Annotated in this window: 57 protein-coding genes (2 of these 57 running past the window's edge); 7 read left to right on the plus strand and 50 right to left on the minus strand. The window is 39.7% G+C overall.

All coding sequences use genetic code 11. The features are described 5' to 3' along the window. The 5 genes from topA to QCD85_RS00560 all read right to left on the minus strand — a co-directional run. Window positions 1–1,468, minus strand: the 5' portion of a protein-coding gene (gene topA / locus QCD85_RS00540; protein WP_273615766.1) for a type I DNA topoisomerase. The gene continues 638 nt to the left of window position 1, outside the view; 1,468 of the gene's 2,106 nt are visible here — the first part of the coding sequence; the start codon lies at window positions 1,466–1,468; its stop codon lies off the left edge, out of view. A gap of 37 nt (window positions 1,469–1,505) precedes the next feature. Further along, entirely contained in the window at window positions 1,506–2,645 is a 1,140-nt protein-coding gene (gene dprA, locus QCD85_RS00545; protein WP_301261339.1) for a DNA-processing protein DprA, read from the minus strand. Between the two features lie 275 nt (window positions 2,646–2,920). Then, window positions 2,921–3,850: a succinate--CoA ligase subunit alpha gene (gene sucD / locus QCD85_RS00550; RefSeq protein ID WP_273615764.1), complete on the minus strand. Its 930-nt coding sequence runs from the start codon at window positions 3,848–3,850 to the stop codon at window positions 2,921–2,923. 42 nt (window positions 3,851–3,892) lie between these two features. Next, window positions 3,893–5,050: an ADP-forming succinate--CoA ligase subunit beta gene (gene sucC, locus QCD85_RS00555; protein ID WP_273615763.1), complete on the minus strand. Its 1,158-nt coding sequence runs from the start codon at window positions 5,048–5,050 to the stop codon at window positions 3,893–3,895. A 277-nt stretch (window positions 5,051–5,327) separates the two neighbouring features. Next, complete coding sequence (locus QCD85_RS00560; RefSeq protein WP_273615762.1) at window positions 5,328–5,810, minus strand: MarR family winged helix-turn-helix transcriptional regulator; 483 nt, start codon at window positions 5,808–5,810, stop codon at window positions 5,328–5,330. 231 nt (window positions 5,811–6,041) lie between these two features. On the opposite strand from QCD85_RS00560, the gene QCD85_RS00565 reads away from it, so the two are divergent. Beyond that, complete coding sequence (locus QCD85_RS00565) at window positions 6,042–6,470, plus strand: organic hydroperoxide resistance protein (protein ID WP_204824589.1); 429 nt, start codon at window positions 6,042–6,044, stop codon at window positions 6,468–6,470. Between the two features lie 386 nt (window positions 6,471–6,856). Beyond that, window positions 6,857–7,495, plus strand: a complete 639-nt coding sequence (locus QCD85_RS00570; RefSeq protein WP_301261340.1) for a hypothetical protein — start codon at window positions 6,857–6,859, stop codon at window positions 7,493–7,495. Window positions 7,496–7,668: 173 nt separating this feature from the next. Here QCD85_RS00570 and QCD85_RS00575 read toward each other — a convergent pair whose 3' ends face one another. Together QCD85_RS00575 and QCD85_RS00580 are read right to left on the minus strand one after the other, a co-directional pair. Continuing rightward, window positions 7,669–7,824 (minus strand): hypothetical protein, encoded by a 156-nt coding sequence (locus QCD85_RS00575; protein WP_301261341.1) that lies wholly within the window; start codon window positions 7,822–7,824, stop codon window positions 7,669–7,671. Window positions 7,825–7,843: 19 nt separating this feature from the next. After that, entirely contained in the window at window positions 7,844–8,518 is a 675-nt protein-coding gene (locus tag QCD85_RS00580) for a sulfite oxidase-like oxidoreductase (RefSeq protein ID WP_273615759.1), read from the minus strand. Window positions 8,519–9,254: 736 nt separating this feature from the next. Here QCD85_RS00580 and QCD85_RS00585 point away from each other — a divergent pair. Beyond that, entirely contained in the window at window positions 9,255–10,502 is a 1,248-nt protein-coding gene (locus QCD85_RS00585; protein WP_273615758.1) for a replication initiation protein, read from the plus strand. Between the two features lie 83 nt (window positions 10,503–10,585). On the opposite strand, the gene QCD85_RS00590 is transcribed toward QCD85_RS00585, so the two are convergent. Together QCD85_RS00590 and QCD85_RS00595 are read right to left on the minus strand one after the other, a co-directional pair. Beyond that, on the minus strand, window positions 10,586–11,659 hold the full coding sequence (locus QCD85_RS00590) for a glycosyl hydrolase family 18 protein (protein WP_301261342.1): 1,074 nt from the start codon (window positions 11,657–11,659) through the stop codon (window positions 10,586–10,588). A 402-nt stretch (window positions 11,660–12,061) separates the two neighbouring features. After that, window positions 12,062–12,691: a TetR/AcrR family transcriptional regulator gene (locus tag QCD85_RS00595; protein ID WP_301261343.1), complete on the minus strand. Its 630-nt coding sequence runs from the start codon at window positions 12,689–12,691 to the stop codon at window positions 12,062–12,064. Window positions 12,692–12,810: 119 nt separating this feature from the next. On the opposite strand from QCD85_RS00595, the gene QCD85_RS00600 reads away from it, so the two are divergent. Further along, the gene (locus QCD85_RS00600; protein WP_301261344.1) at window positions 12,811–14,391 is read left to right on the plus strand and encodes an FAD-dependent monooxygenase; all 1,581 of its coding nucleotides are present in this window, start codon (window positions 12,811–12,813) and stop codon (window positions 14,389–14,391) included. A gap of 99 nt (window positions 14,392–14,490) precedes the next feature. Here QCD85_RS00600 and QCD85_RS00605 read toward each other — a convergent pair whose 3' ends face one another. The 28 genes from QCD85_RS00605 to QCD85_RS00740 all read right to left on the minus strand — a co-directional run bounded on the left by QCD85_RS00605 (window position 14,491) and on the right by QCD85_RS00740 (window position 40,647). After that, window positions 14,491–16,254 carry a YifB family Mg chelatase-like AAA ATPase gene (locus tag QCD85_RS00605; RefSeq protein WP_301261345.1) on the minus strand — a complete coding sequence of 588 codons (1,764 nt, stop codon included), beginning with the start codon at window positions 16,252–16,254 and terminating at the stop codon, window positions 14,491–14,493. Between the two features lie 125 nt (window positions 16,255–16,379). Then, entirely contained in the window at window positions 16,380–16,748 is a 369-nt protein-coding gene (locus QCD85_RS00610; protein ID WP_274170325.1) for a YraN family protein, read from the minus strand. Further along, on the minus strand, window positions 16,745–17,050 hold the full coding sequence (locus QCD85_RS00615) for an EscU/YscU/HrcU family type III secretion system export apparatus switch protein (protein ID WP_301261346.1): 306 nt from the start codon (window positions 17,048–17,050) through the stop codon (window positions 16,745–16,747). Before QCD85_RS00615 ends, QCD85_RS00610 begins: the two co-directional genes overlap by 4 nt. Continuing rightward, complete coding sequence (locus QCD85_RS00620; RefSeq protein ID WP_301261347.1) at window positions 17,047–19,185, minus strand: hypothetical protein; 2,139 nt, start codon at window positions 19,183–19,185, stop codon at window positions 17,047–17,049. Before QCD85_RS00620 ends, QCD85_RS00615 begins: the two co-directional genes overlap by 4 nt. 322 nt (window positions 19,186–19,507) lie before the next feature. Beyond that, on the minus strand, window positions 19,508–20,128 hold the full coding sequence (locus QCD85_RS00625) for a ribonuclease HII (RefSeq protein WP_273615749.1): 621 nt from the start codon (window positions 20,126–20,128) through the stop codon (window positions 19,508–19,510). A 17-nt stretch (window positions 20,129–20,145) separates the two neighbouring features. Next, window positions 20,146–21,006, minus strand: a complete 861-nt coding sequence (gene ylqF / locus QCD85_RS00630; protein ID WP_204824600.1) for a ribosome biogenesis GTPase YlqF — start codon at window positions 21,004–21,006, stop codon at window positions 20,146–20,148. Between the two features lie 52 nt (window positions 21,007–21,058). Further along, on the minus strand, window positions 21,059–21,730 hold the full coding sequence (lepB, locus tag QCD85_RS00635) for a signal peptidase I (RefSeq protein WP_204824601.1): 672 nt from the start codon (window positions 21,728–21,730) through the stop codon (window positions 21,059–21,061). A 306-nt stretch (window positions 21,731–22,036) separates the two neighbouring features. Then, a complete protein-coding gene (gene rplS / locus QCD85_RS00640; protein ID WP_069327410.1) occupies window positions 22,037–22,381 on the minus strand; it encodes a 50S ribosomal protein L19 in 345 nt (114 codons plus the stop codon). Between the two features lie 197 nt (window positions 22,382–22,578). Then, window positions 22,579–22,950: a hypothetical protein gene (locus QCD85_RS00645; RefSeq protein WP_301261348.1), complete on the minus strand. Its 372-nt coding sequence runs from the start codon at window positions 22,948–22,950 to the stop codon at window positions 22,579–22,581. A 184-nt stretch (window positions 22,951–23,134) separates the two neighbouring features. Further along, the gene (gene trmD / locus QCD85_RS00650) at window positions 23,135–23,866 is read right to left on the minus strand and encodes a tRNA (guanosine(37)-N1)-methyltransferase TrmD (protein WP_301261943.1); all 732 of its coding nucleotides are present in this window, start codon (window positions 23,864–23,866) and stop codon (window positions 23,135–23,137) included. Further along, window positions 23,866–24,387 carry a ribosome maturation factor RimM gene (rimM, locus tag QCD85_RS00655; protein WP_204824604.1) on the minus strand — a complete coding sequence of 174 codons (522 nt, stop codon included), beginning with the start codon at window positions 24,385–24,387 and terminating at the stop codon, window positions 23,866–23,868. The genes trmD and rimM overlap by 1 nt, the downstream gene beginning before the upstream one ends. A gap of 110 nt (window positions 24,388–24,497) precedes the next feature. Further along, window positions 24,498–24,728 carry a KH domain-containing protein gene (locus tag QCD85_RS00660; protein ID WP_069327413.1) on the minus strand — a complete coding sequence of 77 codons (231 nt, stop codon included), beginning with the start codon at window positions 24,726–24,728 and terminating at the stop codon, window positions 24,498–24,500. 22 nt (window positions 24,729–24,750) lie between these two features. Beyond that, complete coding sequence (gene rpsP / locus QCD85_RS00665) at window positions 24,751–25,023, minus strand: 30S ribosomal protein S16 (protein WP_273615747.1); 273 nt, start codon at window positions 25,021–25,023, stop codon at window positions 24,751–24,753. Between the two features lie 55 nt (window positions 25,024–25,078). Continuing rightward, entirely contained in the window at window positions 25,079–26,461 is a 1,383-nt protein-coding gene (gene ffh, locus QCD85_RS00670; protein WP_301261349.1) for a signal recognition particle protein, read from the minus strand. Window positions 26,462–26,545: 84 nt separating this feature from the next. Continuing rightward, the gene (locus tag QCD85_RS00675) at window positions 26,546–26,902 is read right to left on the minus strand and encodes a putative DNA-binding protein (protein ID WP_273615745.1); all 357 of its coding nucleotides are present in this window, start codon (window positions 26,900–26,902) and stop codon (window positions 26,546–26,548) included. 178 nt (window positions 26,903–27,080) lie between these two features. Next, a complete protein-coding gene (trhA, locus tag QCD85_RS00680) occupies window positions 27,081–27,731 on the minus strand; it encodes a PAQR family membrane homeostasis protein TrhA (protein WP_273615744.1) in 651 nt (216 codons plus the stop codon). Window positions 27,732–27,956: 225 nt separating this feature from the next. Continuing rightward, window positions 27,957–28,964 carry a signal recognition particle-docking protein FtsY gene (gene ftsY / locus QCD85_RS00685; RefSeq protein ID WP_273615743.1) on the minus strand — a complete coding sequence of 336 codons (1,008 nt, stop codon included), beginning with the start codon at window positions 28,962–28,964 and terminating at the stop codon, window positions 27,957–27,959. A 149-nt stretch (window positions 28,965–29,113) separates the two neighbouring features. Further along, window positions 29,114–32,683, minus strand: coding sequence for a chromosome segregation protein SMC (gene smc, locus QCD85_RS00690; protein WP_301261350.1), 3,570 nt, complete (start codon window positions 32,681–32,683; stop codon window positions 29,114–29,116). A gap of 158 nt (window positions 32,684–32,841) precedes the next feature. Beyond that, complete coding sequence (gene rnc, locus QCD85_RS00695; RefSeq protein WP_069327420.1) at window positions 32,842–33,534, minus strand: ribonuclease III; 693 nt, start codon at window positions 33,532–33,534, stop codon at window positions 32,842–32,844. 12 nt (window positions 33,535–33,546) lie between these two features. Then, window positions 33,547–34,785 (minus strand): beta-ketoacyl-ACP synthase II, encoded by a 1,239-nt coding sequence (gene fabF, locus QCD85_RS00700; protein ID WP_273615741.1) that lies wholly within the window; start codon window positions 34,783–34,785, stop codon window positions 33,547–33,549. 123 nt (window positions 34,786–34,908) lie between these two features. Continuing rightward, on the minus strand, window positions 34,909–35,142 hold the full coding sequence (acpP, locus tag QCD85_RS00705; protein ID WP_069327422.1) for an acyl carrier protein: 234 nt from the start codon (window positions 35,140–35,142) through the stop codon (window positions 34,909–34,911). A gap of 83 nt (window positions 35,143–35,225) precedes the next feature. After that, window positions 35,226–35,975: a 3-oxoacyl-[acyl-carrier-protein] reductase gene (gene fabG, locus QCD85_RS00710; protein ID WP_204824612.1), complete on the minus strand. Its 750-nt coding sequence runs from the start codon at window positions 35,973–35,975 to the stop codon at window positions 35,226–35,228. Window positions 35,976–36,030: 55 nt separating this feature from the next. Further along, window positions 36,031–36,963, minus strand: a complete 933-nt coding sequence (gene fabD / locus QCD85_RS00715) for an ACP S-malonyltransferase (protein WP_301261351.1) — start codon at window positions 36,961–36,963, stop codon at window positions 36,031–36,033. A 47-nt stretch (window positions 36,964–37,010) separates the two neighbouring features. Next, a complete protein-coding gene (locus tag QCD85_RS00720; protein ID WP_273615739.1) occupies window positions 37,011–38,000 on the minus strand; it encodes a beta-ketoacyl-ACP synthase III in 990 nt (329 codons plus the stop codon). A gap of 86 nt (window positions 38,001–38,086) precedes the next feature. Further along, a complete protein-coding gene (plsX, locus tag QCD85_RS00725) occupies window positions 38,087–39,070 on the minus strand; it encodes a phosphate acyltransferase PlsX (protein ID WP_274170334.1) in 984 nt (327 codons plus the stop codon). Continuing rightward, window positions 39,054–39,650, minus strand: coding sequence for a transcription factor FapR (gene fapR, locus QCD85_RS00730; protein ID WP_204824616.1), 597 nt, complete (start codon window positions 39,648–39,650; stop codon window positions 39,054–39,056). The genes plsX and fapR overlap by 17 nt, the downstream gene beginning before the upstream one ends. Window positions 39,651–39,972: 322 nt before the next feature. Continuing rightward, window positions 39,973–40,146, minus strand: a complete 174-nt coding sequence (gene rpmF / locus QCD85_RS00735; protein ID WP_069327428.1) for a 50S ribosomal protein L32 — start codon at window positions 40,144–40,146, stop codon at window positions 39,973–39,975. 60 nt (window positions 40,147–40,206) lie between these two features. Next, the gene (locus QCD85_RS00740; protein ID WP_301261352.1) at window positions 40,207–40,647 is read right to left on the minus strand and encodes a YceD family protein; all 441 of its coding nucleotides are present in this window, start codon (window positions 40,645–40,647) and stop codon (window positions 40,207–40,209) included. A gap of 221 nt (window positions 40,648–40,868) precedes the next feature. Between QCD85_RS00740 and QCD85_RS00745 the strand changes: the two genes are divergently transcribed. After that, window positions 40,869–42,089, plus strand: a complete 1,221-nt coding sequence (locus tag QCD85_RS00745) for a nucleotidyltransferase (RefSeq protein WP_301261353.1) — start codon at window positions 40,869–40,871, stop codon at window positions 42,087–42,089. A 22-nt stretch (window positions 42,090–42,111) separates the two neighbouring features. Here the strand turns inward: QCD85_RS00745 and QCD85_RS00750 are convergent, their stop codons facing one another. The 4 genes from QCD85_RS00750 to QCD85_RS00765 all read right to left on the minus strand — a co-directional run bounded on the left by QCD85_RS00750 (window position 42,112) and on the right by QCD85_RS00765 (window position 44,952). Then, window positions 42,112–43,137 (minus strand): YlbL family protein, encoded by a 1,026-nt coding sequence (locus QCD85_RS00750; RefSeq protein ID WP_301261354.1) that lies wholly within the window; start codon window positions 43,135–43,137, stop codon window positions 42,112–42,114. A gap of 92 nt (window positions 43,138–43,229) precedes the next feature. Continuing rightward, the gene (gene coaD, locus QCD85_RS00755) at window positions 43,230–43,745 is read right to left on the minus strand and encodes a pantetheine-phosphate adenylyltransferase (protein ID WP_274170337.1); all 516 of its coding nucleotides are present in this window, start codon (window positions 43,743–43,745) and stop codon (window positions 43,230–43,232) included. Beyond that, window positions 43,738–44,343, minus strand: a complete 606-nt coding sequence (gene rsmD / locus QCD85_RS00760) for a 16S rRNA (guanine(966)-N(2))-methyltransferase RsmD (protein ID WP_441005599.1) — start codon at window positions 44,341–44,343, stop codon at window positions 43,738–43,740. The genes coaD and rsmD overlap by 8 nt, the downstream gene beginning before the upstream one ends. Before the next feature lie 225 nt (window positions 44,344–44,568). Then, a complete protein-coding gene (locus QCD85_RS00765) occupies window positions 44,569–44,952 on the minus strand; it encodes a NucA/NucB deoxyribonuclease domain-containing protein (RefSeq protein ID WP_273616281.1) in 384 nt (127 codons plus the stop codon). 451 nt (window positions 44,953–45,403) lie between these two features. Between QCD85_RS00765 and QCD85_RS00770 the strand changes: the two genes are divergently transcribed. Then, window positions 45,404–45,580 carry a YjfB family protein gene (locus QCD85_RS00770; RefSeq protein ID WP_069327434.1) on the plus strand — a complete coding sequence of 59 codons (177 nt, stop codon included), beginning with the start codon at window positions 45,404–45,406 and terminating at the stop codon, window positions 45,578–45,580. Window positions 45,581–45,723: 143 nt separating this feature from the next. Here QCD85_RS00770 and QCD85_RS00775 read toward each other — a convergent pair whose 3' ends face one another. The 4 genes from QCD85_RS00775 to QCD85_RS00790 form a co-directional block, all read right to left on the minus strand. Next, window positions 45,724–46,602 carry an SMP-30/gluconolactonase/LRE family protein gene (locus tag QCD85_RS00775; protein WP_301261944.1) on the minus strand — a complete coding sequence of 293 codons (879 nt, stop codon included), beginning with the start codon at window positions 46,600–46,602 and terminating at the stop codon, window positions 45,724–45,726. 47 nt (window positions 46,603–46,649) lie between these two features. Next, window positions 46,650–47,312, minus strand: coding sequence for an SGNH/GDSL hydrolase family protein (locus QCD85_RS00780; RefSeq protein ID WP_273615731.1), 663 nt, complete (start codon window positions 47,310–47,312; stop codon window positions 46,650–46,652). A 54-nt stretch (window positions 47,313–47,366) separates the two neighbouring features. Beyond that, a complete protein-coding gene (locus QCD85_RS00785; RefSeq protein WP_301261356.1) occupies window positions 47,367–48,146 on the minus strand; it encodes an alpha/beta hydrolase in 780 nt (259 codons plus the stop codon). A gap of 188 nt (window positions 48,147–48,334) precedes the next feature. Next, window positions 48,335–49,168 carry an AraC family transcriptional regulator gene (locus QCD85_RS00790; RefSeq protein ID WP_204825023.1) on the minus strand — a complete coding sequence of 278 codons (834 nt, stop codon included), beginning with the start codon at window positions 49,166–49,168 and terminating at the stop codon, window positions 48,335–48,337. A 111-nt stretch (window positions 49,169–49,279) separates the two neighbouring features. Between QCD85_RS00790 and QCD85_RS00795 the strand changes: the two genes are divergently transcribed. Then, window positions 49,280–51,316, plus strand: coding sequence for a beta-galactosidase (locus QCD85_RS00795; RefSeq protein WP_301261357.1), 2,037 nt, complete (start codon window positions 49,280–49,282; stop codon window positions 51,314–51,316). 205 nt (window positions 51,317–51,521) lie between these two features. On the opposite strand, the gene QCD85_RS00800 is transcribed toward QCD85_RS00795, so the two are convergent. The 5 genes from QCD85_RS00800 to pucD form a co-directional block, all read right to left on the minus strand. Then, a complete protein-coding gene (locus tag QCD85_RS00800) occupies window positions 51,522–53,030 on the minus strand; it encodes a UxaA family hydrolase (protein WP_273615728.1) in 1,509 nt (502 codons plus the stop codon). Next, window positions 53,027–54,526 (minus strand): tagaturonate reductase, encoded by a 1,500-nt coding sequence (locus QCD85_RS00805; protein ID WP_301261358.1) that lies wholly within the window; start codon window positions 54,524–54,526, stop codon window positions 53,027–53,029. Before QCD85_RS00805 ends, QCD85_RS00800 begins: the two co-directional genes overlap by 4 nt. A 352-nt stretch (window positions 54,527–54,878) precedes the next feature. After that, entirely contained in the window at window positions 54,879–55,928 is a 1,050-nt protein-coding gene (locus QCD85_RS00810; protein WP_274170345.1) for a phosphotransferase, read from the minus strand. A gap of 504 nt (window positions 55,929–56,432) precedes the next feature. Beyond that, on the minus strand, window positions 56,433–56,957 hold the full coding sequence (locus QCD85_RS00815; protein ID WP_274170346.1) for a (2Fe-2S)-binding protein: 525 nt from the start codon (window positions 56,955–56,957) through the stop codon (window positions 56,433–56,435). Further along, window positions 56,954–57,671: the final stretch of a xanthine dehydrogenase subunit D gene (pucD, locus tag QCD85_RS00820; RefSeq protein ID WP_301261359.1), read on the minus strand. The gene runs 1,658 nt beyond the window's last position; the window shows 718 of its 2,376 coding nt (coding positions 1,659–2,376); its start codon lies off the right edge, out of view; its stop codon occupies window positions 56,954–56,956. The genes QCD85_RS00815 and pucD overlap by 4 nt, the downstream gene beginning before the upstream one ends.

Below are 57,671 nucleotides of genomic sequence, written 5' to 3' on the forward strand. Positions count from 1 at the left end.
TTTGAATCGTTTCGAGTGTAGGTGCATACGTACTTGGTCGTCCTATCCCTAACTCTTCTAACGTTTTTACTAGACGTGCCTCTGTATAGCGTGGCGGCGGTTGAGTGAAATGCTGTTTGGGTTCAATCTCTTCTTTTTGAAGTTGATCGCCTTGAGCAAGTGGTGGTAAAAATTTGTCGCCTTCTTCTTTACCATCATCATTGCCTTCAACATATAATTTCATAAATCCTTGAAAACGTACTTTGGAACCTACCGCACGAAAAGTAGTAGGACCTGCTGCAATATCAACAGATAATGTATCCAATACTGCGGAAGACATTTGACTTGCGGCAAACCGTTCCCAAATCAATTTATAAAGACGGAATTGATCACGACTCATTAATGGTTTGAGAGAATCTGGATCACGTACAGCAGACGTAGGACGGATCGCTTCATGCGCATCTTGAGAATTAGCAGCTTTTTTAGAATATTGGCGTGGTTCATCAGGAACAAACTCTTTACCGTATTTTTCTAAAATAAACTCTTTCACTTCTTCTTGTGCTGATGCAGCGATACGAGTAGAATCTGTACGCATGTAAGTAATAAGACCAACAGTACCTTCTTTGCCTAGATCAATACCTTCATACAACTGCTGAGCTACAGACATTGTTTTTGCTGCACGGAAATTCAATTTACGAGCGGCTTCTTGTTGTAAAGAAGATGTAGTAAATGGAGCTGAAGGATGACGCAAACGCTCACGCTCTTTTACATTGGTGACTTCAAAAGAAGAATCTCCAATAGCCGCCAAAATTTCTTTAACTTCTTCTTCATTATGAAGGTCTTTTTTCTCACCGTTCAATTTGTTGAACTTGGCTTCGAACGTAGTATCATTAATCGTTAACTTCGCTGTAATACTCCAGTACTCTTCAGCTACGAAATCAGAGATTTCATTTTCACGATCAATAATAATTTTAACAGCTACAGATTGTACACGACCTGCGGACAAACCTTTTTTTACTTTTTTCCATAATAATGGACTGATTTTATAACCCACCAAGCGATCTAATATACGACGCGCTTGTTGTGCGTTAACAAGATCCATATTAATTTGGCGTGGTGTTTTGAAAGCATCTTTGACTGCTTGTTTGGTGATTTCGTTAAAAACAACTCTACACATTTCGGATTCGCCAACATCAAGCGCATGGGCTAAGTGCCAAGCGATTGCTTCACCTTCGCGATCCGGATCGGCTGCGAGATAGACTTTTTTTACTTTTTTACGGGCATCTTTTAATTCTTTGAGGATAGAGCCTTTGCCACGAATAGTGATATATCTAGGATCAAAATTATGCTCTACATCAACACCGATTTGGCTTTTCGGCAAATCTCGAACGTGTCCCATGGATGCTTTCACAATATACTTACTGCCCAGGTACTTACCGATTGTTTTCGCTTTCGCTGGTGATTCTACAATAACAAGTGTATCTGCCATTAGGTTCGTCCCCCTTTCATTTTATCTTTTATGTGATTTATATTAAGGTATATAACGCGCCAGAGCGTTGACTGATCTGTTTTTTTATGATTAAAGATAACAGAACCGTATGCAAAAGTCCAAAATCAAAATTCGATTGAACATGAAGTTCATCGATTGTTGCATCACCCTGCTCCAATATAAGGTATATCGTTTTTTCGTCTGTTGTCAAATCGAATTTTTGAGAAAAGGGTGAAATCGAAGCATTTGAGTCGCTAATTTCACTGGAATTTTCTTTCATTTCGTACGGATTATCACACCGTTTAATTAAACTTGAATCATATTCCTTCATTATATCTTCTGTAGATGTAACCAGAATGGCTCCTTGTTTGAGTAAAGAAAGTGTACCCTGACTTTTAGGAGAAGTGATCGGACCCGGTACAGCAAATACATCACGATTCTGTTCCATTGCAAAATCGGCTGTAATTAACGATCCACTTCTAGCATCTGCTTCGACAACAACAGAACCATACGAAAGCCCTGATATAATTCGATTACGCTGTGGAAATAGACCTGGCGAAGATTTGGTTCCTATTGGATACTCGGACAAAATCAATCCTTGATCTGCTATTCGATGATACAGTGAACGATTTTCCGCTGGATAGATCATATCAATAGCTGTACCTAGTACTGCGATTGTTGATCCATTTACTCTAAGCGCCGCATCGTGACAGACACTATCTATTCCTCGAGCCATCCCGCTTACTATCGTAACACCACGTTCTGCCATTTCACCAGCAAGTAACTCACCAACTTTACGACCATAAGCTGTCGGAACCCTTGTTCCAACCATACCTATACAGAAGCTCGATAATAATTCTAATCTTCCTTTAGCATATAAGATCCAGGGTGGTTGAAAAGTTTCCTTCATTAAAGTAGGATACTCTTCATCTAGCATAGTAATAATATGAATCCCTTGATCTTTATACTTCTTCATTTTGGACATCAGATATTCCGGTTGTAACTGCTGTGGTAAAGATTGAGCAACTTTTTCAGGCATGCCTAATCCACGCCAGCTTCCGGCATCCCATTCCGGCAGTTCGCGCAGATCTACATGGTTCTGTAATATATCGCTCATTCTTTTCCAACCTATTCCAGAAGCTTCACATAGTCCAAGCCATATTAATTTCTCATTCATAATATAATCTCCTTTTCAGGAGCAGGAACAAATCATCCTTCTCCATTTAATCGTAAACCTAACTATTTTGCAAGCGTTTACTTCATTTTTAGGTATTTTCTTCCATTATTTAGAGCTGTTTTTTCAAAATAAACGAAAAAGAACGCAAAAAAAGCAACCTTTGTCTCCTCAAGAGAATACAAAGGTTGCTTACCTTATACGTCTGTCACTATCTAATTACACCCATTATAAAGAACAGGCCATTAAAAGTCTATACCGATAGATTAAAGTTCTTTTTAGTGCGTAGTGCACTCACTTAAAAGACCTTTTTCTTCTAAAACTTCAACAAGTGTTGAACCCATTTCAGAAGGAGTAGGTGCTACTTTAATACCGCAAGATTCTAATTTAGCAATTTTTTCAGCAGCAGTACCTTTACCACCGGAAATGATTGCGCCTGCATGTCCCATACGTTTGCCTGGAGGAGCTGTTGCGCCGCCGATAAAGCCTACAACAGGCTTCGTCATATTCGCTTCAATCCACTCTGCAGCTTCTTCTTCTGCTGTACCACCGATCTCACCGATCATGATAACAGCACGTGTATTGGGATCTTCGTTAAATAATTTCAGAATATCAATAAATTCTGAACCTTTTACTGGATCTCCACCGATACCTACTGCAGACGATTGACCAATTCCACGAGTAGACAATTGATGAACAGCTTCATACGTTAATGTACCACTACGTGATACAACACCTACATAACCTGGCTTGTGAATGTAACCTGGCATAATACCAATTTTACACTCACCTGGTGTAATCACACCCGGGCAGTTAGGTCCGATAAGAACTGTTTTCTTGCCTTCTAGATAACGGGATACTTTGACCATATCCAATACTGGAATACCTTCTGTAATACAGATAACCAAATCTAGTTCAGCATCGATTGCTTCAAGAATAGAATCAGCTGCAAATGCAGGAGGTACATAGATAACACTTGCTGTAGCACCAGTTTTTTGTTTGGCTTCTACAACTGTATTAAAGACTGGCAATTTTACAGTTTTGCCATCTTCGAGTGTAATCTCAACATCAGTTCCACCTTTACCAGGTGTTACGCCGCCTACCATTTGAGTACCGTAATCTAGCGCACCCTTAGTATGAAAGAGTCCTGTTGCCCCGGTGATACCCTGAGTGATGACTTTTGTATGCTTATCTACCAAAATACTCATTGTTTAGACACAGCTCCTATCACTTAATTTAGGTCCTGGATTTTATACGAGAGCTACGATCTTCTGTGCTCCGTCCGCCATAGAATCCGCGGCAACGATGTTTAGCCCTGATTCAGCGAGAATTTGTTTACCTAAATCTACGTTCGTACCTTCAAGTCTTACAACTAAAGGACGATCCAGACCGATTTGTTTGGCAGCTTCAACTACACCGTTAGCAATAACATCGCAACGCATAATACCACCAAATATATTAATGAAAATACCTTTTACACTACTATCGGACAAAATAATTTTGAAAGCTTCTGTTACTTTCTCCGTTGTTGCACCGCCCCCTACGTCAAGGAAGTTAGCCGGTTCGCCGCCATAATATTTGATAATATCCATTGTAGCCATCGCTAAACCTGCACCGTTGACCATACAACCGATGTTACCATCAAGAGCGATATAACTTAGATCGTATTTAGAAGCTTCAATTTCTTTTGCATCTTCTTCATCCAGATCACGAAGTTCAAGAATATCAGGATGTCTAAAGATCGCATTAGAATCAAAGTTCAATTTCGCATCCAAAGCAATTACTTCACCATCGCCTGTTACAACCAGCGGATTGATTTCTGCAATTGAGCAATCTTTTTCGATAAAAGCAGTATACAAGGCAGTCATAAATTTAGCTGCTTTGTTCACTTGCTTAGTAGGAATATTGATTGCATATGCTAGTTTGCGAGCTTGGAACATTTGTAGCCCAATAGCCGGATCTACAGTTTCACGGAAAATCTTTTCAGGTGTTTTTTCAGCGACTTCTTCAATCTCAGTGCCGCCTTCTTCAGAAGCCATCATGACGACTCTACCTGTAGCACGATCGATAACAACGCCTATGTAATATTCTTTTTGAATATCACAGCCTTCTTCGATTAGAAGTCGTTTTACTTCTTTTCCTTCAGGTCCTGTCTGATGCGTTACAAGCACTTTACCCAAAATTTCTTGAGCATACGTACGTACTTCATCTAGACTTTTAGCTACTTTAACTCCGCCAGCTTTACCTCGGCCACCAGCGTGAATTTGAGCTTTGACAACACACACTGGGCTGCCCAGTGACTGAGCTGCTTCTACAGCTTCTTCTACCGTGAAAGCAACTTTACCTTCCGGTACTACTACTCCGTACTGTTTAAGTACTTGTTTTCCCTGATATTCATGGATATTCATTCAATAAATCCTCCTATCAACATGAATGCATTCCGGCAACATCACCCGGCAAATCAATAACCTTCAATATTGTAACATGTTTTTAAAACGCTTTCCTTAAAAATTTCGCCAATTTACTCCATTTACTGGAAGTTATCTTGAGTAAGCTAGCTCTTACTTAATATATCATGTATACGCTATCAAAGTAAAAAAATAAACACCCTTTTACCAAATTTCGATAAAAGGGCTGATTTTAAAGCTTTATTCTATTGCACAAGATACACGTATTTTGTATCCATTAAGACTTGTTATTCGCCATTTCGACATTCGTTTGGTGAATGTTATGAAGTAGCTGTTTAAATTCACCTAATAATTCTTCTAGCTTCTTCGTATTCATACATGTTCCGGTTAAAACATCATTCGGAATATTAACTGCTTCTTCTTGCAAATTTTGACCGGCTTCAGTCAATGTAATATGCACTTTACGCTCATCTTCTGTAGAACGCTTACGAATAATTAAGCCTGCTGCTTCCAGACGTTTAAGTAATGGAGTCAATGTACCTGAATCCAAATACAACGCATTTCCTAATTCTTTAACTGTACATTCTTGTTTCTCCCATAAAACAATCATCACTAAATATTGAGAATAAGTTACTCCCAAACGATCTAGCAATGGCTGATACATTTTAGTCATCTCACGAGAAGAAGCATAAATAGCAAAACAAAGTTGATTTTCAAGCTTTAACTGCGGGTGTGGATACTCATTTGATTCTGTAGTCATGCTATATCACCTACCTATAATTAATATGAAATATAAATATTCTTATCTAATATTTACCCAAAACGACAAAATTAGTGACGAACAAGAGTGTGCGAAATCTACTTTATACGTATGATTATATCATAAAATCTACTGATTTACATAAATATAGCGAAAAATATTTTACTTTTCATATTAATTGTGTTAAATTTAATTTTGTAAAATAAATCGTTCGAAAAGGTGGAGTTATTCATGTTAACAATTCAACAAAAAATGTATGAAACTACAGTAAAAGCAGTCGGCGGACGTGCAGGTTATATTGAATCTTCTAGTCCTGAACTTCGTTTAGATATTGCAACACCAAAAGAAATGGGTGGCGCTGGCGGTGCTGGTACTAACCCTGAACAATTATTTGCAGCAGGTTATTCTGCTTGTTTTGATAGTGCTCTAAATATGGTTGCTCGTATGCAAAAAATCAAACACGAAGGTACAGAAGTAAACGCTACTGTAATGTTTGGTAAAGCTGAAGATGGCGGATTTGCGCTAGCTGTAAAAATGGATGTTTTGGTTAAAGGTGTAGATCGTGAAGTAGCTACTAAACTGGTAGAAGAAGCTCACAATGTATGTCCTTACTCTCGTGCAACACGTGGAAACATCGCTGTTGAATTAAACGTTATCTAATTTTAGATTGTCCAACTTGTACACTATCCCTATAAACCCTTTCTAACTCTACCCCCTTATATAGAGTTTAGAAGATCATTTTGATATCGATTTAACGAAAGAAGCAGTCCCCTAACTGCTTCTTTTTTGTCTGTACATAAAACAATTTTGTTTTTATTATGATTTATTTTCAGAAAGAACAATTTCGTTACAAATCCTTCAAACCCTTGATATGACAGGAATATCATCATTCTTATAATGGATTGACATTTGTTACAATATGTAAGGTTCGTGTCAAAATCGACTGTTATGTGTATGTATGTTATAGTGAAAAACGTTATTTCGTTATTCATATTCAAAAGATTCATCAACGTAAAGATGAACTTAACAAACAGGAGGTCCATTTTATGAAACTCAAAATCAGTACTTTTCTACTTGCACTAACCGTTGTAGCTGCGACCGCCGGCTGTTCTAATAACAGCACTCAAACACCAGCTAGCACTACAACACCAACAACAACGAATGAATCTACAGCGACAGACTCCTCTACAACAACAGGAGAAAGTACAGCTGTAACTGACAACGACAACAGCACAAGCGAAGACGCAACTGCGACAGACGAAGCAACAGAAAGCACAGACAAAGCGACAATGGATACGACTACAGATAGCGCTAAATCTGATATTTCTGTTGATAAAGTAGCTAGTGCAATCAAAGCACAAAAAATCGATTTGATTTCTGCTCCAGATGAACAAAACAGTTGGGTATTGAATGATGTGAAAGCCACTCGTTTTGTTACTGATAAAGATTTAAATAAACAAGAAACGGTTTCAATTTATAGCTTCAAGTCTGCTGACGATGCTAAAAAAGGTCTAGAAGATTTGAAAACTCAAACAAGCAAAACTCCTTATGACTTGTTGAACAAATCAACATATATTAAAGGTAATGCTGTAGTAGTATATTGGTTTGAACCTTCTTTAAACCAAGGTAGCAAAGAAAAAGGTATGTTAGATGCTAAACTGCAAAAAGCTGTAGATAGCTTGTAATTGTAGTTTATCCCCTTTGAAGTAGTATTTATATACATCAAGTATCTACTTTTCTAGGCTCACATTCGATCAACGAATAAAAAGAACCGTCCTTAGGGAACGGTTCTTTTTTGTACTATTATTTTAAGTATTCTAGCTGTGCTCAGTATTGCTACGATCAACTAACAGAATATTTACTTTCTTCCACCTGTAAAAGGATTGATCTCATACGTAAGATCTCGCCCTGCTTTTTTTTCTTCTTCAGCGATACGTTTGCCAATTCCTGCATAATACAGTACACCAGCTACCGCAGAAACTACTGTTACGATAATAAAGCCTAATCCATTCATAGTTATCAGCTCCTAATGATTAGTCCGCTTCACAATACTTCCATTCATCTTCTGGCATTTCATATTCATCTGAAGAAAAACGTTGTTCTTGGAAAGGGTCAGCCACATTGTGAAAGCCATGATTTTCCCAGAATCCTCGTCGATCTTCTTTCATAAATTCAATGCCACGTATCCATTTTGCACTTTTCCAAAAATAAAATTTCGGCACAATCATACGCAATGGTCCACCATGTTTGGCTGTAATAGGCTTATCATCGTAATTCCAAGCTAACAATACATCTTCATCCATCAAATCTTTCAGTGCTACATTGGTCTCATAATCAGGATCAGCATGAATCATTACATATTTGGCTTCAGATTTCACTTTTAGTACGTTCATCAAATCTGAAAACTTAACACCTTCCCATACGGTATCAAACTTAGACCAGCGAGTTACACAATGAATATCGCTCACAGTACGCGTAACAGGTAGCTTTTGCAAATCTTCAAATGTAAAAAACTGCTCTTCTTCTACTTCTCCAAAAATACGTAGATTCCATAGATTCATATCATACTCAGGTACACTACCTTCATGCAAAATCGGGAAGCTTTCAGTAAGTGTCTGCCCTGGAGGTAAACGATGTTGCATATCTTGCCCTAATTCAGGCGTTTGAGGAACTCTAGCGCCTTTTAGACGATCTGCTTTATTTTGCATCATCAACTCTCCCATCTATTTCATGTATATTCTATATTTTAACATTAATCATTACCCATTTATAGCAACAGTTACTGATATGTGTACTAACAAATACTTTGTACAAATGCTTTATATACAGGATCGATTTTGATCATAAATTGAAATCGGACAAATATAGGGTCATTTACTTTAAAATCGCTTGTATTCGGTATATTTTCAGCAAAACAAGCTCATTTTAACTTTACTATGGACAAAAATAGGGTCAATATTTTGATTTTTGTATCATCACCCTATTTTTGTCCGTAGAAAAGCATTATTTGCTTATTTATCACCCTATTTTTGTCGCATTTCGTTTTATAATCAGCTTTTATTGGATCATATTGATCGTTGATTGAGACCCTATTTCTGTCCATAGTATGCCCTACTATTGTCTATACTTTGTCCTATTTTTGTCGCATTCTACCCTACATTTGTCTATAGTGTCACCCTAAATTTGTCTCGGAATTGCCCTCTTTTGGTCTATAGTTGACCCTATAATTGTCCATCTTTCACCCTATTTTTGTCTTATATTATGACTGCAAAGCTATGAGTACCAACACATTTACCAGATGCTAAACAAGTAAATATTTTAAAACAATAAAAACAAGGTATGTAAAATAAGATAAACAACTCAAAGGAAATCATTGTGCTGATTAAGCTACTTTTATACCAGATAATCTATTATAATGAAGGAACGTCTTGGAGGTTATAACATATGAAGAAAAATAATTTAGTTACAAAGTCTAATGATCTTATTGAAATGCCTTTAAAAATGAGTGTAGTAGAGTTACGTATTATTTATGTGCTTATTAGTATTATTTCGCCTGATGATCAGGAGTTTCAACGATATCGTTTTAAGATTAGTGAATTCGCCAAATTAGCTGGTGTTAAAAACAAAAACATTTATGCACAAGTGAAAGAATATACGCTTAATCTAATGTCGCACCCTTTTTACATAAATGAAAACTTACAAGTAAACTGGTTAGCGTCTGCGGAATACTTTCCTAATGAAGGTATTATCGAAGTAGAATTTTCACCCAAGTTAAAACCTTATCTGCTTCAATTGAAAGAAAAATTCACTTCTTTTCGGTTAAACGATATTTTAAAATTGAAAAGTGCTTATTCGATGCGGATTTATGAACTGTTGAAACAATACGAAAAGTTAGGGCAACGAACCCTTAAAGTTCAACGGTTAAAAGAATTACTTGGTATTGAAGATCAGTATCCAGTGTACTCTGATTTTAAAAAGCGTGTAATTACCAAAGCACAGCAAGAAATCAATAAAAGTACCGATATCGAATTCAATTATGTAGAACGCAAAAGTGGTCGTAAAGTAGATGAAATTGTATTTACGATCAAAACTAAAGCCAAGCAGACAGTCACCATTCTTCCCCCTACTGAAGCATTAGCTGCTGTACAACCTCATACAGCCAATCGGTTAAGCGATCGTTTAAAAAAAGAATTTGGATTAACTACAGTCACGATTCAGACTATTCTAAAATCGTATGAAAAAGAATATATTACAGAGATTCTAGATGTGGTCAAAATAGATGTACTAAGTGGCCGTGTACATGATATTCCAGCTTATACTGTCGCTGCTCTAAAAAATGACTATCGTAAAAAGAAAACAGAACTAGATATCGAACTGGATCGACAACAAGCTCTCAAATTGGAAAAAGAACAAAAGTCCCAGTTACAACAACAATATTATTCCACAGTGGCTGAAAAGTTAAATCAGTATATTGTGGATATGAGTCAAGAACAGTTAGAGATAGAAGTTCAAGCGATGTTACAAAGTGTGGCTGACAAAGATATCGAAATCATCACAGCAGATGTTCGTGATCCACAATTAATGTCAGGTGGTTACTTTAGGCAATATCTCAATAAAAAATACTTTTATCATTATACGTTTGACGTATTTATATCAGAAGTAACTGAACATGAAAAAAGAACCACTCTATAGAGTAGTTCTTTTTTACATTTCACTGTGTTTATACTGGAAATTCCTACATTTATTCTGCCAGCTACTGCTAATACAATAATTATTTATTTTGTTGCGCTGACTCCTTTTTGTGCTGCCTGCCAGAACTGTTGATCTTCCATACCTATAGCATACATAGATACCCCGGCAAGATTGTATTGCTGAGAAAGTTTTGCTTTTTGCTCAATACTTGTTGCATCTTCATACCACACCTCATGTTGATCGCCTTGACTATCTGTATAGCGTGCGATCATAGAACCAGAAACGTTATCTCGTTTACCCGTAAGATGATATTTTGCCAGTAAAGCTGGAGTGTCTTTCCAACTGAGCATCACATTTTGATCATCATGTTTTTGTGTAGTCTGTGTAACATTCCAATCATTACCGTATGCTGGTAATCCCATTAATACTTTATTGGAAGGTACTTGCTTTACAGCAAAAGCGAGTGAAGATTGTATCCACTCTTTGCCGGCAGAAGAACCAGGCTCACTCCATACGCCATGTTCATCATAGGTCATCACTTGTAACCAATCTACTGCGCTTCCGATCGCTTTATAATCATAGGCTCCAGACCAGCCATCTTTGGGATCATCTTTCTGTTTGGCCGGTACAGATACCATCGTTTGAAATCCATTAGCTTTCATGACTTTGGCTGTATCGCGTACAAAGGTGCTAAGTGCTTGACGGTCTGCTGGCACAAGAGATTCAAAGTCTAGATTAACCCCTCGATATTGATTTTGTTTGACAGTTTGTAAAAGCCCTGCAATCAGCTTTTTCTTAGCTATAGGGTCTGTTATCACGTCATGTGCTGCTTCTGGATCCCAATCTGTTTCCCCGTAGTTAGAAACAAGCGCAAATGTATCGATCTTCCACTTATTCGCTTGTTGAACAGCTTGCTTAGGAACGCTCCCGATCAGATTGCCAGATCCATCTGTGTTTAATGTATCTGTAGACATTTGATTCATATAACTGTGATATTTATTAAATGCTGCTGGCGATGCATCAGTATAATAACCAAGCACGATAGGTTTTGTCTGTGCTATTGATTTGCCTTTACTACCAGATGCCCATCCAATCGCTGTACAAATCATAAATATACCAACTACGATCATTACAATAAACGTACTTTTTCTAGTCATATGTGTTCCTCTCTACTAACGAGTATGTCTTACAGAGCATATCTTTTATGTTTATCATATAGTACCATTATATTCCATAAATACATATGTCATATATACAATTAAGCTATCACATGGAAAAAGAACAAAAATTTTATGCAACAGTTGCTGAAAAGTTAAATTGATATATTGTAGATATGAGTCAAAAACAATACATATAGAAGTTCAAGCCATGTTACCACGTCTAGCTGATAAAGGCATCGAAATTATTTATCATAGCAGAGTGATCCACCGTTAATGTCAGGTGATTACGTTAGGCAATAGTTGAGCAAAAAATACTTTAGTGATTACACATTTGACGTATGTTAGAAATCAATCAATCTTAAAAAGAGAAGTAGCTATTATAGCCACTTCTCTTTTTGATTACATAGTAGGCGCATAAGCACGAAGAAAAACGCGTACACCTTCAGTAATAATATGCTTCACTTGTTCTTGATCCAAAGCTTCAGGTTTAGGCTGATTAAATACAAGAAGAATAGTTAAAGCAACAAAGTGCTTTACAGCCATACGAGGATCAGGTATATCCAGTAATTTATTTTTTCCAAACTCTATAAATCTTTTGATAATACTTTCCTCTGTTGCTTGATCCATATTTTCATAAAAAGATTCTGGCAAATTAGCAACCTCTACCATAGCTAGGCGAATCAAAGCTTTGTAATCAGATGAACCATTTGCAGAGGCAACAATTTGTTCACAAAATAAAATAAGAGCTTGCTCCAAATCATCAAATTCCAAAAGGTGATCTGAAATCCCTTGTTCAATCATATTCAGAACAGTTACACTCGTTTCTTCCATAACAGCAAGTAATAAGTGTTGTTTATCTCCATAATAATCATACACTGTGCGCTTAGACACTCCTGCTCTATTAGCAACAGCATCAACACTCGATTGATTAAATCCTTCAGATAAAAAAAGTTCTCGTGCTGCCTCAATAATTTTAGCTCGTTTATCTAAAGAACCTTTACGAATCTTTTTATTTTCTATCGTATTCATTCTCATATTCCCCCTTATTAAGTATATTATCAAAATTTGATTCAGATTCCACTTTACTAATTACACTGCACGGTGTAGTATAATTTATAATCTGCTATATTCCAAGGAGGATTTTATACATGGACACTCTATTTTCTTCTGTTGATGTGCTTATTGTTGGAGCTGGGCCTACAGGACTTACACTTGCTTGTGATCTTGCACGTCGACACATTAACCATCGTATCATTGATAAAAATCCCGTCTATAACGTAGCATCACGCTCCAAAGCTATTCAACCTCGTTCACTTGAAGTCGTTGATGATTTGGAAGCGATTGATTACATTTTGGACACAGGTGTTGTAGATTTGCCTGTTCGTTATCATACTCCAGATGGTAAAAGCATAGACAAACCTTCTATTACTGTGGCTGTCAGTAGTAAGTTTGAGACACCTTACCGTAATCCAGTCTGGATTGCTCAATTTGATGTAGAAAAAGCATTACGTGATCGCTATGCTGTTCTTGGTGGTCAAGTCGAGTTAGGTGTAGAAGCTCTAAACCTTGTTCAAGATTTGAATGGAGTAACAGTAACGGTCAAGACACCACAAGGAGAAGAGCAAATTCATGCTCGTTATGTAGTCGGTGCGGATGGTGGTAAAAGTAATATTCGTAAGTTTATTCAATTGCCACTGGTTGGGGAAACATATGATGATGAGCGGTGGTATCTTGGAGATATCCAATTAGAAGGTCTGGATCGTGATCATATTCATATTTGGACATCTTCAGAAGGAATGTTAGGACTAACTCCACTACCCCAATCGAATATTTGGCAACTACAAGCTACTATTTCAACAGAAATTCAAAATCCCGCAGAACCATCATTAGAAATGTATCAAGCTATGTTGGATCAACGTGCTGGTGCCGGTCTTGTTAAGATCACTCATGCATCATGGTTGTCTATTTACCGAGTCAATGTGCGGATGGTGGAATGTTATCATAACAACAGAGTGTTCCTTGCTGGTGATGCAGCACATGTTCATTCTCCAGCAGGAGGTCAGGGTATGAATACAGGTATACAAGATGCTTACAATCTTGGATGGAAGCTAGCCGCTGTCCTTCAAGGAGCAGATGCTACTTTACTGCATACTTATGATGAAGAACGTCGTCCTGTTGCTCAAGCTGTTCTTCAAGATAGTTCTAAGAAAATCAAAGCAATTACTGCAACGGTGACTGAAAGTAGATCCTTGTCGCAATCTTTAAGTACAGTATCCGATGATCTGACAAGCGGGCTTCCTATTTCCTATCGCTCCAGTTCTCTTAATCGTTCATTTACTGGAAAAGATACTCTTCTTTTATTACCTGGAGATCGTGCTCCTAATGCTGATATTATGCAAAACAAAGAATTTTCCGGAAATATTTTTGATCTGCTCCGTGGTACACATTGGACAGTTTTGGCTTTTGTAAATCATACTGATTCTTCTGTATTAGAAAATCTTATTCATGATCAGCTTCGACTATATTGTATACTTCCATCTGATACAAAGAGAACAGATCATATCATTGATCACGCAGGAAATGCTTATCGAATTTACAATATATTAAGTGAAGAACTCCTATTGATCCGTCCAGATGGCTATATTGCACTCCGTACTTCTATAGAAGAATCATCGTCTATTTTACAATATTTAAATTCCATCTATTGCTCACATACTCCAGTGAAATAGAACATATGATGCAAACGAATAAAAAAGAAAAGAAGGGATCACATTAGTCATTCCTTCTTTTCACTCTTTGATCTATATTCTATTGATACATAGCACTACTTATCCATTCACTGGCTGACTCAAATCCAATTGCCGATATTGAATCGCTTCTGCAATATGAACCGCTTGTATCTGCTCCATATTTTCCAGATCAGCAATCGTTCTTGCCAACTTCAAAATTCGATCTCTAGCTCGCATACTCATACCTAATTGTTCAAATGCTGTTTCTAGCAATTGATTACCTGCATCTGATAAGAATGTATACTCACGTAACCATTTACCAGACAATTCACTATTCCAATGAATATCCAAATGCTGATATCGTTTTAATTGAATCTGATGCGCTTGCTCTACGATTGTGCGCATACTAGCCGAATCGTAACCGATATCTTCTGTTCCTGCTTTTGCCCGTTGCCAGTCTTGCTCAGTAGGTCGAGGAACTTCTATTTGCAGATCTATCCGATCTAACAAAGGACCTGATATTTTGGAGCGATAACGAGCAATCTGACTATGGCTACAAGTACAAGGATGAGCCGCATGGGTACTTCCAAGATATCCACAAGGACATGGATTCATTGAACCTGCCAATAAGAAATTAGCTGGGAATGAAAATACCGCTCGCGCACGGCTGATTGTCACTTGATGATCTTCTAATGGTTGTCGCAATACTTCTAATACCGATCTCGGAAATTCTGGCAATTCATCTAAAAATAAAATGCCTTGATGCGCTAGGCTCACTTCTCCCGGCTTGGGTATACTTCCTCCTCCAATCAACCCTGTGACTGTTGTACTGTGATGAGGCGCACGAAAAGGACGTACAGAGATCAATCCAGCGTTAGAGTCTTTGAATCGTCCTGATACACTAAAAATCTTAGTCACTTCCAATGCTTCCGAGTCAGTTAATACCGGTAAAATCGTAGGTAGACGTTTAATTAGCATCGTCTTCCCTGTACCCGGCGGTCCCAGTAACAAAATATTATGCATTCCCGCAGCAGCAATCATCAATGCTCGCTTCACATGTTGTTGCCCAAATACATCTCCATAATCTTCTTGCATCGTTGAAACAGAATGGTTGATATATTGCTTTTTTGATCTTTGCACAAGTAATGGCGGAAGCACTACCACTTTACGTGGATCGGATTTCTTTTTAGTTATACCTGATATATCTTTAACAGATTGAGATGTATTTATAGGATCATTTGAAGACGAGTTGGTCTGGATTTGTTTGACTACAATCTCCGGTTGACCTGGCAAAGACATTCGAAATGATTCGATATGATCCTGCTGAGCAGACTGATCTTTTGGGATAGTAGGCTGATGTGGTGCATTCGCAAATAAATCATTCAAATGATGAATTGCATACACATTGATTCCTTCAACCAATACTGCTTCTGCTGCATTTTCTTGAGGAACCAATACCGATTTCAAACCATGTTGACGAGCTGTATCTACCATTGATAATACACCCGGCACAGGTCGCAATGTACCATCTAATGCTAATTCTCCGATCAGCAACATCTGCTCTGCATCCGGTAATATAATCTGATCACTTGTGGTCAAAATCCCCATAGCAATCGCAAGATCAAAAGCCGATCCTTCTTTACGCAAATCGGCTGGTGCTAGATTAATCGTTACTCGTTGATTAGGAAAAGTAAATCCACAATTTTTGATAGCTGAACGTACTCTTTCGATTGATTCTCGAATAGCTGAATCTGGCAACCCGATAATAACTACCATCGGTAGACCATTCGACAAATCGGTCTCTACTTCAACCATTACTCCATTGATTCCCTGTAAACAAGCGCTAAATAATTTACCATACATACCAAAAAACACCCTTTCTCCAAAACCTTCTAAATCTCGCTCCTGATCACAGTGCGGATATACATGATGGTTTACTGAAAAAGGGTGCTTCCTCTATTTTCAATAGATTTTTATTTTGACATCCATTAGACAAAAGCAGCTACAATATGCTCTAACTCTACTACCTGATATGAATAATTCATCTGAATCGTTATGACATCATATCGGAAAGGAAAATGAGACTGCTGATTCTGATGAGCATAGACTTCAGCCGTTTCACGAATTTGTTTTTGCTTACGCCAATCTACCGATTCAGCAGGTGTACCAAATAGATCACTTGTACGACTGCGCACCTCAACAATCACAATCGTGCCTTCATGATAAGCAATAATATCTAATTCACCACTACGACAGCTCCAATTGCGATAGCCGATCTGATAACCTTGCTGTTCTAAATAGTAAGCTGCTGTATCTTCAGCGATACGTCCTTTATATTTGCGATCATCTGTTTTCACCGACCCCGACCGCCTCGATTCAAATTCTTATCTGCACGATAAATAAAGCTAAGAATTTCGGCAACCAGTTCAAATAATTCACCTGGGATTTGTTGATCAAGATCAAGCTTGGACAATACTTCTACCAAAGCAGAATCTTGTTGAACAGCGACACCAGCTTCTTTGGCTTTCTCAAGAATACTTTCAGCGATACGCCCTTTTCCTTTGGCGACTACTACTGGAGCTGTATTCTGATTCGGATCATATTTGAGGGCAACTGCTCTTTTGGCTCTCATGGCCATATCGTCTTTGGGTTTATTCATATTTTCATATCCACCCCTTTGTAATCAGGCGGTGCATACCGTTGTAAAAGATCGCTATCTGACATGCCAAGACTATTGTCGTTCACTGTATCTGATCGAACTGGCATCGTATCTACTTTGAGCGATAGCAATTGGTATCCGAGCGCTCCCATAGCGCTAGCCATCTCTTCGCGTTTACTTTCGACAAGCGGAGCAAGCTGTTCTAGATCATTATGCACTTTAAGAGTCACAATTTTGTCTACTACATGCACATCGACAAGTGTTGGTCCTAATGAATGCATATCGAGATCGAACCATAGACGGCAGTTAGAAGCGTCTAGTTCTCCTTTAGGGCCACGACGAGACTGAATCTGTACAGAAGCCGTTTCTTGTCCATCCGGCCCTCTAAACGGGACAAACATCGTCACTTGTGCAAATGGTGCTGTACGATCAGTATTTAATAATAACTGCTGACCGGTTAATTGTTGAACCAATTGTTGTGCAGCATCTTTCAGTGCAGGTGGCACATCATCTGCGGCAGTTAATTGAAGCAAAAGCCCTTTTAAAGTATCTTGAGCTTTACTAACCGCATCATCTGTATGAGAAGCCATCTGTTGAGCGATATGAGCCGGATTGGTGGCTTCTAGACTATTAGGATTTTTCAATAGAGCAGCATTCGGTAGAAGATCATCTGTTGGTACATTTTGCCCGTTCACTACTGTCTGTGCATTGGTAGTAGCTTGTTTGCTATTCGCTGGATTGTTTAATTCTATTTCTGGATCTATTAGTAAATCATTAGCTACTGTTTGTTGCAGTGCATTCGGATTCGCAGAATTCGCAACACGAGACGCAGGTAATTGCTCTTCTACTCCATTATTTAATGTACTATTCAGTACATTAGGCGCAAGAGCTGGATTTCCATTACGAGACGTTGCCGGATCTAAAGATGCCTGTGCTTGCGTTAGCCCATTAGCATTTAGAGATGCTGGTGTCTGCTCAGTGCGTGTAGTTACTGCTTCAGGTGAAGGGTTATTGACACTTGCACGTACCATCTGTTGTTCATGCTCTGCTCCTAGTAATTTCAATACACGACCTAACCAGGGTTCTGTGGTTTGCACTTTGGGATTGACTGTTGATGCTGTATTTGTAGAGTTCGCTGTAACAGGTTCGGCATCATCTGTTGTTGCAGATAACGATGGGCTAACCGTTGTCGAAGCAGATGGAGTGATATCATCTGCTTGTTGTGCTTGAGTATTGACTGTTGCCATCGTCGCAAATGCTGTTGGTGCTTGAGACACAGTAGGATTCGGTACAGCTGGTGAAGTTAATTTACCACCAGTCGCATCTGTAGCCTGATCTCCAGATTGAGCCACTATACTTCCTAATTGATCAAGCACAGTCTGTAATTTTCCCAGTAAAGCAGACGTTGTGTTATTGCTTTGTGCTGGATTGGTATTTCCGTTAACTGCCGGGTTATTTCCAGATGTGTTTGAAGATACAGTCTCTGGATCTTGATTGGCATTTGTGCCTGTATTTACATTGGCTGCATTGTCTTGTACTTGTGGCACTGTAGCACGAACAAGATTATCCAGATTACTTAATAGATCATGAAGCGGAGGTCCGAATATCGCTTGTTGTAGACCGCTCACGCTTTGCGCTGTAACAGGTAGACCTCGCTGAATAGCTACAGCCGCAGATTGTACCCATTCTCCTACAGGTACACCGGCTGGCTTTTGAGAAAGAGTAGCTTGTATATTTTTGACGTTATCTGCATTAAGTGTGATACCGGATGCTCTCATTTGAGTAATCATTTCACGATTTTCTTTGGTATCTGGTAAATTAAACGAATCTAATACTTCTCCCATAGATGCATTAGGTAAAGGATTCGCTGGATTTCCTGCTACAGGTTTGAGCACAGGCATTCCATCTTGATCAGGAGGCTGTACTTGTAGTAAAGTGGTTGCGCCTTGTTGTAAAGGAGTCTCTAATTTGGCTCTTACTTTGACTCCTTGAATTTGGACAACAGCTTCTTGTCCATCTTCAGATACGCTTGTCACCACTCCGCGGACAACTTGCCCTTCTTTCAATTCCATTTGTCGTGCTTCACCTGGTTTGCTATCTCCTATAAGTCCACGGAATAGTGATCCAATATTCATAGTAATCCCTCCTATCATTGTTTCTACTTGAGCGTTGCCTACATTGAGGTATAGATAACAAGTAGACTATAAATAAATTCATAGTAATACAGACAATTTATAGTCTATGCTTATGTATATTTTGATTTAACATTCGTCTGCTTGATTATCTTATTTATCGGTTAAAAAGGCATTGATCATGAGCGCCTATCTGTACAAAAAAAGAACCCGCTCTTTATAGTAAGATGCGGGTTCTTCCCTTAGCATGTCTATTTCTATCTTCACATAAAGTAATATAGATGCATGATAAATCATTCTATACTATAATTCAATACTTTTATGCTTAAAATAAAGTAGGTTGTTCTAGTAACAAATTACCTAAAAAGCTTTTGCGATGTAATGGTGTGATGCCCTGCGCGATAATCTGAGCACGATGAACTTTGGTCGCATATCCTTTATGTCCGGCGATTCCGTAGCCAGGATATTGCTCTTCCCATTCACCTACACACAGACGATCACGAGTGACTTTAGCAATAATGGAAGCTGCTGCAATACTATGACTATTCGCATCTCCTTTGATAATAGAACGTTGCGGAATATCCAGATCAACCTTTTCAGCATCGACTAGAATATAGTCAGGAGATACGCTTAATTGTTGCAAAGCGATCTTCATTGCTAATCGAGCGGCTTGCTTAATATTGATCTCATCAATCGTTGCTGCATCAACATAACCTACACCTACAGCAAGTGCTTGCTCCATAATCTGATCATAGAGTTGCTCACGCTTTTTCTCAGATAGCTTTTTGGAGTCGTTCACGCCTTCAATGATTACACCTTCTGGCATAATCACCGCAGCAGCGATCACATCTCCAAATAGACACCCTCGACCCACTTCATCTACACCAGCAATATAATGGTAACCTTCCAGTAGACATTCACGTTCATACTTTAACAATTCTGACATGATGATTCCTCCAATACTTAAGGAGTCTCCATGGAGATTCGTCCCATTTTACCTGCACGCAATTCACGTAATATGACTTTGGATGCTTTTTCTAAATCAATACGTCCACCGCTCATTAAGCAACCACGTTTGCGTCCGATTTCTTCCATAATTTCTACGATTTCATTCGGATTTTCAAAATCTTGTGGTTGTTCAGATAATTCAAAACGTTCAGCGATATTGTCCCAATAATGCTGACAGATGTATTTCATACCGAAGTAAGCAACATCTTCTACATTTAGAATTTCTTCACGAATAGCGCCTGTTACAGCCAGCTTATAACCGATAATTTGATCTTCAAATTTAGGCCATAGAATACCTGGTGTATCTAGCAATTCCATTTCTGTTCCTACTTTGATCCATTGTTGTCCTTTGGTTACACCTGGACGATCACCTGTCAAAGCAATACTTTTTCCAGCAAGGCGATTGATTAGTGTCGATTTACCCACATTCGGAATACCTACAATTAATCCGCGCATAGGACGTTGATTCATTCCTTTAGCTGCACGTTTGTCGCGCTTGTCTTTGAGCAATACTTTAGAGCGTTCAGCAATTTCTTTGATACCTTGTCCGCTTGCTGAGTCTAAAGGAAGAACAGCATGTCCTTCTTGCTTAAAATATTCAACCCATTCGGCAGTTACTTTAGGATCAGCCAAATCGGATTTGTTCAAAATAATCATTCTCGGTTTGCCCTGCAAAATCTCATCAATCATCGGATTACGACTGGAGAGTGGCAGACGTGCATCTACGAGTTCAATAACCATATCGATCAATTTAAGCTTCGATTCGATCTGGCGGCGTGCTCTTGTCATATGTCCGGGAAACCATTGAATAGCCATCGGTTTTCCCCCTTACTTCTTTAAATTAGCTGTCCATATATGTTAGGCAGCTTTATTGTTCAACCCACTTCGCATCACTAAACGGCCAGAAAATAACATCTGCACGTCCAATAATATCTCCAAGCGGTATATAACCGATCATACGACTGTCTTGACTGTTGGAGCGATTATCTCCCATAACAAATACATGACCTGCTGGTACTGTTCCATCAGGGAAGTTCTCTGTTGGGAAATTATTGATATTATAATCGCTACCTTGTGCATGTGCCTTATCTAATGCAGCTTGGATATAAGGCTCACTGATTTCTTTACCATTAACGGTTACTTTGTCGCCTTCTACTTTGACGGTATCTCCAGCAACAGCAATTACACGTTTGATAAAGTCACGATTTTGAGAAGGTACTTTTAGTACAACCACTTCTCCAGGTTGCGGGGTACGGATATCATACAGAATTTTGTTCACGATCACACGTTCACCTGTATGAAAATTCGGTTGCATGGATGGACCGTCTACAATAAACGGTTCAAACAAGAACCAGCGGATAACGACAACGAGCAACAAAGCAACCACGATCGCTTTGATCCACTCTTTCGTTTCACTTTTCTTTTTCTTTTCAGGTTGAATCGTTCCTGAATCTGGAGTTCCCGTGTTGACAGGTTCTTGTACTTCTGTCGTATTTGCTGCATGTACTTCATTGTTAGATGGTTTTGTGTCTTGCTCCATAGGCCATGCCTTCTTTCCTGGTTGAATTGGCGCTTTGTATATGTACTGACTACCATATTCGGCTAAGCCTTATGTAGTGTATACCAAGTACCTATACGATTTCACTCTATCTATTTTACACACAATTTTATAAAAACCAAATTTTGAAGGATTCTATTCGTCAAGAAATACAAAAAATCCCGTCTACAGCCGTGTATAAAGGCTGTCCGGCGGAATCGGATGTTAATCATTTTTATAAATAACAGCTTAAAAATAACGAAAAGGGCTTGTTTCACCAAGCCCTTCTCAATCGCGTATCCGAAAGGATTAACGACGCAATTCTTTAATTCTAGCTGCTTTACCGCGAAGCTCACGAAGATAGTACAATTTCGCACGGCGAACTTTACCACGACGAGCTACTTCTAGTTTATCGATTTTAGGTGAATTTACTGGGAAAGTTCTTTCCACACCTACACCGTAAGAAATTTTACGTACTGTAAAAGTTTCACCGATGCCGCCACCTTGGCGTTTGATTACAACTCCCTCGAACAACTGAACACGTTCGCGAGTACCCTCAATTACCTTAACATGCACTTTTAAAGTGTCTCCTGCACGGAAATTAGGGATATCTTTACGAAGTTGATCTTGAGTAATTTCTTGAATGATATTCATTAATAACTTCCTCCTTCCACACAGATGTTCATACGTCTCAGGGAATAATTCCTCATCATTGATCGTAGAGGACCATCAGATTCACACAACAGTCTAATACTATCATAGAACATCATAAAATAACAATACTTTTTCAAAAAAATTATAAAATAGCTGATTATTTGAGATCAGCTATAAGTATGCCTCGTCATTGCCGCTTACTCAAAGTCGCTATGTTCTAATAAAGATTGCAGACTTTTCAAGCGATTGATTTCTTGCTCAAATAGATAATGATCGGTTAAGCGACTATTTTCTAATGTGCGAAGTCTGGCTGTTTTTTGGTGATCGATACTGCGATCAATTAATTTTACTACTGTATTGCGACCGCTATAATCAGCAATAAAATATTTTTTATATGATTCGACTTCAATATAGATCAGATGTGTAAATTCCGGTAATAAATGATTCAGTACGATCGTAGCATCATGCTCTACAAACTCTTTATTTAACACCGAAGCATATCCTTGACTGCGCAAGTCACTGCTTAACCGATCTAACCATTGTGAATACTCCTTCTGCAATTCATTCATGATGTCTGAACTCCTATCTTTGTTACCTTGTTATGAGCGCTCTTACTGTAGGCTCAGTCTTATGCTCTAAATGATGACTTGAGCTTATTTATTGTTGCACCTATGTATATAGGGTATACATAAAAAAGAATTTCCCTATAAGGGATCGATGAAGATCTTCCTACAGCGAAATTCTGATGTATATTTAGTTACGCTGATTTTTGAGCCACTCGCGCTCTTTGATTGTCAAATCAGCCTGTTCTAACAATTCGGGACGACGTTCTAATGTACGCAGTAACGATTGTTCACGCCGCCACTTCTCGACATTGGCATGATGACCGGATAATAAAATATCAGGTACTTTCATTCCTCTATATTCTACAGGACGCGTATAATGTGGATATTCTAACAGCCCTGTACTAAATGAATCGGTCACTGCACTGTTAGCATTTCCTAATACCCCTGGTAAAAGGCGCACAATACTGTCTACAGCCGCCATAGCGGGTATTTCCCCACCGGTAAGTACATAATCACCGATTGATATCTCATCGGTCACCAGATGCTCTCTAATGCGCTCATCATAACCTTCATAATGACCACAGATAAAAATCAAATGTTCTTCTTGAGCAAGCTCTTCAGCTTTGTACTGCGTAAATGGCTCTCCCTGTGGACACATCAAAATAATACGTGGAGATGTAGAAGTAGACGCAGGTGCTAAATCTTCTACAGCGTCAAAAATAGGCTCTGGCTTGAGCACCATTCCTCCGCCTCCACCATAAGGTGTATCGTCTACAGTACCATGTTTGCTTTTAGAATACGTGCGGAAATTAATAGCATTCAATTCTACAATGCCTTTAGCTGCTGCTTTACCCAGAATGCTAGAACCAAAAACACCGGTAAACATTTCTGGAAATAACGTCAGCACATCAATCTTCATCATTCCAAAAGACCTTCCATCACATGGATCAGTACTTTTTTCTCTTCTACATTAATATCAAGCACGACATCATGGATATAAGGAATCAATACTTCTTCGCCTTTATCTGGACGGACGACCCATACATCATTAGCACCCGGTTTTAAAATATCTACGATTTTACCGATTTTGGTTCCTTCTTCAGTAAATACTTCACAATCTAGAATCTCGTGGAAATAAAATTCGTCTTCTTCTAGCTCGATCGTATCATCTTTAGATACTTTCAATGTCCAGCCTTTATATTTCTCTACTTCGTTAATATTGCTGAATCCTTTAAAACGAACCACATACATATTTTTTTGCAAACGAGAGCTTACAATTTGAACTTCTAATTTACTGCCATTTTCTTCATTGATCATCCATAGCTTTTTACCTTCTGCAAAGCGAATTTCAGCAAAATCGGTATTTGGATAGATTTTGAGTTCTCCACGGATGCCATGTGTATTAGCTACTTTACCTACCGTTAAAAATTGTTCAGTCATGTTATTCTCCTCTAACAAATAATCTATCATTGATGCTATATTACCTTAAATTTGATTGAAAATGTACGAAAAAGGGCTAGGACATCATCCTAACCCTCTTTCGTATATTTTTAAGACATTATATCAACGGTCACCCGTTTATTAGTCTTGACTGCTGCTGATGTAACGACCGTGCGGAGAGCCTTGGCGATACGTCCTTGCTTGCCGATAACTTTACCGGCATCGTCCGGATGGACGCTAAGTTCGTATACGATCAAGTTCTCTTTTTCCACAACGTTCACTTTTACATCATCGGGATGATCCACGAGAGCTTTAGCAATAACCATTACTAATTGTTCCATAGATTCTCCTCCGAATCAGCAATTATTTTTGCTGTTTAAGCTCATGAAACTTTTTCATAACGCCCGCTTTGCTAAGCAAGTTGCGAACGGTATCAGAAGCTTGTGCTCCTTGTTGAAGCCATTGAAGAGCTTTTTCCTCATCAATCTTAGTTACAGAAGGTTCTGCAATTGGATTATAAGTACCGATTTCTTCGATGAAACGGCCATCACGAGGGGACCGAGAATCGGAAACCACGATACGATAGAAAGGCGCTTTATGAGCACCGATGCGTTTTAGACGAATACGTACTGCCACGAAAATTCACCTCCTTCAAATTAGTTCAATAGTATATACATTGCATTTCCTGGGCTTAACGGAAAGGAAATTTCATTCCTTTGCCACCCATTTTTTGCATTTGTTTCATCATTTTATTGTTTTTGCCGCCGCCCTTAGGATCCATCATATCCGAGAACTGCTTCATCATACGGCGCATCTCATCGAACTGCTTGATCAGACGGTTTACTTCTGCAACAGACGTTCCGCTCCCTGTAGCAATCCGCTTACGACGACTATGATTAATCACTTCTGGATGTTGTTTCTCCTGAACAGTCATCGACTGAACAATCGCTTCGATACGTCCTACTTGCTTATCATCTACTTGTAGATTTTGGTTTTTCATTTTTCCCATACCAGGAATCATGTCCATAATCTGATCAAGCGGTCCAAGCTTTTTCACTTGATCCATTTGCTCTAAGAAATCTTCAAATGTGAACTCGGCATTACGCATTTTGCGTTCCATTTCTTTTGCCTTGTCTTCATCGATATTCATTTGAGCTTTTTCGATCAGTGATAACATATCACCCATACCTAGAATACGTGAAGCCATACGTTCTGGATGGAAAGCTTCCATAGCGTCTAGCTTTTCACCAAGTGTTGTGAATTTAATCGGGCAACCTGTTACGGCTTTGACAGACAATGCTGCACCACCACGAGTATCTCCATCAAGCTTGGTCAATACTACACCTGTTAATTGCAATTGACTGTTAAAGTTCTCGGCTACATTGACTGCATCCTGACCTGTCATCGCATCTACAACTAACAGCACTTCGTCTGGATTCGTTAATTCATGAATCTGACGCAATTCATCCATTAATTCTTCATCAATATGCAAGCGACCTGCTGTATCAATAATCACGTAATCATTATTGTTGTTTTTGGCTTCTTGCAACGCTTGACGAGCAATTTCAACTGGACTTGTCTGATCTCCCATTGTAAATACAGGCGCATTGATTTGCTCTCCCAGTACTTGCAACTGCTTGATCGCTGCCGGACGATAAATATCGCCTGCAACCAGTAGTGGACGATGATTTTGCTTTTGAAGCATTTTAGCTAGTTTACCGGATGTGGTTGTTTTACCAGCACCTTGCAAACCAACCATCATAATCACTGTTGGTGGTTTGGCTGCTTTGGCAAGTTTGGACTGTGTTCCACCCATCAACTCGGTCAATTCTTTATTAACAATGTCAATAATAACCATGCCAGGTGTGAAGCTTTCCATCACATCTGTACCGACCGCTTTTTCTTTTACTTTGGAAATGAATTCTTTAACGACTTTGAAATTAACGTCTGCTTCAAGCAACGCTAACCGTACTTCGCGCATTGCTTCGTTTACATCTTCTTCAGATACTTTACCTTTACCGCGAAGTTTGCTAAATACGTTTTGCAGTCGTGTTGTTAAGCTTTCAAATGCCATGTGTCTTCACCTCCGTTTATTTCACCTAAATGTACTACGTGTGTATCTATATCGAATATCGTTACATGTATAAGTATATATGAATTAATCGTTACCTTCCAAGCGCTCTACGATATCCATCATATGCGATTGCTGATCATGCGCTATCCCGCTTGTAGATAATGTGTTTTTAAGTTCTTCTAGGTCGCGTAAACGACGATAATGCTTTTCCATCAAACCAAGCTTTTCTTCATACATCTCTAATACTTGCTCGGCACGTTTGATATGTTCGTACACCGCTTGTCGACTAATACTGAACTCTGCGGCAATCTCTCCAAGAGAGTAATCATCATGAAAATAGTATTTAAGGAACATCTGCTGTTTGTCTGTAAGCAGAAGCTCATAGAAATCAAATAATGAATTAACACGGGTCGTTTTATCGAGCCGATTCTCTTGACTCATCTGGGGCACTCCCTCCGTCAAGGAAAAACACTTTACACCTCATCAACGTTCTATATCATAGCAAAAAATAAAATAAGATGTCAAGCATAATTACTTAACATCTTATTACTTTTATAAATGGAACCAAAATATTGATATTTTAAGACCAAAATATGAACTTTTTAGGTCGATTTCATTCTTATAGATGAATCGGCAACACATAAAATAAAATCATAAAGAAATGCAAAATGCTTCCTGCGAGTACGAATAGATGCCAGACCGCATGATGAAAAGGAAATCCGCGCCATACATAAAAGATCGTTCCGAGTGTATACATCAGTCCACCAATAGCGAGTAAAATAATACCACCACTTGCCATATTGGTCGTTAACGGTTCCCAAGCGACAACGATTAACCAGCCCATTAAAATATAAAAAATCGTCGACATAAATAAAAACCGTTTGACGAAATACGCTTTAAACGCACAGCCCAAAATAGCTATACCCCATACGATTCCAAAAATACTCCAACCTAGAACTCCTTTAACAACAATAAGCATTAAAGGTGTATATGTGCCTGCAATAAATAGATAAATCGCTGAATGATCAAAAATTTCAAACAAATCTTTGGCTTTGCCATCTCTAAATCCATGAACCAATGTTGAGCTAATATATAACAGCAACATACTAACTCCATAAATCGTAAAACTGACTACATGCCATGGGCTACCTTTTAATGTAGCAAATACAATCAAAATAACAAGGGCAGCAATACTAAGAGCAGCTCCTATACCATGAGTTACAGCATTAGCTACTTCTTCTTTACGGCTATAAGTATGTGTATCAGCCATAATTCACTTCCTTTCTCCTAACCAATATCCCAAATCTACTATATCTACTTGATGCGTAAAGGTTATGTATACCAAACGAATTGGTGTCTATTAGATATAAAAAAACAGTAGCCAGCGAACGTTATCTCTTATTATAATGTTCGACGGCTACTGTCTGAAATGATATATCTTATACTTCTAGTATAACGTAGTTGCTAATTCAGATGCTAGTTTTGCTATTCTTACTTACTCTTTAGAGTCGGCTTGTTCTGTCTCTTCCTCTTCTTGAATCAAACCAGCAAATAGAGCATGTACAAATTGCTCACTATCAAATGGTTGTAGATCATCGATCTTCTCACCCAAACCTACAAATTTCACAGGTAAATCTAATTCTTGACGAATCGCAACAACAATTCCGCCTTTAGCTGTTCCATCTAACTTGGTCAGTACCAGACCAGTCACGCCACTTTTCTCACCGAATAATTTAGCCTGACTTAATGCATTCTGACCTGTTGTCGCATCCAATACCATCAGTACTTCATGCGGAGCGTCTGGAATTTCACGTTGAATAACACGGAAAATTTTATTCAACTCATCCATTAGATTACTTTTATTTTGTAAACGTCCTGCGGTATCACATAACAATACATCTGCTCCACGTTGCTTAGCTGCACGTACAGCATCGTACATTACGGCTGCCGGATCAGAACCTGATTGTTGCTTGATGACTTCTACCCCTGCACGTTGACCCCATACTTCTAATTGCTCGATAGCGCCGGCACGGAATGTATCTCCTGCTGCCAGTAGTACTTTTTTGCCTTCTTGTTTGAAACGGTGCGCCATTTTACCAATTGTTGTTGTTTTACCAACACCATTCACACCAACAAATAGAATGACTGTAATTCCACTTGGTTGCATGTTTAAGCCTGTATTTTCGTTTCCACGAAGTAAACCTGTTAATTTCTCAGATAATACAGGTTGTAGTTCAGCAGCATTTTCGATTCTACGAATACGCACTTCATCACGAAGATCATCAATCAGTTCCATCACTGTGTTGACGCCCACATCTGCTCCAATTAGGATCTCTTCTAATTCTTCATAAAATTCTTCATCGATTTTTTTGCGACGAATCACAAGGTCAGATACTTTTTCGACAAACCCTTTACGTGTTTTTTCCAGACCATCACGGAACTGTTTGGTTACTGTTTCTGTTTTTGTAGAAATACTGTCTTTTAACTTTTTAAAAAAGCTCATGAGATTCCTCCAGATGATCTATAGTGTAAAGTGCTTAATATCAAGATATCTACCGATCCTATACATCCCGTTAGATATCTTAACGGTATTGATGTTACTTCAATCGTTATCGCTGTATACGAATATGCTGTCGTTCAAAAAAATGATTATTACGCAATATCTGCTTCTTCATCATCTAATTTGACCGAGACTAGCTTCGATACGCCGCCTTCTTCCATCGTGACTCCATAGAGCACGTCAGCTTCTTCCATAGTCCCTTTACGATGAGTGACTACGATAAACTGGGTAAGTCCTGAAAACTCTCTTAAATACTGTGCAAACCGCACTACATTTGCTTCATCAAGTGCTGCTTCTACTTCATCCAGTACACAGAACGGTACAGGTTTGACTTGTAAAATTGCAAATAATAATGCCATCGCAGTTAAAGCTCGTTCGCCACCAGAAAGCAGTTGTAGATTTTGCAATTTTTTACCCGGTGGTTGTGCCACAATATCAATCCCTGTTTCTAGCATACGTTCAGGATCAATCAATACAAGATCAGCACGACCGCCTCCGAACAATTTACTGAAGACCGTTCCAAATTGACCACGAATCGCATCGAATGTAACTTTGAAACGTTTGGACATTTCTTCATCCATTTCGCGAATCACTTGATATAGCGTTGTTTTGGCTTCAACCAGATCATTTTGTTGAAGTGTTAAAAACTCATAGCGTTCATTGACGCGTTGATATTCTTCGATCGCTCCTAGATTGACTTCACCCAAGTTGGTAATTCTAGATTTGAGATGACGTACCTCTTTTTCAGCGAACTCGATATCTTCAGGTAATTCATAATCTCTTTTTGCCATTTCGTAAGTGAGTTCATAATCTTCGCGTAATTTAGCTAGAATATTTTCCAACTCTACATCCAGACGATTGACTTGAATCTCTATTTTGCGAAGTTCATCTTCAACGACTTTGAGTTCATTTCGTTGTTCGCGCGTTTCGTTTTCTTCCAACTCTAACTTTTGTTGTAATCGCGCACGTTCTGCACGTTTTAACTCTAGTTGTTCGCTGGTCTCTGTACGTTTACGGCGTAGACGTTCCAATTCTTCACGCTGACGCTTTTGTTCTCGTTCATTTTTTTCCAAATCTTTGACAATCACAGCCAGTTGATCACGATTGCTCTGTAACTCCTGACCATAATCTTGCGATTCTTCCTGTGAACGAGACAACTGCTCTTCCAGCGAAAATATTTCCTGACTGAGCTTACCTTCACGAATTTTGAGATCAGTCACTTTTTCTTGCAATTGCTCTTTAGCAGACTCATTTGATTTACGCATTTTTTCTGCATTTTGAATACCGTCTTGAATCGCCTGCTCTTGCTTTTGCAATTCAATCAGTTTCTGTTCTGCTTCTTTACGAGCTTTCGCAATAGCTGCTAACTCTTCGGTATAGCTGCTTTTCTCTTGCCCGTATAATTCATATTGTTCATTCACATGACGTAACTCATGTTCAATTTGTTTGAGTTCACCTGCAACTTGCTGTTCTTCTGTACGTTTGCGATCACCATCTGCTCGCAATTGATCCAGACGATTTTCATGATCTTGTAATCGTTTTTGCACATCGATAATTTCTTTTTGCAGACGTTTGACTTGAGATTCACTTTCAACAATCTCATGTTCTAGTTGATCAAGTTGACGCTTACGTCCCAGTAGATTGTTGTTCTTTTTGTGTTGACTACCACCGGTCATCGATCCACCCGCGTTCACCACATCACCTTCAAGCGTGACGATCCGGTAACGGTAACCTAATTTCCCTGCTATACGGTTGGCTTGTTCTAACGTCTCTGCTATAACTACACTACCGATCAGACTGCCTACGATCGCTGCATAACGCTCATCATAACCTACAAGCTCAGCACCGATACCAACAAAACCTTCTGCATTTTCAGCAAGTCGTTTGTCATTGTCTTGCATCTTACGCGGACGAATAACATCTAGTGGCAAAAATGTAGCTCTGCCTAATTGACGTTGCTTCAAAAAAGCGATCGCTTTACGCGATACTTCTTCATTTTCCATAACGACATGCTGTACGGACGCGCCTAGTGCTGTCTCCATAGCCAGTTCTAATTTTTCAGGAACTGTAATAAGTTCAGCAACAGCTCCGTGTACACCTTGAAGCTGAGAATTGCGTGAAGCTTTGAGTACTTCTTTGACTCCTAACATAAAGCCTTCAAAATCTTCTTGCATTTCCTGCATCGTATCACGGCGAGATATCAACGCTTCACGGCGCTGTTCCCATTTGCGAATAGCTGTCTGCATTTCTTCGCCAGACTTTTGCAATTTATGCAATTGCTCACTATGTTGAATATAATCAACACGTACTTTAGCGATTTCTTTGGCTAACTTATCGGTTTGTACCGCAGAAGCGGCTTTGCTATCTTCAAGCCGTTTTTTCTCGGTCTGCCATTTACCCGATTCGCTTTCAGCTCGTACCATCCGCCGCTGAGTATTCTCTGTCTGTTGATCAGCATACCGAATTTCATTACGAGCTTGTGCCATTGTATTCATCAATTCTAAAAGTTCACCTTTTAAACTTTCTTCTTGATGCTGTCCAATACCACCATTGATCTGCAACAAACTATTTTCTTCTTGAGCAATCATTTGTTGTAGTTCATGTAACTGCTTGGTTAATGTTGCAAATTTGGTCTGTAGCTGTTGACTTTCATCTGTGCGCTGACTGGTACGTTCTTCGCTACGCTCTAACGCTACACCTAATTGCTTTTGATTTTGCTCTAAATTAAGGCGGCGTTCTTTGAGTAATTCGCCCAGACCTTCAGACTTCTCTGTCTGCTCGCTATATTGCAACAACAGTCCTTGTAATGTTTCTACGGCTTCTTCAGCTTCACGTAGAGCACCACGTTCATTTTCAAGCTTCTCATCATGACCGGATACTACACTAGCTAGTCGTTGTTGTACTTTTTCCAGTTCAGCCATTTTGGCACTTGCTGTACTCCAAGCTGTATGAATCCGTTCAATCCCATGAACATAGAGAGAGATTTCTTTATGTTTAAGTTCTTCTTTCAGTTCTTTGAAATGAATCGCTTTGGTCGATTGTTCTTTGAGCGGTTCTATTTGATCTTCAAGCTCATGCACAAGATCATAAATACGCAATAAATTTTGCTCGGTATCATCTAATTTGCGAACAGCGTCTTTTTTACGAGATTTGTATTTTACAATACCTGATGCTTCTTCAAAAATACCCCGTCGATCTTCAGAACGAGTACTTAGTATTTCTTCGATCCGTCCTTGCCCGATAATCGAATACGCTTCTTTTCCGATTCCTGTATCCATAAATAACTCGGTGATATCTTTGAGACGACACGATTGTTTGTTGATCAAATATTCGCTATCTCCACTACGATGTACACGACGCGTAATCGTGACTTCACCGAAATCAAGTGGTAATGTCTGATCTTCATTGTCGAGTGTCAGCGATACTTCTGAATAGCTGACTGCTTTTCGACTATCGCTACCTGCAAAAATGATATCTTCCATTTTGCCACCACGAAGAGACTTGGCACTTTGCTCACCAAGCACCCAGCGGATTCCGTCAGATATGTTACTTTTACCGCTACCGTTTGGTCCGACAACGGCGGTAATGCCTTTTACAAATTCCATTTCTGTCTTATCAGCAAAAGATTTAAATCCTGCTAATTCTATTCTTTTCAGGAACATAGTTCGTTGTTCACCTCTACTGCTATTGTAGCATAATTACCTGCTGCTTCATCAATGGAAAAAGAGCAAAAAGCGGTCGATGCCTCTTGATTCACGCAAGCTGGCTGTGACTGCTCTTTGCTCTTTGTTTGTCCTGTAATTGTCAGAAAAGAGAACGGTTATTTCAACTTCAACCGATTCAATGCCGCGGCAGCTGCCCGTTGCTCTGCTTCTTTTTTAGAACGCCCGGCTCCCTGACCTAAACTCTCTTCTCCCATACATACTTCCGAGACAAACTCCCGCTCATGTGCAGGGCCTTTCTCTTCAATAATACGATACTCCAGTACTCCCATATTGTGATGCTGAGTTAATTCCTGAAGCTCGGTCTTGAAGTCCATCATCTGGAACTGCCCACCTGGAGAAATGCCTGAGAATACATGTGCGTTTAGAAAAGACTTCACAGCTTCTAAGCCTTGATCCAGATATAATGCTCCAATAAAAGATTCAAAAACATCAGCGAGCAGTGCTGGACGCTGACGTCCGCCTGTCAATTCTTCTCCTTTGCCAAGCAAAACGTATCTGCCAAAGTCGAGCGCTTCTGCAAATTTCACTAACGAAGGTTCGCATACAATCGCTGCACGCAATTTCGTAAGTTCACCTTCAGGACGCTCAGGATATGCATTGTACAGGTACTCCGACACTGTCAATTCCAAAACCGCATCGCCCAAAAATTCGAGACGCTCATTATCTTGATGCTGACTAAACCGATGTTCATTCACATAAGAAGCATGAGTGAACGCCTGTTTGAGCAATTGACGGTTTTGAAATTGGATTTGAATTTGCTGTTGTAGCTGTTTCACATCTCCGTTCAAGAAACTGACTCCTTACACTTCAAATTTCTTCAGGATGATTGAGGCATTGTGCCCCCCGAATCCAAAAGAGTTGGACATTACTACATTCAAATCTGCTTTACGCGCTTCATTCGGCACATAGTCTAAATCACATTCAGGATCTTGATCATGCAAATTGATCGTTGGAGCAATAATCTGATTTTCTAAAGATAGTGCACAGATTACAGCTTCGATACCACCAGCTGCTCCTAATAAATGACCTGTCATCGACTTGGTCGAACTTACAGCGATGTTATACGCATGATCGCCTAATGCCAATTTGATTGCTTTCGTTTCGGACTTATCGCCTACAGGAGTAGATGTACCATGAGCATTGATATAATCAATATCTTCCGGTGTAATTCCTGCACTGCGAATTGCCATTTTCATACAACGAGCTGGGCCATCAGGATCAGGCTCTGTCATATGATGAGCATCTGCGCTTAATCCATAACCGATTACTTCAGCATAGATATGAGCACCACGCTTTTGAGCATGTTCCAACGATTCAAGAATCATGATTCCTGAACCTTCACCCATTACAAATCCATCACGACCGGTATCAAACGGACGACTTGCTGTTGTTGCTTCATCGTTGCGTGTAGACATCGCACGCATCGCACAGAAACCACCCAATCCCGAAGGACGAATCGTTGCTTCAGCACCACCAGTGATCATAACGTCTGCTTCACCATCACGAATAAACTTAAATGAATCTCCAATCGCATGACTACCACTTGCACAAGCACTTACAGGAGCCAAGTTTGGTCCTTTTGCGCCGTGAAGAATAGACACATGACCAGAAGCCATATTAGCGATCATCATTGGAATAAAGAATGGACTAATCCGTTTTGGTCCTTTTTGCATCAGAATAGCATGTTGATCTTCAAACGTTCCTAGACCACCAATACCAGATCCGATAATAACCCCTACACGTTCAGGATCAGTATCTTCTGCAATATTAAGCTTACTGTCTTTTAATGCTTCTACAGTTGCTGCTTCTGCAAATTGAACAAAACGATCCATTTTGCGCGCTTCTTTGCGTTCCATATAATCTTCTGCATTGAAGTCTTTGACTTCGGCAGCAATTTGCGTAGGATAGCCACTGACATCAAAACTTTCAATGGTACTTACACCGGATTGACCGGTAATAATATTATTCCAAAATGTATCTTTATCTTTACCAAGGGAAGTCATAACTCCCAAGCCTGTAATTACTACTCTATGCTTCAAACACATTCACCTCTATATCGACTGCATGTGTATATTTTTTGTTCCATCCAAAAGACAAAAGACGCCAAAATGAGGAGAAGTCCCGGCCCGCTAACAAGCAGGTAACGGGACTTTTGTTAAGCCTTAGGTATGAGATTGTATGTAAGTTACAACTTCACCTACGGTCGTAATTTTCTCCGCATCTTCGTCAGAAATTTCCAAGTCAAACTCATCTTCCAATTCCATAACCAGTTCCACTACATCAAGCGAATCTGCTCCAAGATCATCTTTAAAAGATGATTCTAATTTAATTTCAGCTTCGTCAGCTCCCAAACGGTCAATAACGATGCGTTTTACACGATCCAAAACATCAGACATCCGTTTCACCTCCTCTTCCAAAGTATTATACGAAAATCACACGCAAAAAGCCACATATCCATAAAAGGGATATTGTACTTCTTTTACATGTACATACCGCCATCCACATGAAGCGTCTGTCCTGTCATGTAAGAAGCTGCTGGTGATACCAGGAAAGAAACAACCGATGCAATTTCCTCGGGCTGACCGAGACGTGCAAGCGGAATCCCTTCTAGCATTTTGTTACGCAGTTCTTCACTCAGTTCATCCGTCATATCTGTTGCAATAAATCCGGGCGCCACACAATTCACTGTGATGCCACGTGAAGCTAATTCTTTTGCCGATGCTTTGGTTAAACCAATCACACCTGCTTTGGCTGCGACATAGTTAGCTTGACCAGGGTTACCCAGTACACCAACTACAGAAGAAATATTAATAATGCGACCGTAACGTTGTTTCATCATGGGACGAGTCACCGCTTTGAGGCAATTGAATACGCCTTTGAGGTTCGTCTCAATCACTTGATCAAATTCGTCTTCTTTCATTCGCATGATCAGGTTATCACGGGTAATACCTGCATTATTAATCAAAATGTCGATTTTACCAAATGTTTCATTAACTTGTTTGACCATCGCTTCTGCTTCTGCAGCAATACCTACATTGGCGCGAACTGCAAAAGCTTTGACACCTAATTCTTCGATCAGACGTACTGTTTCGTTAGCAGCATCTTCACTACCTGCATAGTTAACTGCGATATCTGCTCCAGCTTCTGCTAGTGCAAGCGCAATACTACGACCTATTCCTCGTGAAGCTCCTGTAACCAAAGCAGCTTGTCCTTGAAGTGGCTTACTCATAACATACGCATCTCCTTTTCAAATGAATCATCTGATCCGGCTTCTGGAGGGAAGATTATACTTCCACTTGAAGTGCTTCTATACTTTCCAGACTGCTTATATTAATCAAGCGTACATTTTTATCTATTTTTTTGATCAATCCTGTCAATACGTTCCCAGGACCAATTTCGATAAAAGTATCCACCCCTTCATTGATCAGAAAGCGAACACTATCTTCCCATAATACAGGAGAGTATACCTGTTCTACCAGTAATGCTTGAATCTCGCTTGCTGTGGTAACGGTTGTTGCTGTGACGTTCGCTACTACAGGCACTGTAGCATCGCGGAAAGATACCGACTGCAAACGCTCAGACAATTGATCTGCTGCTGACCTCATCAATGAAGAATGGAAAGGCCCACTGACTTCAAGCATGATCGCGCGCTTACCACCAATTTCTTTGACTTTTGCAGATACAGCGTTAACACCTTCTACCGAACCGGATACTACAATCTGTCCAGGACAGTTCACATTCGCAAGTTCAACAGCATGCCCTGTAGCCGAAATTTCAGCACATAATGCGGCTAAAGGTTCACGTTCTGCTCCAAGTACGGCTGCCATAGCTCCTTGACCGGATGGTACGGCTTGTTCCATAAATTGTCCGCGTGCACGAACAATCGCCACCGCTTCTTCAAAATCTAAAGCATTAGCTGCTACAAGAGCGCTATACTCACCAAGACTATGTCCTGCTACATAATCAGGTGTAATATTTTTAGATTTCAAAGCTTCCAGTAAAGCGATACTAGCTGTTAACAAAGCAGGTTGTGTATTCGCTGTTTGTTTCAATTGCTCTTCCGGTCCTTCAAAAGCAAGCTCGCTGATACTAAAGCCTAGTGTTTGATCAGCTGTTTTGAATAATTGTGCGGCTTGAGGTAATGCATCATGTACATCTTTTGCCATACCTACTTTTTGCGCACCTTGACCTGGAAATACAAATGCTATTTTACCCATAGGAATAATCTCCTCCCTATTACTTCTACTCGTCCAATTATATATCATTACCAGACTAATACGGATGCGCCCCAAGTCAGACCGCCACCAAAGCCAACCATGACTACACGGTCGCCTTCTTTGATACGTCCTAATTCTACCGCTTCTACCAATGCAAGCGGAATCGAAGCCGCTGATGTATTCGCGTATTTGTCTACATTAATCATGACACGATCTTCTGATAACTCCAGACGATTCATTGCAGATTGAATAATACGAATATTCGCTTGATGCGGAATTAAGATATCGATATCGTCTTTGGTCATTCCAGCTTTGCGAAGGACTTCATCTGTTGCTGAACCCATAACACGAACAGCAAATTTGAATACTTCACGTCCACCCATACGAATGTAATGTTGATTATTGCTTAACGTTTCTGTTGAAGCTGGCAAACGTGAACCACCGGCTGGCATCGTCAACAACTCGCCACCAGAACCTTCAGCACCTAGATCGAATGATTTGAAACCACGACCTTCGCCTACTTCGCCGATAATAACTGCTCCAGCACCATCACCGAACAATACACAAGTGTTACGATCTGTATAATCTGTAATACGAGATAGTGTATCTGCTCCAATAACAAGCGCATTTTTATATAAACCCATTTGCAACATACTCGTTGCAGATGCTAATGAATAGACAAATCCAGAACAAGCTGCTGATAAATCAAAAGCCGCCGCGTTTTTTGCACCTAATTTATCTTGCAAAATACAAGCGGTTGACGGGAAAAAAGTATCCGGTGTAATCGTAGCTACAACAATCAAATCCAATTCTGTTGCATCCATACCTGCTGATTCTAATGCTTTGAGGGCTGCTTCATACGCCAAATCAGAAGTTGCTTGCTCAGGAGCTGCAATATGACGTTCACGAATACCTGTACGACTGACAATCCATTCGTCATTCGTTTCTACCATTTTTTCAAGATCAGCATTTGTTAATATTTTTTCAGGAACATATTTTCCTGTTCCGATAATTCCGATAGGTAAAACATTAATCATTGGTGTCACTCTCTTCCCACTAATTTCCTCATCGTTTTCATTCCATGTCATTACGGTGGGGATGGATAAAACATGACGCAAGATGCTTATTGTATAACTTCTTTAGATATATTTTCAACTAACTGATTGCTGATCGCTATTCTAGCTTGACGAACAGCATGCTTAATGGCTCCGGCATCAGATGAACCATGACTTTTGAGAACAAGCCCGTTCAATCCTAGCAGAGGAGCGCCTCCGTGCTCTTTGTAATCCAGCTTGCTTTTTAGACCGCGAAGTTCAGGCATCAATAATGCTGCTCCAATCTTCGTTTTTAGCGACTTGCTAAATTGTTGCTTGAGCAGCGAGAACATAGCCGATGCTGTACCTTCAAGTGACTTTAACATAATATTTCCTGCAAAACCATCACAGACCAACACATCGCATACACCATTAAGTACATCACGTGCTTCTACATTGCCTACAAAATTAATAGGTAATGCTTCTAGTAACGGATACGCTTCTTTGGTTAATTCATTTCCTTTGTTCGCTTCTGTACCTACGTTTAATAATCCGACACGCGGGTTAGAAATGCCATGAACTTTATCTCTGTAAATGCTCCCCATTAGCGCGTACTGAGCTAGATGTTCTGGCTTCGCATCCATATTGGCTCCAAGATCAAGCGCCAGTGTACCGCCATCATCAATCGTTGGAATCATAGGTGCCAGCGCAGGACGCTCGATGCCCTTGATACGACCGACAACCAATAAACCTGTTGTCATCAGTGCACCTGTATTCCCTGCTGAGATCATCGCTTGAGCATTGCCTTCTTTGACCATACGACCTGCTACCACCATCGAAGCGTCTTTTTTGCGACGAACTGCTTTGACAGGCTCATCTTCAGCTTCAATGATTTCAGTCGTATGTACTATTTTTAAATTGGATGGAATCTCTGTAAGTAATGCTCGGATACGGGATTCGTCTCCTACTAGAATGATCTCGGTATCTTGCCATTCTTTGGCGGCTTCTAGCCCACCTAATACATTGCTGTCTGGAGCGTGATCTCCGCCCATCGCATCAATGGCGATTATCATGATCTACTCCTCCTTCATGCTGTTCTTCACCGTCTGATCGATAGATCGTAAAGTTTCCTTGAAATACCATTTCTTCACCAACATAGGTCAGCACTTCTACTTTAGCTTTTCCTTTGCGTGAAGGGTTTGATTGTACATATGCTTTGGCAATACATTTTTCACCTAGATGAACCGAACGAACAAAACGAATATCTGCCGATGCTGTCAAAGCAATCGCATCGTTAATAACCGCTACTGCTAATGAATTCGCCTGTGCAAAAATATGATGTCCACGTGCAATCTGTGTACGAGAAAATATATGTTCTTCACGAATTTCAAAAATTGAAATTCCGCTTTTGTCGAGTTGCAGATCAACAACATCTCCGATGACTTCATCTAGAGGAAGTGATTTTACCTGATCGTAGGAGCGCTCAGCCATCAACTTCATTCGCTCGCGCAACTCCGGTATTCCGAGTTCCATTCGATCCAGACGAATCGTCTGAATACTGACTTTTAGTTGTCTGGTTAATTCTTGATCAGTCACAAACGGATTCTCTTCGATAATCTTCACGAGCCGTTGTTGTCGCTGCCGTTTGGGCAAACGTTCGATGGCTACGCACCTCCTTGGTGTTACGCATATCGCACACAGATTTAGCATAGTTATAGAACATACCAACTATAATCTCTATATTGTTTATTACAATTCATAATATATGTAAACCTATGTGGTTTTAGTTGTTATTCATTTTTTAGAACCTGGTACTAAGAATGTAGTATAAAGCATATTGCACCAAAAAGAAAGTGCCTGGTCTAGGTTATACTCCAAACTTCTTTTTTCTGTGAACATTGTGTTGTATAGATAAAAGTCTACATACAAAAAAATAGTACTTCACCAAAAGATGAAGTACTACCTTTGTGAAAGACTATTGTTTGATAATCTCTCTTGATTTGTATGTTCCGCATACTTTGCAAACGCGGTGAGCCAATTTCATTTCTCCGCATTGCTCGCATTTCACCAAACCAGGTACTGCCAATTTAAAATGTGTACGACGTTTGTCACGACGTGTTTTGGAAGTTCTCCGTTGAGGTACTGCCATTGTTCCCACCTCCTTCATCTAATCAATCTTATCCAATGAACATATTACATGATCATTAAATCACTTAAAGAAATCTTTGAGTCCTGCCATTCTAGGATCGATAGGTGTGTTGTCACAACCGCAATCCTGCTCGTTCAGGTTGACTCCGCATGTCGGGCAAAGACCTTTGCAGTCTTCACTGCATAATACTCCAGGTGGAAGTTCAAGTACAGCAGCTTGTTCCATATATGGAGCTAGGTCAACAGTATCTGTATTCACATACAGCGTATCGTCGTCTTCTGCTACATCTTCTGGTTCTTCACCATGCTTGAATTCTTCCTGAATCTTGAACTGTAAGTTCAAATCCACAGGCTTCAGACAACGTATACACGCCATCTGTAAGTCAAGTTTCAGTGTTCCTTGTACATCAACCACTTCATTGACTCTTTGCGCCGCTTTCACATCTACTTGGAGAGGTGTATAAGACAGAACATCGCTATGTTCCTTTAAAATGGAACTCATGTCAAGCGTGTCATGAAACTCTATCGGTTGATCGCTTTGCGCCAATTTTCTAAATTGAAATTGCATCATTATCACTCCAAACAAACAAAAATTATTATACCGATTATACGCAAGCTTTGTCAATGAATATTTGTTAAGGTATTTTGGTTAACACCTATTTTCGTTTATACTTATACCTATATTCGATCTGAAAGCTTGAAATTTGATAAAGGAGCCTACCTATGAAAGTCGCAGGAATTATTGTTGAATACAACCCGCTTCATTACGGACATTTACTTCATTTGCAAAAAACGCGCGAACATACACAAGCTGATGCTATTGTAGCTGTGATGAGCGGTGGCTTCACACAACGTGGTGAGCCGGCTATTTTTGACAAATGGTCACGCACAGAAATGGCATTACAAGCTGGTTGCGATCTAGTGATCGAACTGCCTTCTGCTTATACGGTACAACCTGCTGAATGGTTCGCTTATGGAGCTGTATCACTTCTTGAACATACTGGAATCGTACATTCACTCGTATTCGGCAGTGAGTCTGGTTCGCTCTCCCAATTACAGGCTTTAGCTGACCTGCTAACGAATGAATCACCTGAACTGCGCCTGTTGATACAGAATAGTCTGAAAGAAGGCATAAGCTATCCTCGAGCGCTTGGTCAAGCAGTAGCCCGTCTCTATAGTATACCAGATCAAGCCGCATCTTTGTTAGCACAACCTAATAATACACTCGGACTTCAATATATTATTGCGCTTAATCGTCTACATAGTTCGATTGTTCCTGCTACGATCCAGCGCGAACAATCTCAGTATCATGATCTGCAACCGACTCATCATCAAATTGCCAGTGCTACAGCGGTACGTCAGTTACTTCTTAATAATGATCAGCAAGCCTCTTCGTATTTGCCAGAGACTACGATGAGTATTATTCAGCGGGAAGTTGCAGCAGGACGAGGTGCTGTAGAGCTTAATCAACTATGGCAATCTTTATTTCAAATGATTACAACTCATTCACCTGAACAATTGGCACAGTATTACGATATGAGTGAAGGCTTGGAATACCGCTTCAAAAAAATATTACGTACTTTGCAAAATTGCAGTATTACCGATCTGATTACAGCACTCAAAACCAAACGTTATACGTATACCCGATTACAACGGCTTATCGCTCACTTGCTATTAGGTCATACGACATCTGTATTAAATACTGCTAATTTGAAAAAAGGACCCGGCTATATTCGTGTACTAGGCTTTACCGATACAGGTAGAGAATTATTACGGCAAATGAAAAAGACCGCTTCTCTGCCGGTGATTACACGACCAACAGATACCGATCATCCTCATATGGAACTAGATATTCGTGCTTCCGCGATTCAAGCTTCTTGCTTTGCGGCGCAACAATCTTCTTATTTATATTCGGATTATCAACGTTCTCCGATAAGAGTATAGACATGTACAATCCAAATTAATATTACGAAGTAGATAATGTATCTAACGCTTTGAGTGCATCATCCAAAGTACTGACAGGAATCAATTGCATAGAGGATTTCATTTTGGATAACTGTGCTTTGGCATCTGCATAATTACCTTGAGGCACTAGAAAAATAGTAGCTCCTGCTTGCTGAGCAGCGACTACTTTGTGCTGAACACCACCAATTTCTCCCACTTGACCTTGAGGATTAATCGTTCCTGTACCTGCAATACGATGTCCTCGGGTCAAATCCCCTGCTGTTAATTGATTATAGATTTCTAAAGTAAACATCAATCCAGCCGAAGGCCCACCGATATTCGTATTGGCAAAATTGACTTCATGTCTGGCATCCTCAGGCGCAATTTTTTGCACTTCTCCGATCGACACGCCAAATCCGACACGTGTTTGTCCCTGACTATCTTTAAATTGGGTTAGTCCAATTTGTTCGGTGACTTGAGAGCCTGCACGTTCTAGCACCACTTTCACTTGCTGACCGTCTTTTTTAGTTTTTAAGACTTGTTCCAACTGTTCAAAAGAAGTAATCGATTGACCATCGATAGAGACGAATTTGTCTCCTGCATGAATCGTTGTATTGGTATCCGGTACACTGACCACAAATACATATTGCGGCTGTACACGATAAGGAATACCTGCTTTTTTGTAGGCAGCAGCGATCGCATAAGATTGTGAACTACTCATGTAATACAACTGCTCTGCTTCGTATTCAGCACGATTACTCTGGATCGTTTTGCGGACAATTTCTTCGTTAGAATCAAACAAAGAAGCAATCAGCATCGCTGTATTAGCATACGTTACAGAGATAGTCGTTAGCATAAATGTTCCTTTTTCATCGTTCTGTCCACCTGTCACACTGACAATCGGCTTCAGTTCATCTGCGCTACCAGGTCCATTGATCATATAAGGTGTTGGCATATACACAAGCACATACACAAGAATAACAACACAGATGATATACAACAAAGATTGTTTGCGACTCATCGGGGATTTTAATAATCGGCCAGGCATGGTTTTCGCTCCTTTGATTCTTTTACAGCCTATATTCATGGCTACTCTTATTATCCCATGCTTATGTTTTCAATTCCATATTGGCAATCTAGTTACTCGCTATCCGGTCCTTGACTGAATTTTTGCTTTAAATGTTGCTCTATAATAGGAGGTACAAAGTCAGATACTTTTCCATTAAAGCGAGCAATCTCTTTGACCACGCTAGAACTTAAATAAGAATATTTCGGATTGGTCATCATAAAAATTGTTTCTGCATCCGGATTGAGTTCACGATTGATTGAAGCCATCTGTAATTCATACTCAAAATCAGTCACTGAACGAATACCGCGTACAATCACCTGTGCTTGACGTTCACGTATGTAATTCGCTAACAGATCACGAAAACTTTCAATCGTCACATTGGGTAGATCGGCAGTAACTTCTTTTAACAATTCGACCCGTTCTTCTACACTAAATAAGGGCTTTTTGCTCATATTGTTTAGAACGGCTACAACCAGATGATCGAACTGTTTAGCAGCGCGATGAATAATATCCATATGTCCCATCGTAACAGGGTCAAAACTGCCTGGATATACGGCTAGATGGGACTTGGTGATATGTTCACTCATGAGATGGTTGTCCTCCCTGTTGTTGTGGCTCATATTCGTATACATTAATCGCGGTTTCTCCATATACTGCATGACGAATACCTGCAAAATGTTCTACTTCTTGTGGATAATCATGACCTGACTCATATTCCAAAACAATCGTGGCGGCTGGCGCTAACAATCCACGTTCATGCATTTCGTTCATCAGTTCAATACCATTTTTCATTTTATAAGGAGGATCGAGAAAAACGAGATCAAATGTAGCTTCGCGCTTGGCTAATACTTTGAGCGCACGTCCTGCTTCATTACGGTACACTTCCGCTTGTTCCGTTAACCCTGTGGCTTGCAGATTGCCACGAATGACTTCGATACTTTTATGTTCCAAATCTATAAATACCCCTTGCTCTATACCACGGCTGAGTGCTTCGATCCCCAGACCGCCTGTACCTGCAAAAAGGTCTAATACTTTACCACCATCAAAATAAGGTCCAATAATACTAAAAATTGATTCTTTAACTTTATCTGTTGTCGGACGTGTCCCATTACCGGGTACAGCTTTTAATGGACGTCCTTTGGCACTACCTGATATGACTCTCATCTTACGCTCACCTGTCTTTATAATATTTCGTAGCACAGTCTATTTTTGCCTCATATGTTAGTTCTACGATGTACAAAGCTATCGTATCATATCATGTCTATGGTTCAAAAGGAATGTATCCTAAGCTTAGATCAGCAGGATAAATATAGTAATAGATATAGCGATATATAAATTGAAAAGCCCCTACAATGACTGTAGGGACTTTTTGTATTTTAAAATAAGTATACAGATGACATCTAAAGTTGATTATTGCACTATGAATTTCACTTTGGTTCCATCTGGATATTTGGTGAGTTGGTTGCCGACCCAAGAACCTGCTCCACGATTATCTGACGGGGTCACATAACGGATATCTGCTCCTGTTCCGCCTTCCAGACACATCGCCATTGGCCATTCATCACGATCATAACCGGATTTAGTAGGTACTCCTTTTAAAGAATCTTCACGTCGTTGGTCTGCTCCATCACGATCAATCGTACAGACATCAGAATGTCCATCTGCAATGGCATCTTTGATATGATCTGCTGTTTCAGGATAGCGACTGGTTGGAAAAGTAAGCGTGTAATCATAGGCTGCTGCTGCGTATACCGTATTATGTATTTTGCCCTCGCCTTGAAATAAAACCGACATCGTAACCAACATCATAAACGTCATAGCTGTAAACAAAATCTTTTTCATACATCAACTTCCTTCCATTTTTTATTTAAATAATATAAGAACTGAGATTATTTTAACTTACATTTGTGATTTTTAAAATAGATTTATGTAAATTTAACAAACATAAATTGTGAGTAATATTTAATAATGTCCTACATTTCAGATTACACTTTACATATAGTTAACATTTATCTTACATAAATAAACAAAAAAAGAACCCTGCCGATCACCGACAGGGTATATATTTATATTTATTTCAAAAGGGGTATGCATGTATCTTAACCACTCCAGATGAAATTAATCTGATGATTGCCTGAAAATAAGATTAAATTTCTATACTTTTCATTTATATTTTGAAAAAGTTGTCCGATATATATTAGGTATGCCTTCTCATCCAATAAAGGCAACGAAAGGAGGTCCTATCATGGATATCGCTTCATTATCCACGGCAATGAGCCAAAGCTCGCTTTCGCAAGCTGTAGGTATCAAAGTACTTTCGTTATCTAAAGACATGGCTGAACAACAAGGTCAACAGATGGCAGAAATGCTCAAACAAGCACCTCACCCGAATTTGGGAGGATCACTAGATATTCGCGCTTAAAAGAAGTTAAGAACACTTTTCTTTTCTTCTATTTCTGCGGAATATGTAGCCTTGTCTGTGTTACACAGACTTGGGAACAGCGCAAAAAGCTTCAGTCTCGATCGATTGAAGCTTTTTGCGCTGTTTTTATAGAATATTTACTATTACGATATAGATTGCTCAAGACTAGATGCGCGCTGCCCCTGATTAAAAGCAATAGTAGGCATGCCTTTTACACCCGGCTTAACCATAAATAACCCGCCTGCTAAAGGTTGATCTTCGCTATCATCTTGCGCTGTAGTGATATATAGTTCATCCAGATGTTCACCGCCAAAAGCACAAGAAGTCACACAATTTACAGGTAACGATACTTCACCTATGACTTCTCCATTGGTTGGATCAATACGTGAGACACGTTGACCTCCCCAACGAGCGACCCATAACATACCTTCTGCATCGATCGTCATTCCGTCAGGGTATCCTTCACTTTCATCTAATGTAGCAATCACTTGTTTGTTCGAAATTGTACCTTTTTGCATATCATAATCAAAAGATACAATTTCAAGTGTTGGTGTATCAATATAATATAAAGTGCTATGGTCTGCACTCCATGCTAATCCATTAGACGTGGACACTTCATCTATCAGCAAAGAAACATTGCCCTCTGTACTCAAGCTGTAAAATGCGCCTTGCTCTGATTCTCCATTCAAACTCATTGTTCCTGCAAGAAAACGCCCTGCTGGATCGCATTTACCATCGTTAAATCGGTTACCCGGTCTACCTTCTTCAGGATCATGAATCAAGATTTTCTCACCTGTCTGAGTATTCAAGCGATACAGACCACTAATCAGTGCGACAATCACTTCATTTTCCAAATAAGGCACTACGGCACTAATATGTTCCCCCACATCTACTGTACGATCTTGCTGAGTAGATGGATCATAAATATGCAATTGATATCCTTCGATATCTACCCATAATAATCGTCCAAATGATTGATCCCAACTTGGCCCTTCACCTAATTTGGCTTTGGCATCGACCACGATATTTGCTGTATAGGTCTTAATAAGTATCACTCCTTACATTTCCATTATGTCGTAGAACGGTTCCAATCGTATTGAACAGCTTGCAAGAATGAACGAGCAAGCACTAAATGTCCATTTTGATTCGGATGAACATGATCCCATCCATTGGATAATGAAGCTGGATATACATAAGCGGATAATGCGTCAAAAGCAGCTTGAGTATCAACAAAGATCGCTCCTGTTTCTTGCGCAATTCGCTTCACTGCTTCTCCGTATACATCCATTGTGGCACGCATCGGATCTTCAGTCGTTGTCGATAAGTAATAAGGAGTCATTAAGACCAATCCTTTTACTTTCGGTAACGTCTGTTGTACCAGTTCACGCAAAGTCTGTTCATATTCTTCTAAATATACATGCCAATCGGTTTCTAGCGGATGACTGAATTGTCTCCATACATCATTGATCCCGATCATAATAGATACCCAATCTGGATCATGTTTGAACACATCTTCTTCCCAGCGTTCTTTGAGATGTTTGACTTGATCTCCACTCGTTCCTGTATTAAGAACACGAATATTATAATCAGGATAAACCGTTTGCAAAAGAGAATCGACTAAAGACACATACCCATTGCCAATCTCCCAGTATTGCCCTACAGGTCGACCGCGTCCACAATCTGTAACCGAGTCACCAATCATCAATAATGTGCTGTTTTTTTCAATTTTCATCTCTATCCATCTCCTCTACACTGACAAAAATAGGGTCATCGGCTAGTGTATAGATTACCAACCTTGACGTTGAAGCCAAATCATACATTGCTTGGTCCAGTTTCCCATAACTGGGTGTTCCAAAGCAAGCCCCTGCCCATGTCCGCCACTCTCATAAATATGTAATTCAAATGGAACATGATGCTGTTCTAAAGCCAGTGCCATCTGCAAACTATTTTGTACAGGTACTACATCATCATCTGTATTGTGCCAGATAAATGCAGGCGGGGTCTGTGCGGTAACACGTTGCTCTGCACTATAATCAGCTATCTGTTCCTCTGAAGCATCTGATCCCAAAAGAGCTAATCTAGATCCTTCATGCCCGTAGTGCTTCATCGTAATAACCGGATAGCACAAAATCATCGCATCCGGTCTCGAACTGATCGATTGAGTGATTCCTGCTACAGTTATCGGTTGTTCTTCATATACTGTACCGGTAATAGCGGCTAAATGACCTCCTGCTGAAAATCCCAATATCCCTATTTTGGACGGATCGATTCCATATTCAGCCGCATGTGCCCGAATATAACGAATAGCACGTTTACCATCTTCTAACGGAATACGTTGCTGTTTCGGTGATAAACGATAATGAAGTACAAAAGCAGAAATACCATGTTCATTTAACCACTGTGCGACAGGCGCGCCTTCATGATCTGCACGATGTTCATATCCTCCACCTGGCAATACAATAACCACACTATCTGAAGAATCCACTATAAATGGTACCAAATAAGCTTTTTCTTCTGTAGTATTTATATCTTCTTCTACATCAATCCATATCTTTTCTATACTCACCTGATCATCCCCTTTCTGATATCACACTGGTTATCAATATATTGTAAGCGCTTAATAAAATCAACTCAATAATTGAAGCAGACCGGACCTATCCGCTTCATGATTCATTGATTAGACAAATATTAATATCATTTATAGATTGCTTCGAACTCACATGCAATCCAACTTACATGCAATAGAAGTTATATTTAATACAAATTACGAAATTGTTCAGGCGTTACATCCTCTAATCTACGGAATGTAGCTACAAAATGACTGGAATCTCTAAATCCCACCTGACCTGCCACTTCTTTGATCGTCATTCGTGGATAAAGTGTCATCAGTTCTTTGGCTTTACGAATACGTAGTAAAATAAAATACGCATACGCGGTCATACCGAATGTCTGTCGGAATAATGTATTTAAATGCCTTGCACTTACGCCTACTTGATCTGCCATATCTTCAAGCCCGATATTAGGATCGTCATAATGAGATTCCATAAATGACATCAATGGCTTGAGTCGTTCGACTGTATGCGATAACGAAGGAAGATTGTTTACACGTCCATGCTTTTTGAGCAATGTTAAAAAGCGATATAGATCTGAACTGGTATCCAGACCGGATAGATCACGATCACTACGAATCTGTCCCAATAGACCACTAGCAAAAGTCTCTAATTCACATCCACGATCCCATTCATAATAAGCTGAATGTGATAACCCGAGTGTAGATACAATCGCAAGAGATTGCGGCCCGCCAAATGTTAAATAAGCTGTCTCCCATACTCCGCTGATTGGACGATATCCATGAGCATCTCGGGGTGCCAGTAATACACCTGATCCTGCTTTGACCGTATAGCTGGTTCCGCCAAAATAAAGCTCGCCTTCTCCATTTACCGCTTGAATCCAATGATAACAAGGATAACCGTCTGGACGATCAATCGATTCTTGATCAGCATTGTACCCGATACTCTCCATATGAATAGGTAACTGTAAGTCTCTGAGCTCTGTAAAAAAACGGCGGTCAGGTATAGTTACGTACATATTTTTCACTTCCAATCTCCATATTTTTATATACTAAGCGCATTTTATTATATTTTATAAGGGAACGAGTTGAATTACTATAGAGTTATTCTTATACAAGGAGTGACAGTCATGATTAGCAGCAAACTTCCTAAAATTTTTTACGGTGGTGATTATAATCCTGAGCAATGGGATCAACAGACTCACCAAGAAGATTTACAACTATTTAAACAAGCAGGAATCGATATCGCCACAGTCAATGTATTCTCTTGGGCACGCAATCAACCCGATGAGGTTCATTATCAATTTGAATGGTTGGATGAGTTAATCGATAGCCTTTATGAAAGCGGTATCTATACCTGCCTTGCCACAAGTACGGCTGCTCATCCGGCATGGATGGCGAAAAAGTATCCTGATGTATTACGTACCGACAAAGACGGCAGAAAACGCAAATTCGGTGGGCGTCATAACTCTTGCCCTAACAGTCCAACTTATCGTAAATACTCGACAGAGATTGCTAGTCGACTTGCAGAACGCTACAAAGATCATCCAGCTATTGTGGTCTGGCATGTATCTAACGAATACGGTGGCGATTGTTATTGTGACAACTGTGAACGGGCTTTTCGTGTCTGGCTCAAAACACGTTACCAGACGCTAGATGCATTAAATACAGCATGGAACACTTCTTTCTGGGGTCATACGTTCTATGACTGGGATGAAGTTGTATTGCCAAGTAATCTAAGCGAAGAATGGGGAGACGATAATACGAACTTTCAAGGGATGTCTCTTGATTATTCCCGCTTCAACTCGGACAGCATGCTCGAATGTTATCAACTAGAGTATGATGCGATTAAAAGTGTTGTTCCAGATGCGCTGATTACGACAAACTTGATGGGCTTTTTCAAACCTTTAGATTATTTTAAATGGGCAAAACAAATGGACATTATCTCATGGGATAACTATCCTGGGCTCGATACACCTGTAAGTTATACCGCTCTTGCACATGATCTGATGCGTGGTATCAAAAATGGTGATCCATTTATGCTTATGGAACAAACGCCTAGTCAACAAAACTGGCAAGCTTACAATTCGCTCAAACGTCCGGGTGTAATGCGCTTATGGAGCTATCAAGCCGTGGCTCATGGTGCAGATACGATTATGTTTTTCCAACTTCGCCGTTCAGCAGGCGCATGTGAAAAGTTCCATGGCGCTGTGATTGAACATGTAGGTCATTCCAATACTCGTGTTTTCTGCGAAACAGCAGCACTGGGTAGCGAACTTCAGACATTGGGTGATACTTTGCTTGATTCGCGTATTGAATCCAAAGTTGCTATACTGTTTGATTGGGACAACTGGTGGGCGATTGAGAAATCAAGTGGGCCAACAATTGCGCTCAAATATGTAGATCAGATACATAAATACTACAAAGCCTTTTATAACCGTAATATTCAGGTCGATGTAGTTGGCGTAGATTCTGATCTTAGCGCATATGAGCTGGTCATCGCTCCTGTTCTGTACATGGTTAAACCAGGTCTAGCCGATAAACTAGAACAATTTACGCAAAATGGAGGCACATTTGTCACCACATTCTTTAGCGGCATTGTAGGCGAGAGTGATCTGGTTGCACTTGGTGGTTATCCTGGCGAGCTACGCAAACTGCTTGGCATCTGGGTAGAAGAAACAGACGCTCTACTTCCTACGATGCGGAACCAGATTGTAATGAATCAATCATTAGGTGATCTAAGCGGCGATTATGAATGCGGAATGCTCTGCGATTTGCTTCATACCGAAGGTGCCGAAGTTCTTGCCCACTATGGTGATGACTTTTATAAAGGAATGCCTGTGCTTACCCGTAATACGTACGGCAAAGGAGAAGCATGGTATATCGCTTCCGATGGAGAAGAAGCGTTTATTGCTGGTCTTATGAAATTTGTAGCTGATCAAAAAGGAATTCAACCTGTTCTAGATACTCCAGCCGGTGTAGAAGCTGGACGACGTGTCAAAAACGGTGAACAATTCATTTTCTTACTCAACCACAATGCTGAAGCAGCTACGGTAGAACTGAACGATCTACAAGTAACCAATCTGCTCGATCCTGATCATACGGGTCAATCGATTGAAGTGCCTGCACGCGGTTCAGTGATTCTAAGTGCACCGTATAGCAGTTAAAACCAATTTAGAGTAATATCAATCTCAATTGGTAATATATGACATAGCAATCGATTAACATCCTTATTTTACCACGAATGAAGCGATACGTAAAATGTATTTAATTACATTTACGTATCGCTTTTTTTCAATCTTATTTCTAGTTTTTCTTGTATTGTGAAGAGTGAATTTGCTGGCTTATTTTGAGATACTAGACAGCACTTTTTTATAAAATTACACCGTCTTTAAAAATAGCAATTTCACGAAAACCATGCTTTTCACTATTGGTCTGCTTACGTCCTGAAGCGATATCTACAATTGATGTTAATAGATCAAGTGATACTTCTTCCATCGTTTTTCCTTCTAATAATTGACCTGCATTATAATCGATCCAATGCTTTTTGCGATTGGCTAGATCGGATTGAGTAGCAATTTTCATAGTCGGTACAGGCCCGCCAAAAGGAGTCCCTCTACCGGTTGTAAATAAAACGATATGAGCGCCTGCCGCTGACAAAGCAGTAACAGACACAAGATCATTACCCGGTGCTTCGATAATATTCAATCCAGACTGATGCACCCTTTGACCGTATTTTAGTACATCGATGACTTGGGAGTGTCCACCTTTTTGCGTACAACCTAGTGATTTTTCTTCCAGTGTCGTAATCCCTCCAGCTTTGTTGCCGGGTGAAGGATTTTCGTAAATATTTTGACCATGATTAACAAAGTATTGCTTAAATCCATTAATCAAATCTACCAACTCGTCAAATACTTGCGGAGTCTGAGCACGATTCATTAAGATGGTCTCTGCACCGAACATCTCGGGCACTTCGGTTAAAATAGCTGTTCCACCAGCAGAAACGATAAGGTCGGCTACAGAACCGACTAATGGATTAGCTGTAATTCCAGATAACCCATCCGAGCCTCCACATTTCAAGCCTATTTTTAATTTGGATAAAGGTACAGGTTGACGCGATATTTGTTCTGCTTGAGTAACCAATTCTTCTAACAGTAACAATCCTGCTTCGATCTCATCATCTTCTTCTTGAGCTTTGAGATAACGAACTTTGTGAGCATACTCGTCTGGAATAACTTCGGCAAATTGTTCAATCTGATTGTTCTCACAACCTAATCCAATTACCAAAACACCGGCGGCATTCGGATGAAGTACAAGTGAAGCTAACAACTGCTTCGTATATTCCAGATCATCGCCTAATTGCGAACAACCAAATGGATGTGGAAAATGATACACGCCTTCTACACGTCCTTGCATATCTGCATGAGCAGTACGCGCTAGTGCTTCGCAAACTTTATTAATACAACCCACTGTATTGATAATCCAGATTTCGTTACGAATACCAACTTCACCATTTTCACGTACATATCCTTCAAATGTCTGTAAATGTTCAGGTACATGATTAGGATTCCAGCTAGGCGTAGGTTCATACCGATAATCTAATGTGCCTTCTAAGCCTGTGCGCAGGTTATGCGTATGAATCCATTGTCCGGGTTGAATACGCTCTTTGGCTTTGCCGATTGAAAATCCATATTTAATCACATCTTGATCTGGAGCAATATCATGTATCGCTATTTTGTGACCACGTGGAATATGATCGCTGACATTTAGGATAGTCCCATTTTCCAAAATAATCGATTCGCCCGGTGACACATCTCGAAGTGCAATCACAACATCATCTTGCTTCTGAATCGTTATGCAATCTTTTATCATTGTATTCATTGCCGTTGCTCCTCCAATATATGAATATTTGATACAATAGCTGCTTCTAATCCTTGAATCTGTGTTAAATCTTCTTCCCATATCTGCTGATCAGACAAAATAGAAGTCACAATATCGGATAACTGTGGTTGTTGCCAATGTTCTGCAAGACGCTGAATATACTCTCTATTATCTTTGATCGTCAGTGTTGCACCTGATAATGTCTGAGCTTGATGAGGTTGTCCTTCTTCTGCTGGTTGTAATCGGTACAATACGATCAAAGCCGCCAGTGAATATACGATCTCAGCAGGCAGTTGATTATATTTTTCTGTATACGCTTTCAATGTTGGTAAAATTCTTGTTTTGAATTTGCTTAGACTATTCAGTGCGATATCTTGTAATCGGTGTTCCAGATAAGGATTACGGAAGCGTTCAAATGTTTCTGTCGCATAAGACTGTAGCTCTTTCTCATCTAATGTCAGTGACGGAATCACTTCTTCTGTAATCGTTGAAATCATCCATTGGCTAAGATGTGGATCGTCCATCACATCACGCACAGTGGTTTTGCCGTACAATAAACCAACAGGTGTCATTAATGTATGAGCTCCATTTAGGATACGTACTTTACGTTCTTGAAAAGGTTGTAAATCTTTCACCCAGTGTACATTAAGTCCAATCTGTGCCAGTGGTAGCCTTTTATCTAATTCAGGCTCTCCTTGAATCGCCCACAGATGATAAGGCTCTGCTGTATTGATAAATGAATCTTCATATCCGTATTGCTCTACTAAACGTGCATATTCTTCTTCCGGTGGCAACCCCGGTACAATCCGATCAACAAGATTGTTCAAAAAGCGCTGTGATTGTTCTATCCATTGCACAAAATCAACACCAAATCCAAAGTCATCTGCATAACGAAGCACATACTGTTTGAGTACATCACCATTATTTTCAATCAATTCACAAGGTAAAATTAACAACCCATGACTTGAATCTCCTGCAAAATGTTGAAATCTTCGATATAAAAATACAGTTAATCGTGCAGGATAATTACGTAATGGCTCTCCTGCAATATAATCGATCGGTTCATACGTTAATCCTGCTTCTGTCGTATTCGATATAATAATATCCAGCGACTCTAATTCAGCTAACTGTAGAAATTGCTCCCATTCGGTATACGGATCGATAAACGTTTTGAAAACAGGAATAATCGATCGGTGCTCGGTCACTTCTCCATGTTGTACTCCTCTTGTAATTAAGGTATACAATCCATCTTGCTCTGCTAATTGTTGTAGTTTGACTGCTCCATTCGGTGTCGGTGGAGTCAACGCAATACTGCCATGGTATTTTCCTTGGGTAATACTTTCATAGATCATCCAATCAAAAAAACCTCTCAAAAAGTTACCTGCTCCTATTTGTAAAATTTTGATCGGCAATTGACGAATATTTTCAATCTTACGACGTTCATCCTGACTATTTATTCCAATTCGCAATGGTTGCATATATTTTCCTAGCGACATCGTATTCCTCCATTCCTTTATACATTTTCTTTTTGCTCATTTATAAATGGGTGTTATGCCTTTATACAGATCACTTGTTAAAAGATACACAATGACGTTGTCCATAGCTAAAATTGGTGTATCAATATTGTTCACGTTAACATTTTACAAAATATGACTCTTATTTGCTACCTATTGTAGCATCAAATGAATAAAAATAGTCAAATAAAATATATTTAAATATTGTGAAATATCTTTTTTACAATAGATATCCTGCATATGGTTTGGTTATACATAAAAAAAATAGCGAATATCGATAACTTTTTCGACATTCGCTATTTTTATTTTCATTTTCGCGTCAATACAAAGTTCATTATTTAAAGATACGACGGCACAGTAATTGTAAAAGAGGACCACTTTTCTCATACCATTGTAGTCCAGCATCCAGACGTTGTGCTTGCGCAATTACCACGTCAGCATCATCGATCCCTTCAAAATAACGACTTAAAAAATGCATAAATACATCGATACGACGCAACAAAATAAGTAGTGGAATCGCTTCAATCTCTTGATCTGACAAATGAATCCGGGTCGCATACCCTTGCAAAAAAGCAGTACACTGCTTCTCATCAGCTACATTCCATTCGACTGTCTGCAACATATCTGACAAACAGACTGCCGGTTCCATCGCCCGTAAATCACGTGTCACAAATTCAAAATCTAAAATCGCTGTAATCTGTCCATCTGTAGATTCCAGCATATTGGATGCGTTCAGATCACCATGAATCAATTGATGAGGTAATGATACCAGACGAGTGATCCGCATCAACTGCTCACCCAGACGTTCTCCAATACGATATAAAATATCTGCGATACTATTAAAGTCTTCAGGCGGATGAGCACAAAATGCTTCTAATCGACCTGGACTACATAAAGGATACGATTGTCCCAACCGATAATAAGGCGGATATACCGGATGCAGATCAATATCAATCTGCGCCAATGCGGCAGATAACTGCCCGGTCACCTGACCAAAGTGAAAAATCTCTTCTGTTGTTCTTAATTGAGGTGTATGACCATCCATATAATGAAATAACGCGGCTATTCTGCCAGCGCTACGAGAATCCTCTTCATTCACTGGCCCTGTAACATGAATTGTCTGTCCTTGGGTATCTTTGACAGGCTTCGGTGTATTCAGTCCAACTAGAACCGCAGGAAGCGCAGATAACACTTCATGTTCATAGCGAACTTTGTCCGGTTCTTTATGGGTTTCGTATCGTCGTAGCACATAGCGGCTAGACGCGTGATCTATAAACATTGTGGTATTATTCATACCGCCTTTGCCTTCAACCATATGCCAATTTCCAGATGGAAAATAATGATCTGCCAGTTGTTCCATGGAATCTATATATTCGCTTTCCAAAGGTTCCCCTCCTTGCTGCCTTTTGTAATGCGGGTAATGGAGAAGCTGATTGAGTCCATATCCATAAGAACTCTAGGTGCAGACACTGACTTATCACAAGCCCAAGTATGTTAGCCATAAAATGAGCTATTCAATCATACTTCATCTATTACATTGTCTGTCTACTATTCAGCAATCCTATCAGCTTATTGCATCTTATTTTCCGATGAAAAGCCAACGCATAACCTTTTACCTGTTCGTTAATAATATAACAATTCAGGTGTCCTTACCAATCCAAATTTTAGCGAATACCAAAAGTTTTACATTACACTTTGGTTACAGCTCATTTATGAAGGGATAGAGTCTATACTGATGATGATAGTCCTTTGTTACAGGATGTAAGGTGTATATCTGGGACAACTATATGTACAAAACAAAATCCTTTCCCTCAATGCAATAATCTGCTGTAAGGAAAGGATTCACTCATGTATAGCATAGATCTATACGATATTTGTTCCTATGGATTCAACGAACGATGTGGGATGTATCTGATAATTCTTGCTGTTGTTGCTGACATTTGGTAGCCGCACTCTGTACTGCGCGCATAATGCCACCGTATCCTGTACAGCGACATAGATTACCGCATAATCCTTCTTTGATCTCATCATCATTAGGATGGGGGGTCTGATCGAGCAATGCTTTGGTGGAAATAATCATACCCGGTGTACAATATCCACACTGAAATCCCCCTTCTTCCAAAAATGCTTCTTGAATCGGATGCAATTGCTCTTTGCTTTCTCCATGTAATCCTTCAATCGTTGTGATTTCTTTACCAGCACATTGATATGCCATAGTCAGACAAGAATTGACCGGTTCCCCATCGATCATGACCATGCACGCACCACAGCGACCAATTTCGCAAGAAACTTTAGTTCCTGTTAGATTCAAGTCTCCACGAATCACATCGACCAGACGACGCGAAGGATCAATATCCAATTCACGATGTTCTCCATTCACAGTAGCTTGCCATGTTGTATCTGTTGTTTTCATCGTGGACTCACCCTTTCTGCTTGCCATGTCTCTATCGGTTGAATCAGTAATTCCCTTGCCACTGGTAAATGAGGAACCCATACTCCGACAGCATCACGAATCGCAGCCGTGATTGCTGGTGCAAGTGCAACCGAGCCAATCTCTCCTATGCCGCGCGGGCCAAAAGTATCGCCTTCTGGTAAATCTTCGATTGCTTCAACTTCAAGTGAAGTATGCATGTCTTTGATTGTAGGAATAAGATACGTATCCATATTTTTGGTCAAATAATGTCCTTCATTCATCACTGCATCTTCGGTTAATGTAAATCCTAGTGCCATCACACTACCGCCTTCAATCTGCCCCAAAAATCCCATTGGATTAATGACAGGGCCTGCGGCAACAGTATGATAATTAGCCAACAATTTTACATGTCCTGTTAACGTATTCACTTCTACTTCTGCTGCAACAGCCGCATACGTATATAAATAATGCCCGCCTACTACCGCATCCGGTGTAGTGGGATAAGCAAATTCTGTATCAAAAATCAATTCATTTGACTTGCCTGCTATACTCATATGTGTTGCAATTTCAAGGTACGTAATAACAGGTTCAGATTCATCTACAACGATAAGATCGTCGCTCAGTAACCAGATACCTGCTTTGCCTGTAGTTAACTGCTCGGAAGGCACACCGCTAATCTCAGACGCTATCGTTAAAATGCTTTGGAGAAAAGGA

The organism is Paenibacillus sp. PsM32, assembly GCF_030433815.1.
In the GTDB taxonomy this organism is placed as follows: Bacteria; Bacillota; Bacilli; order Paenibacillales; family Paenibacillaceae; genus Saccharibacillus; species Saccharibacillus kyungheensis.

What these genes read in the sequence shown, in the direction of transcription:
- dprA (WP_301261339.1), bottom strand. Translation starts at nt 2,645, where the DNA reads ATGAATGAGAAATTAATATGGCTTGGACTATGTGAAGCTTCTGGAATA.
- sucD (WP_273615764.1), bottom strand. Translation starts at nt 3,850, where the DNA reads ATGAGTATTTTGGTAGATAAGCATACAAAAGTCATCACTCAGGGTATC.
- sucC (WP_273615763.1), bottom strand. Translation starts at nt 5,050, where the DNA reads ATGAATATCCATGAATATCAGGGAAAACAAGTACTTAAACAGTACGGA.
- QCD85_RS00560 (WP_273615762.1), bottom strand. Translation starts at nt 5,810, where the DNA reads ATGACTACAGAATCAAATGAGTATCCACACCCGCAGTTAAAGCTTGAA.
- QCD85_RS00565 (WP_204824589.1), top strand. Translation starts at nt 6,042, where the DNA reads ATGTTAACAATTCAACAAAAAATGTATGAAACTACAGTAAAAGCAGTC.
- QCD85_RS00570 (WP_301261340.1), top strand. Translation starts at nt 6,857, where the DNA reads ATGAAACTCAAAATCAGTACTTTTCTACTTGCACTAACCGTTGTAGCT.
- QCD85_RS00575 (WP_301261341.1), bottom strand. Translation starts at nt 7,824, where the DNA reads ATGAATGGATTAGGCTTTATTATCGTAACAGTAGTTTCTGCGGTAGCT.
- QCD85_RS00580 (WP_273615759.1), bottom strand. Translation starts at nt 8,518, where the DNA reads ATGCAAAATAAAGCAGATCGTCTAAAAGGCGCTAGAGTTCCTCAAACG.
- QCD85_RS00585 (WP_273615758.1), top strand. Translation starts at nt 9,255, where the DNA reads ATGAAGAAAAATAATTTAGTTACAAAGTCTAATGATCTTATTGAAATG.
- QCD85_RS00590 (WP_301261342.1), bottom strand. Translation starts at nt 11,659, where the DNA reads ATGACTAGAAAAAGTACGTTTATTGTAATGATCGTAGTTGGTATATTT.
- QCD85_RS00595 (WP_301261343.1), bottom strand. Translation starts at nt 12,691, where the DNA reads ATGAATACGATAGAAAATAAAAAGATTCGTAAAGGTTCTTTAGATAAA.
- QCD85_RS00600 (WP_301261344.1), top strand. Translation starts at nt 12,811, where the DNA reads ATGGACACTCTATTTTCTTCTGTTGATGTGCTTATTGTTGGAGCTGGG.
- QCD85_RS00605 (WP_301261345.1), bottom strand. Translation starts at nt 16,254, where the DNA reads ATGTATGGTAAATTATTTAGCGCTTGTTTACAGGGAATCAATGGAGTA.
- QCD85_RS00615 (WP_301261346.1), bottom strand. Translation starts at nt 17,050, where the DNA reads ATGAATAAACCCAAAGACGATATGGCCATGAGAGCCAAAAGAGCAGTT.
- QCD85_RS00620 (WP_301261347.1), bottom strand. Translation starts at nt 19,185, where the DNA reads ATGAATATTGGATCACTATTCCGTGGACTTATAGGAGATAGCAAACCA.
- QCD85_RS00625 (WP_273615749.1), bottom strand. Translation starts at nt 20,128, where the DNA reads ATGTCAGAATTGTTAAAGTATGAACGTGAATGTCTACTGGAAGGTTAC.
- ylqF (WP_204824600.1), bottom strand. Translation starts at nt 21,006, where the DNA reads ATGGCTATTCAATGGTTTCCCGGACATATGACAAGAGCACGCCGCCAG.
- lepB (WP_204824601.1), bottom strand. Translation starts at nt 21,730, where the DNA reads ATGGAGCAAGACACAAAACCATCTAACAATGAAGTACATGCAGCAAAT.
- rplS (WP_069327410.1), bottom strand. Translation starts at nt 22,381, where the DNA reads ATGAATATCATTCAAGAAATTACTCAAGATCAACTTCGTAAAGATATC.
- QCD85_RS00645 (WP_301261348.1), bottom strand. Translation starts at nt 22,950, where the DNA reads ATGAATGAATTGCAGAAGGAGTATTCACAATGGTTAGATCGGTTAAGC.
- trmD (WP_301261943.1), bottom strand. Translation starts at nt 23,866, where the DNA reads ATGAAGATTGATGTGCTGACGTTATTTCCAGAAATGTTTACCGGTGTT.
- rimM (WP_204824604.1), bottom strand. Translation starts at nt 24,387, where the DNA reads ATGACTGAACAATTTTTAACGGTAGGTAAAGTAGCTAATACACATGGC.
- QCD85_RS00660 (WP_069327413.1), bottom strand. Translation starts at nt 24,728, where the DNA reads ATGGAACAATTAGTAATGGTTATTGCTAAAGCTCTCGTGGATCATCCC.
- ffh (WP_301261349.1), bottom strand. Translation starts at nt 26,461, where the DNA reads ATGGCATTTGAAAGCTTAACAACACGACTGCAAAACGTATTTAGCAAA.
- QCD85_RS00675 (WP_273615745.1), bottom strand. Translation starts at nt 26,902, where the DNA reads ATGAGTCAAGAGAATCGGCTCGATAAAACGACCCGTGTTAATTCATTA.
- trhA (WP_273615744.1), bottom strand. Translation starts at nt 27,731, where the DNA reads ATGGCTGATACACATACTTATAGCCGTAAAGAAGAAGTAGCTAATGCT.
- ftsY (WP_273615743.1), bottom strand. Translation starts at nt 28,964, where the DNA reads ATGAGCTTTTTTAAAAAGTTAAAAGACAGTATTTCTACAAAAACAGAA.
- smc (WP_301261350.1), bottom strand. Translation starts at nt 32,683, where the DNA reads ATGTTCCTGAAAAGAATAGAATTAGCAGGATTTAAATCTTTTGCTGAT.
- acpP (WP_069327422.1), bottom strand. Translation starts at nt 35,142, where the DNA reads ATGTCTGATGTTTTGGATCGTGTAAAACGCATCGTTATTGACCGTTTG.
- fabG (WP_204824612.1), bottom strand. Translation starts at nt 35,975, where the DNA reads ATGAGTAAGCCACTTCAAGGACAAGCTGCTTTGGTTACAGGAGCTTCA.
- fabD (WP_301261351.1), bottom strand. Translation starts at nt 36,963, where the DNA reads ATGGGTAAAATAGCATTTGTATTTCCAGGTCAAGGTGCGCAAAAAGTA.
- QCD85_RS00720 (WP_273615739.1), bottom strand. Translation starts at nt 38,000, where the DNA reads ATGATTAATGTTTTACCTATCGGAATTATCGGAACAGGAAAATATGTT.
- plsX (WP_274170334.1), bottom strand. Translation starts at nt 39,070, where the DNA reads ATGATAATCGCCATTGATGCGATGGGCGGAGATCACGCTCCAGACAGC.
- rpmF (WP_069327428.1), bottom strand. Translation starts at nt 40,146, where the DNA reads ATGGCAGTACCTCAACGGAGAACTTCCAAAACACGTCGTGACAAACGT.
- QCD85_RS00740 (WP_301261352.1), bottom strand. Translation starts at nt 40,647, where the DNA reads ATGAGTTCCATTTTAAAGGAACATAGCGATGTTCTGTCTTATACACCT.
- QCD85_RS00745 (WP_301261353.1), top strand. Translation starts at nt 40,869, where the DNA reads ATGAAAGTCGCAGGAATTATTGTTGAATACAACCCGCTTCATTACGGA.
- QCD85_RS00750 (WP_301261354.1), bottom strand. Translation starts at nt 43,137, where the DNA reads ATGCCTGGCCGATTATTAAAATCCCCGATGAGTCGCAAACAATCTTTG.
- coaD (WP_274170337.1), bottom strand. Translation starts at nt 43,745, where the DNA reads ATGAGTGAACATATCACCAAGTCCCATCTAGCCGTATATCCAGGCAGT.
- QCD85_RS00765 (WP_273616281.1), bottom strand. Translation starts at nt 44,952, where the DNA reads ATGTCGGTTTTATTTCAAGGCGAGGGCAAAATACATAATACGGTATAC.
- QCD85_RS00770 (WP_069327434.1), top strand. Translation starts at nt 45,404, where the DNA reads ATGGATATCGCTTCATTATCCACGGCAATGAGCCAAAGCTCGCTTTCG.
- QCD85_RS00780 (WP_273615731.1), bottom strand. Translation starts at nt 47,312, where the DNA reads ATGAAAATTGAAAAAAACAGCACATTATTGATGATTGGTGACTCGGTT.
- QCD85_RS00790 (WP_204825023.1), bottom strand. Translation starts at nt 49,168, where the DNA reads ATGTACGTAACTATACCTGACCGCCGTTTTTTTACAGAGCTCAGAGAC.
- QCD85_RS00795 (WP_301261357.1), top strand. Translation starts at nt 49,280, where the DNA reads ATGATTAGCAGCAAACTTCCTAAAATTTTTTACGGTGGTGATTATAAT.
- QCD85_RS00800 (WP_273615728.1), bottom strand. Translation starts at nt 53,030, where the DNA reads ATGAATACAATGATAAAAGATTGCATAACGATTCAGAAGCAAGATGAT.
- QCD85_RS00805 (WP_301261358.1), bottom strand. Translation starts at nt 54,526, where the DNA reads ATGTCGCTAGGAAAATATATGCAACCATTGCGAATTGGAATAAATAGT.
- QCD85_RS00815 (WP_274170346.1), bottom strand. Translation starts at nt 56,957, where the DNA reads ATGAAAACAACAGATACAACATGGCAAGCTACTGTGAATGGAGAACAT.